At 69.1% G+C, this 45,085-nt stretch carries 45 protein-coding genes, 1 pseudogene and 1 riboswitch; of the genes and pseudogenes, 24 read left to right on the top strand and 22 right to left on the bottom strand.

What is annotated here, in order from left to right:
• Window positions 1-232, top strand: a 232-nt coding sequence (locus tag IPV09_RS10790) for a hypothetical protein (RefSeq protein WP_207475247.1), incomplete at its 5' end; no start/stop codon positions are given.
• Window positions 233-253: 21 nt separating this feature from the next.
• Here the strand turns inward: IPV09_RS10790 and IPV09_RS10785 are convergent.
• The 7 genes from IPV09_RS10785 to IPV09_RS10755 all read right to left on the bottom strand — a co-directional run bounded on the left by IPV09_RS10785 (window position 254) and on the right by IPV09_RS10755 (window position 6,908).
• Window positions 254-898 (bottom strand): sugar transferase, encoded by a 645-nt coding sequence (locus tag IPV09_RS10785; RefSeq protein ID WP_207475246.1) that lies wholly within the window; start codon window positions 896-898, stop codon window positions 254-256.
• Window positions 899-918: 20 nt separating this feature from the next.
• A complete protein-coding gene (locus IPV09_RS10780; protein ID WP_207475245.1) occupies window positions 919-2,082 on the bottom strand; it encodes a DegT/DnrJ/EryC1/StrS aminotransferase family protein in 1,164 nt (387 codons plus the stop codon).
• A gap of 9 nt (window positions 2,083-2,091) precedes the next feature.
• Window positions 2,092-2,679 (bottom strand): cobalt ABC transporter, encoded by a 588-nt coding sequence (locus tag IPV09_RS10775; protein WP_207475244.1) that lies wholly within the window; start codon window positions 2,677-2,679, stop codon window positions 2,092-2,094.
• A 5-nt stretch (window positions 2,680-2,684) separates the two neighbouring features.
• Complete coding sequence (locus IPV09_RS10770) at window positions 2,685-3,428, bottom strand: energy-coupling factor transporter transmembrane protein EcfT (protein WP_207475243.1); 744 nt, start codon at window positions 3,426-3,428, stop codon at window positions 2,685-2,687.
• Window positions 3,425-4,933, bottom strand: coding sequence for an ABC transporter ATP-binding protein (locus tag IPV09_RS10765; protein WP_370590291.1), 1,509 nt, complete (start codon window positions 4,931-4,933; stop codon window positions 3,425-3,427). Before IPV09_RS10765 ends, IPV09_RS10770 begins: the two co-directional genes overlap by 4 nt.
• Window positions 4,930-5,607, bottom strand: a complete 678-nt coding sequence (locus IPV09_RS10760; protein WP_370590290.1) for an ECF transporter S component — start codon at window positions 5,605-5,607, stop codon at window positions 4,930-4,932. Before IPV09_RS10760 ends, IPV09_RS10765 begins: the two co-directional genes overlap by 4 nt.
• 44 nt (window positions 5,608-5,651) lie before the next feature.
• Window positions 5,652-5,758, bottom strand: a riboswitch (TPP riboswitch).
• Between the two features lie 271 nt (window positions 5,759-6,029).
• Complete coding sequence (locus tag IPV09_RS10755; RefSeq protein WP_370590289.1) at window positions 6,030-6,908, bottom strand: A/G-specific adenine glycosylase; 879 nt, start codon at window positions 6,906-6,908, stop codon at window positions 6,030-6,032.
• Window positions 6,909-6,965: 57 nt separating this feature from the next.
• Here IPV09_RS10755 and IPV09_RS10750 point away from each other — a divergent pair, with 57 nt between their 5' ends.
• Both IPV09_RS10750 and IPV09_RS10745 read left to right on the top strand, forming a co-directional pair.
• Window positions 6,966-7,775, top strand: coding sequence for a hypothetical protein (locus tag IPV09_RS10750; protein WP_207475240.1), 810 nt, complete (start codon window positions 6,966-6,968; stop codon window positions 7,773-7,775).
• An 88-nt stretch (window positions 7,776-7,863) separates the two neighbouring features.
• Window positions 7,864-8,253 carry a phage holin family protein gene (locus tag IPV09_RS10745; RefSeq protein WP_207475239.1) on the top strand — a complete coding sequence of 130 codons (390 nt, stop codon included), beginning with the start codon at window positions 7,864-7,866 and terminating at the stop codon, window positions 8,251-8,253.
• Window positions 8,254-8,331: 78 nt separating this feature from the next.
• Here the strand turns inward: IPV09_RS10745 and disA are convergent, their stop codons facing one another.
• Complete coding sequence (disA, locus tag IPV09_RS10740) at window positions 8,332-9,375, bottom strand: DNA integrity scanning diadenylate cyclase DisA (protein WP_207475238.1); 1,044 nt, start codon at window positions 9,373-9,375, stop codon at window positions 8,332-8,334.
• 95 nt (window positions 9,376-9,470) lie between these two features.
• On the opposite strand from disA, the gene radA reads away from it, so the two are divergent.
• Window positions 9,471-10,883 carry a DNA repair protein RadA gene (gene radA / locus IPV09_RS10735; RefSeq protein WP_207475237.1) on the top strand — a complete coding sequence of 471 codons (1,413 nt, stop codon included), beginning with the start codon at window positions 9,471-9,473 and terminating at the stop codon, window positions 10,881-10,883.
• A gap of 78 nt (window positions 10,884-10,961) precedes the next feature.
• On the opposite strand, the gene IPV09_RS10730 is transcribed toward radA, so the two are convergent.
• Together IPV09_RS10730 and IPV09_RS10725 are read right to left on the bottom strand one after the other, a co-directional pair.
• Entirely contained in the window at window positions 10,962-11,600 is a 639-nt protein-coding gene (locus IPV09_RS10730; protein ID WP_207475236.1) for a VOC family protein, read from the bottom strand.
• Window positions 11,601-11,686: 86 nt separating this feature from the next.
• Window positions 11,687-12,511 (bottom strand): hypothetical protein, encoded by an 825-nt coding sequence (locus IPV09_RS10725; protein ID WP_207475235.1) that lies wholly within the window; start codon window positions 12,509-12,511, stop codon window positions 11,687-11,689.
• 84 nt (window positions 12,512-12,595) lie between these two features.
• On the opposite strand from IPV09_RS10725, the gene IPV09_RS10720 reads away from it, so the two are divergent.
• The 4 genes from IPV09_RS10720 (at window position 12,596) to IPV09_RS10705 (ending at window position 16,235) form a co-directional block, all read left to right on the top strand.
• Window positions 12,596-13,504 carry a sugar phosphate isomerase/epimerase family protein gene (locus tag IPV09_RS10720; RefSeq protein ID WP_370590288.1) on the top strand — a complete coding sequence of 303 codons (909 nt, stop codon included), beginning with the start codon at window positions 12,596-12,598 and terminating at the stop codon, window positions 13,502-13,504.
• Window positions 13,504-14,430 (top strand): proline dehydrogenase family protein, encoded by a 927-nt coding sequence (locus IPV09_RS10715; protein WP_207475234.1) that lies wholly within the window; start codon window positions 13,504-13,506, stop codon window positions 14,428-14,430. Before IPV09_RS10720 ends, IPV09_RS10715 begins: the two co-directional genes overlap by 1 nt.
• Window positions 14,427-15,227, top strand: a complete 801-nt coding sequence (locus IPV09_RS10710) for a CPBP family intramembrane glutamic endopeptidase (protein ID WP_370590287.1) — start codon at window positions 14,427-14,429, stop codon at window positions 15,225-15,227. Before IPV09_RS10715 ends, IPV09_RS10710 begins: the two co-directional genes overlap by 4 nt.
• 96 nt (window positions 15,228-15,323) lie before the next feature.
• Window positions 15,324-16,235 carry a serine hydrolase domain-containing protein gene (locus IPV09_RS10705; RefSeq protein WP_207475233.1) on the top strand — a complete coding sequence of 304 codons (912 nt, stop codon included), beginning with the start codon at window positions 15,324-15,326 and terminating at the stop codon, window positions 16,233-16,235.
• 102 nt (window positions 16,236-16,337) lie between these two features.
• On the opposite strand, the gene IPV09_RS10700 is transcribed toward IPV09_RS10705, so the two are convergent.
• The gene (locus tag IPV09_RS10700) at window positions 16,338-17,918 is read right to left on the bottom strand and encodes an FGGY-family carbohydrate kinase (protein ID WP_207475232.1); all 1,581 of its coding nucleotides are present in this window, start codon (window positions 17,916-17,918) and stop codon (window positions 16,338-16,340) included.
• A gap of 236 nt (window positions 17,919-18,154) precedes the next feature.
• Between IPV09_RS10700 and IPV09_RS10695 the strand changes: the two genes are divergently transcribed.
• From IPV09_RS10695 to IPV09_RS10665, 7 genes are all read left to right on the top strand, one after another.
• Window positions 18,155-19,192, top strand: coding sequence for an aspartate-semialdehyde dehydrogenase (locus tag IPV09_RS10695; protein ID WP_370590286.1), 1,038 nt, complete (start codon window positions 18,155-18,157; stop codon window positions 19,190-19,192).
• Window positions 19,189-19,986, top strand: a complete 798-nt coding sequence (gene proC, locus IPV09_RS10690; RefSeq protein ID WP_207475231.1) for a pyrroline-5-carboxylate reductase — start codon at window positions 19,189-19,191, stop codon at window positions 19,984-19,986. Before IPV09_RS10695 ends, proC begins: the two co-directional genes overlap by 4 nt.
• A gap of 13 nt (window positions 19,987-19,999) precedes the next feature.
• Window positions 20,000-20,578, top strand: coding sequence for a DUF488 domain-containing protein (locus tag IPV09_RS10685; protein WP_207475230.1), 579 nt, complete (start codon window positions 20,000-20,002; stop codon window positions 20,576-20,578).
• A gap of 104 nt (window positions 20,579-20,682) precedes the next feature.
• On the top strand, window positions 20,683-20,784 hold the full coding sequence (locus tag IPV09_RS10680; protein ID WP_002550589.1) for a 30S ribosomal protein bS22: 102 nt from the start codon (window positions 20,683-20,685) through the stop codon (window positions 20,782-20,784).
• Between the two features lie 136 nt (window positions 20,785-20,920).
• Window positions 20,921-21,226, top strand: coding sequence for a glutaredoxin family protein (locus IPV09_RS10675; protein WP_207475229.1), 306 nt, complete (start codon window positions 20,921-20,923; stop codon window positions 21,224-21,226).
• 4 nt (window positions 21,227-21,230) lie between these two features.
• Entirely contained in the window at window positions 21,231-21,953 is a 723-nt protein-coding gene (locus tag IPV09_RS10670) for a redox-sensing transcriptional repressor Rex (RefSeq protein ID WP_370590292.1), read from the top strand.
• Between the two features lie 53 nt (window positions 21,954-22,006).
• Window positions 22,007-23,611 carry a uroporphyrinogen-III synthase gene (locus IPV09_RS10665; protein ID WP_207475228.1) on the top strand — a complete coding sequence of 535 codons (1,605 nt, stop codon included), beginning with the start codon at window positions 22,007-22,009 and terminating at the stop codon, window positions 23,609-23,611.
• Between the two features lie 401 nt (window positions 23,612-24,012).
• On the opposite strand, the gene IPV09_RS10660 is transcribed toward IPV09_RS10665, so the two are convergent.
• Window positions 24,013-24,927, bottom strand: a complete 915-nt coding sequence (locus IPV09_RS10660) for a hypothetical protein (RefSeq protein WP_207475227.1) — start codon at window positions 24,925-24,927, stop codon at window positions 24,013-24,015.
• A 401-nt stretch (window positions 24,928-25,328) separates the two neighbouring features.
• Between IPV09_RS10660 and IPV09_RS10655 the strand changes: the two genes are divergently transcribed.
• The 7 genes from IPV09_RS10655 to IPV09_RS10625 are packed head-to-tail and all read left to right on the top strand — an operon-like array spanning window position 25,329 to window position 31,445.
• Window positions 25,329-26,012, top strand: a complete 684-nt coding sequence (locus IPV09_RS10655) for a histidine phosphatase family protein (RefSeq protein ID WP_207475226.1) — start codon at window positions 25,329-25,331, stop codon at window positions 26,010-26,012.
• Window positions 26,009-26,599: a TlpA disulfide reductase family protein gene (locus tag IPV09_RS10650; protein WP_207475225.1), complete on the top strand. Its 591-nt coding sequence runs from the start codon at window positions 26,009-26,011 to the stop codon at window positions 26,597-26,599. Before IPV09_RS10655 ends, IPV09_RS10650 begins: the two co-directional genes overlap by 4 nt.
• A gap of 59 nt (window positions 26,600-26,658) precedes the next feature.
• A complete protein-coding gene (locus tag IPV09_RS10645) occupies window positions 26,659-27,372 on the top strand; it encodes a cytochrome c biogenesis CcdA family protein (protein WP_207475250.1) in 714 nt (237 codons plus the stop codon).
• Entirely contained in the window at window positions 27,354-28,931 is a 1,578-nt protein-coding gene (locus IPV09_RS10640) for a cytochrome c biogenesis protein ResB (RefSeq protein WP_207475251.1), read from the top strand. Before IPV09_RS10645 ends, IPV09_RS10640 begins: the two co-directional genes overlap by 19 nt.
• Window positions 28,928-29,977 (top strand): c-type cytochrome biogenesis protein CcsB, encoded by a 1,050-nt coding sequence (ccsB, locus tag IPV09_RS10635; RefSeq protein WP_242681510.1) that lies wholly within the window; start codon window positions 28,928-28,930, stop codon window positions 29,975-29,977. The genes IPV09_RS10640 and ccsB overlap by 4 nt, the downstream gene beginning before the upstream one ends.
• A 12-nt stretch (window positions 29,978-29,989) precedes the next feature.
• On the top strand, window positions 29,990-30,436 hold the full coding sequence (locus IPV09_RS10630) for an RNA polymerase sigma factor (RefSeq protein WP_207475224.1): 447 nt from the start codon (window positions 29,990-29,992) through the stop codon (window positions 30,434-30,436).
• Window positions 30,429-31,445 (top strand): GerMN domain-containing protein, encoded by a 1,017-nt coding sequence (locus IPV09_RS10625; protein WP_207475223.1) that lies wholly within the window; start codon window positions 30,429-30,431, stop codon window positions 31,443-31,445. The genes IPV09_RS10630 and IPV09_RS10625 overlap by 8 nt, the downstream gene beginning before the upstream one ends.
• On the opposite strand, the gene IPV09_RS10620 is transcribed toward IPV09_RS10625, so the two are convergent.
• Window positions 31,429-32,247: an SDR family oxidoreductase gene (locus tag IPV09_RS10620; RefSeq protein WP_207475222.1), complete on the bottom strand. Its 819-nt coding sequence runs from the start codon at window positions 32,245-32,247 to the stop codon at window positions 31,429-31,431. The two genes, IPV09_RS10625 and IPV09_RS10620, sit on opposite strands and share 17 nt — an antisense overlap.
• Window positions 32,248-32,276: 29 nt before the next feature.
• Here IPV09_RS10620 and IPV09_RS10615 point away from each other — a divergent pair, with 29 nt between their 5' ends.
• Both IPV09_RS10615 and IPV09_RS10610 read left to right on the top strand, forming a co-directional pair.
• The gene (locus IPV09_RS10615; protein ID WP_207475221.1) at window positions 32,277-33,725 is read left to right on the top strand and encodes a mycothione reductase; all 1,449 of its coding nucleotides are present in this window, start codon (window positions 32,277-32,279) and stop codon (window positions 33,723-33,725) included.
• Window positions 33,722-34,921: a glycoside hydrolase family 3 protein gene (locus tag IPV09_RS10610; RefSeq protein WP_207475220.1), complete on the top strand. Its 1,200-nt coding sequence runs from the start codon at window positions 33,722-33,724 to the stop codon at window positions 34,919-34,921. The genes IPV09_RS10615 and IPV09_RS10610 overlap by 4 nt, the downstream gene beginning before the upstream one ends.
• A gap of 124 nt (window positions 34,922-35,045) precedes the next feature.
• On the opposite strand, the gene IPV09_RS10605 is transcribed toward IPV09_RS10610, so the two are convergent.
• The 9 genes and pseudogenes from IPV09_RS10605 to IPV09_RS10565 form a co-directional block, all read right to left on the bottom strand.
• Window positions 35,046-35,957 (bottom strand): DUF2510 domain-containing protein, encoded by a 912-nt coding sequence (locus tag IPV09_RS10605; protein WP_207475219.1) that lies wholly within the window; start codon window positions 35,955-35,957, stop codon window positions 35,046-35,048.
• On the bottom strand, window positions 35,947-36,849 hold the full coding sequence (locus tag IPV09_RS10600) for a sucrase ferredoxin (RefSeq protein WP_207475218.1): 903 nt from the start codon (window positions 36,847-36,849) through the stop codon (window positions 35,947-35,949). Before IPV09_RS10600 ends, IPV09_RS10605 begins: the two co-directional genes overlap by 11 nt.
• A 61-nt stretch (window positions 36,850-36,910) precedes the next feature.
• Window positions 36,911-37,687 (bottom strand): phosphate ABC transporter ATP-binding protein PstB, encoded by a 777-nt coding sequence (gene pstB / locus IPV09_RS10595; RefSeq protein WP_207475217.1) that lies wholly within the window; start codon window positions 37,685-37,687, stop codon window positions 36,911-36,913.
• An 18-nt stretch (window positions 37,688-37,705) separates the two neighbouring features.
• Window positions 37,706-38,428: pseudogene (gene pstA, locus IPV09_RS10590) on the bottom strand (phosphate ABC transporter permease PstA); the annotation flags it as partial.
• Window positions 38,429-38,931: 503 nt separating this feature from the next.
• Window positions 38,932-39,981 (bottom strand): phosphate ABC transporter permease subunit PstC, encoded by a 1,050-nt coding sequence (pstC, locus tag IPV09_RS10585; protein WP_207475216.1) that lies wholly within the window; start codon window positions 39,979-39,981, stop codon window positions 38,932-38,934.
• Window positions 39,982-40,086: 105 nt separating this feature from the next.
• Window positions 40,087-41,244 (bottom strand): phosphate ABC transporter substrate-binding protein PstS, encoded by a 1,158-nt coding sequence (pstS, locus tag IPV09_RS10580; protein WP_242681512.1) that lies wholly within the window; start codon window positions 41,242-41,244, stop codon window positions 40,087-40,089.
• Window positions 41,245-41,530: 286 nt separating this feature from the next.
• On the bottom strand, window positions 41,531-42,436 hold the full coding sequence (locus IPV09_RS10575) for an NUDIX hydrolase (RefSeq protein WP_207475214.1): 906 nt from the start codon (window positions 42,434-42,436) through the stop codon (window positions 41,531-41,533).
• Window positions 42,437-42,455: 19 nt separating this feature from the next.
• Complete coding sequence (locus IPV09_RS10570; RefSeq protein WP_207475213.1) at window positions 42,456-44,621, bottom strand: RNA degradosome polyphosphate kinase; 2,166 nt, start codon at window positions 44,619-44,621, stop codon at window positions 42,456-42,458.
• A 67-nt stretch (window positions 44,622-44,688) separates the two neighbouring features.
• Window positions 44,689-45,085, bottom strand: a 397-nt coding sequence (locus tag IPV09_RS10565) for a GNAT family N-acetyltransferase (protein ID WP_207475212.1), incomplete at its 5' end; no start/stop codon positions are given.

Raw genomic sequence — 45,085 nt, 5'->3', positions numbered from 1 at the left:
GGGTGGCGGCACTGGGGAACTCATGACCTCACCCGCCGCCCGCTCACCACAGCGCCGCCAGGACGGTCACCAGGCCGGCACCGAGCAGACCGAACTCCACGATCCACATCAGGTCGCGCTCGCCGCGCCGTCCCACCAGACGGGCACACAGACCCATGACGAGCAGAAGGACACCGATCAACAGAAGAGGGGACACCAGGAGCTTTCGTTCGACGACCCGGGTGCGACGTGACGTGGCCCAGCACGGTTCCGGTCATGAGCGCACCACGGCGACCAGCGTCTGCCAGATCAGGGCCAGGTCGCCGAGCACCGAGTTCGTGCGCACATAGTCGCGGTACAGGGCCACCTTGCGCGGCAGGATCACCTCAACGTAGTGCTGCTCGGGGTCATCGGCGCCGGCCAGTTCGTCCTGTTCGTTGCGGTAGGTGATCGAGGCGGGGTCGGTGATGCCGGGACGCACCGACAAGATCTCGGCGGCGGCCTGTTCACCCCACATGGCGACGTACTTCGGCACCTCGGGTCGGGGCCCGACCAGGGACATGTCGCCGACGAACACGTCGATCAGCTGCGGCAGCTCGTCCAGTTTCGACTTGCGCAGGATCGCACCCACCCGGGTGATCCGGGCGTCATTGGCCGAGGTCACCAGGGAGCCCGAGTTCGCGACCGACATGGAGCGGAACTTGTGGATTCGGAAGAGCCGTCCGCCGAGCCCGACCCGCTGCTGCCGGAAGAAGACCGGGCCCGCCGGGTCGTCGACCTTGATCGCCAGCGCCGCAGCCAGGAACAACGGGGACCCGACCACCAGCCCGGCACCGGAGGCGACGAGGTCGAAGGCACGCTTGGTGGTGAACCGGCGCAGCCCGCCGCGCAGCCGCGCGGTCGTGGGGGTGCTGGTCATCGATGCTCCTTCGGTTCTGGTCAGGACAGGATGCGGCGAACCGCAGCGATCACCCGGTCGACCTGCTGGTCGGTCATCGAGCTGAAGATCGGCAGGCTCGCCACCCGGGCGAACTCCGCGCTGGCCACCGGGAACATGTCGGGGGTCAACTGGTAGGTGTCGCGCCAGTAGGGCTGCAGGTGCAGCGGGATGAAGTGCACCGAGGTGCCGACCCGCTCCTCGGCCATCCGCGCGATGAAGGTGTCCCGGTCGACCGGTGACGCGTCGGTCAGGCGGGCGACGTACAGGTGCCAGGCATGGCTGCTGTTCCCGGCGGCATGGGCGGGCAACTGCAGCGGCAGGTCTGCGAAGGCCTGGTCGTAGCGGGCGGCGATCGAGGCCCGGCGGGCGGTCATCTCGGGCAGGCGACGCAACTGCACCCGTCCCATGGCCGCGGCGGTGTCGGGCAGGTTGTCCTTGAAGCCCGGCGCCACGATGTCGTAGTGCCACGACGGCTTGCGCGAGGTGTAGCGGTCGAAGACGTCACGGTTGATGCCGTGCAGCCGCATCGTGCGCATGTGCTTGGCGAGCTCCGCGTGGGGGGTGACGATCATGCCGCCCTCGCCGGTGGCCATGGTCTTGGTGGCATAGAAGCTGTAGACGGTGGTGTCGTGGCCGTGGGTGCCGATCAGCTTGCCCTCGTTGCGGGTGGGCAGCGAGTGGGCGGCGTCCTCGACGACCTTCAGCCCGTGGGCGGCGGCGAAGTCGGTCAGCGCCTGGTTGGGCACCGACAGCCCCGAGAAGTGCACCGGTGCGATCACCTTGGTGCGTTCGCTGACACGGTCGGCGGCGTCGTCCAGGCTGAGGCACAACGTCTCGGGGTCGGAGTCGACGAAGACCGGGTCGGCGCCCAGGTAGCGGACGGCCTCGGCCGTGGAGGTGAACGTCCAGGCCGGCACCAGCACCTCGTCACCGGGCCCGACGCCGAGCGCCTCGTAGCTCAGGTGCAGCCCGGCGGTGGCCGAGTTGACGGCCACGGCATGGACCCCGCCGGCGCCCTCGGTGATGAAGTCGGCGAATTCCTTCTCGAACGCGGCCGCATTGGGGCCGGTGGTCAACCAGCCGTTGCGCATTGTTTCGACGACGGCATCGATTTCGGCCTCGGTGATGTCCGGAAGGGCGAAAGGAATGAAATCGTCGGTCATGCTTCGAATCTACCAGCGCAGCAGCGGACGACCACTGGTGAAGTCGACGACCACATCGGCCAGCCGCTGCGGACGATGCTGCTGCCAGTGGGCACGTTCCTGGGCGGCCCACAGGTCCCACCAGGGCCGGTAGCCCTCGCCGTCACGGTCCAGTGCCTGCAGCTTGCGGGTCTCGGCGTCCAGTTCGACCCACACCCCGGCGCTGGCCAGTTCACGGTTGTGCGGGGTGAGCGCCCCGCAGCCCTCGATGACGATGCCAGCGCCTGCGTCCAGCTCGACCCACCCGGAGGTCTGGTGGGTGACCCAGTCCCACGTCGGGTACCCGGGATTCTGGGCGCGCAGCATGTCGGGAATCATCGCCGCACCGGCGGCCAGGCCCTGCCACCCGGGGTAGCAGTCGTCCAGGCTCACCAGCTGCGTCCGCGCCAACGGGTCTGCCGGGTGGGCGTGCTGGGAGGCGCGGCTGCGCAGGTGGCTGACCAGCTCACGGGCCAGGGTGGACTTGCCGGCCCCGGAGCCCCCGTCGACGAGCAGCACGAAGCGGCGGTCTCCGCTCACCTGCAACACCTTGTCAGCGAGGTCCTCGATGATGCCCACGCCTCTCAGCTTCCCACGATCCAGAGGGTGTCGAACGTCCACGCCGCTCCCAGCGCCAGGACGCCGATGGCCAGCGCGATCATCACGGCAATCAGGTCGGCGGCACCCAGCCGGGACGTCCGGGCCCAGGTGCGGGGTCCGCCACCGAAGCCGCGAGCCTCCATCGCGGTCGCCAGCCGCGACCCGCGACGCACCGCAAACACGACCAGGGTGAAGGCCATGGTCAGCCAGCGCCGCAGCCGGTTGGTGTCGCCGAGTCCGCGGGCCCGGCGGGCCTGGCCCAGGGTGCGCCAGTCGTCCAGGAACAACCCGATCATCCGGACCCCGGCCAGGCTGCCCAGCACGAAGCGGGCCGGCAGCTTCAGCACCTGGGCCAGGCCGTCGGCCATGTCGGTGGGGTCGACGGTGGTCAGCAGCAGGATGCTGGGGATGCCGAGCGCGAAGACCCGGATGAACACCGCCAGCGCCAGCAGCAGCGACTGCTCGCTGACCACCACCAGCCCCCAGTCGAGGAAGACGCGGCCGTCCTGCTCACCGTAGAGCGCCATCGACAGGGCGGCGATGGGGGCCACCACCAGCAGGGGGATGAGTCGCGTCAGCATCCGCACGGTGCCGAAACCCACCCCGATCGCCAGTCCCAGGCAGCTGACGGCGACGATGGTGGCCGAGAGCCAGTCCAGGGTGATGATCACCGGAATGCTGAGCAGCACCGCGACCAGCACCCGGGTGACGGGATTGAGGCGGTTCATCGGACGACCTGCAGTCCGTGGTCGGTCAACCGCAGGTGGTGCTGGCCCAGCGCGGTGAGGTAGGCCGCGTCGTGGGTGACAGACAGCACGCTGGCGCCGGCGCTGACCTGCTGCTGCACGAGCCCGACGAGCTCGATCCAGGTGTTGCGGTCCTGCCCGAAGGTGGGCTCGTCCAGGATGATCACCCGCGGTCCGGTGGCGAGCACGGTGGCCACCGAGAGTCGCCGCTTCTCACCGCCCGACAGGGTGAACGGGTTCGCGTTGGCCAGCGGGGCCAGGCGCAGCGAGTCCATCAGGGCGTCGGTGCGTTCGGCGATGCGCGCCTCGTCCCAGCCCAGCGCGCGGGGGCCGGCGGTGAGTTCCTCACGCACGGTCGAGGCGACGAACTGGTGCTCGGGTTCCTGGAAGACGGTGCCGATGCGGGTGGTCAGGTCGGCCGAGTGCCACGTGGTCGGGTCGGGGGGGTCGACCTTGCGCCCACGCCAGCCGCGTCGAGCAGCCGGGCGCAACGCCTCGGCGGCCCGAACATGACCGGACAACGGGGGCAGCAGACCGGCCAGGGTCAATGCCAGGGTGGACTTGCCGACGCCGTTGGCCCCGGTCAGCACCATCGAGACACCCTGGGGCAGTTCCACGTCCAGGGCTTGTTGGACGACGTGGTCGAGGCTGCGTCCGATGGACAGGTCGTGGGCGGACAGGATCGCCGGAGTGCCTCCGGTCGCGGGTGCCCCGCCCGCCGTCGGCAGGGCGACCGCTGGGACCGGGGCGCCCGGCACCCAGACGCCGGCGGCGAGCAGGGCGTCGCGGTGCGCCTGGATGGTGGCGCGGGCCGGTCCGTCGGCGAGCACGCCGCCCTCGGGTCCCAGGACGATGACCCGGTCGACCAGGTCGAGCCAGGTGTCGACCCGGTGCTCGACCACGACCAGGGTGCGATGGCGGTCGGCCACCGCCCGTCCGACGGCGTCGACGACCTGGGTGATGCCGTCGGGGTCAAGATTGGCTGTCGGTTCGTCCAACAGCAGGATGTCGGCCTGCATGGCGATCGCCCCGGCCAGCGCCAGACGCTGCTTCTGGCCCCCCGACAGGGCCGAGGTGGGGTGGCGCAACGAGACGTCCAGGCCGACCTCGGCCAGGGCGTGGTGCACCCGCGGCCAGATCTGTTCGCGGGGCACCTGCAGGTTCTCGCAGCCGAAGGCGACGTCATCACCGACCCGGGCCAGCACCACCGACGACTCCGGGTCCTGCTGGACCAGCCCGACCCGGCCGATGCAGCGGGTCGGGTGGCGTCCATCGATCAGCAGGCGGCCGGCCTGTTCGCCCTCGTCGCCGGAGATGACCCCGGCCAGGGCGTGCAGCAGGGTCGACTTGCCCGAACCCGAGGCGCCCAGCAGCAGCACCCGCTCGCCCTCGGCGATGGTGAAGCTGAGCTCGCGCACCGCCCAGTTCCGGCGTGACGCGTGGCGCCACCCCCAGTCCTGGGCGGTGATCAGGGCAGCAGCGGTCACGCCTGGCTTCCGGTGCTGACCTCGCGGCCAGACGCGAACCGGTCCAGGGCGCCGGTGCCGGCCAGCGCCTTGGTGAGCAGCCATCCGAGCACCCCGGCCAGCACCGCGCCGGACAGGGCCAGGCAGCCGAGGTAGATGGCGTTGAACTCGAACGACTTGGCACGGTTGCCCAGTACCCATTCGAGCAGCCAGGCGCCGGCGCCGGCGCCCACACCGGCGAGCATGGCCACCGACAAGGTGAAACGTCGGTACAGGAAGACGAGCAGGACCAGTTCGGCGCCCAAACCCTGGGCCAGGCCCGAGTAGAGGGTGGTGATGCCCCACTGGTTGCCGATGGCGGCAGAGACGGCGGCGGCAATCACTTCGACGAGCACGGCGGCGCCGGGCTTGCGGATGATCAGGCCGCCAGCGACACCGCCGAGCAACCAGATGCCGACCGCCAGCCCGCCCAGACCCGGGGTGAGGGCGTCCATGGCGCCGAACCAGACGCCGCCGATGCCGTTCCAGACCCAGAAGATCAGGCCGATGGCCACGCCGAGCACGGCGGTGACGACGATGTCGACGACGCGCCAGCCGCGGTGGGCCCGGGGGGCGGTCAGGTCGTCGGTGTCGGTGACGTCGGGGGTGGCGCCCGAGGTGGCGCCTGAGGTGGAGGAACTCCTGGTGGTGGTCACGATGTGTGCCCCTTTCGAATTGGGCACGGGTGCATGTCGACTTTCGACATGAAGAGCATCTCCCTGCGCTGGCATGACCCAGATCAGGTGCGACGGTCGGGGCGAACTAGCCCCCTCTCAGCCCGGTTCCCGGACTCCCGTGGGTGTTGTGATCCACTATAGGCCGGTCAGGCGGAGGTGGAACACGCGCGTCCACCCGACCGGTGGGCCATGCACGCATCTGACATGTGGGCCACGCACCCTGACGTCGGGCCAGGCCCTTGATGCTGGATCAGCCACCCCCGCCAGCTTCCCCAGCAATGTGCACCCAGTGACCCCAACTCGGGCATGACGGCGCTGATTGGCTCACTGGGTGCACGTTGCTGGGTCACCGGACCAGGGGGAGCCGTCTGGCCACGGGAAATTGGCGTCTGCGCGCCAGCTCAGAGGGTGACCATGGTGCCCGTCGCCCGGGCCAACCCGTCTGCCAGCAGCGAGTCGAGGCAGCGTGCTGCCTGCGCCGGGTCATCCCACAACCCCAGCAGATGCTCACGGCTGCGTCCGTCGCGATGAGCGCGCAGGGCGGCCAACATCACCCCACGGCACTGCCGGTCGGTGCCGTGCCAGGCCTGGACCCGCCGAGGTGTCACCGATTCGGGGCGACCAGCTGCCAGCCAGGCGCAGTCGGGGCTCACCGGGCACTGGTCACAGGCAGGGGAGCGCGCGGTGCAGACCAGCGCTCCCAGTTCCATCGAGGCCGCCGCCCATCGGGCAGCCGTGGGCGCGTCATCGGGCAACCATCGCTCGGCTCGTCGCCGGTCGGCGGCACCCGGGGGTTGTTCGCCGACAGGCGACTCGAGCCTGGCCAACACCCGCCGGACATTGGTGTCCACCACCGGCGCGCGCCGACCGAAGCCGAAGCTGGCGATGGCCGCGGCGGTGTACTCACCCACCCCGGGCAGGGCGAGCAGGTCCTCGACCTCGGAGGGGACCAGCCCGCCGTGGTCGGAGACGATGGCGCGCGCCGCCGCGTGCAGGCGCAGTGCCCGGCGGGGGTAGCCGAGCCGTCCCCAGGCCGCCACTGCCTCGGCGGACTCGACAGCTGCCAGCGAGGCGGGGTCGGGCCAGCGGTCCATCCACTCCCGCCACGGGCCCAGCACCCGGTTCACGGGGGTCTGCTGCAGCATGAACTCGCTGACCATCACGCCCCACGGGGTGCACTCGGCGCGTCTCCACGGCAGGTCGCGGGCGGTGGTGTCGTACCAGTCGAGGACGTCACCGACCACCTCGGTGCAGGGACGGACGACCATGGCGTCCATCATGGCAGGCGCCCGGCACGCCTCCCCGACGCCTGCGCCGCCGATGCGTAGCCTCAAGCCATGACGACGCTGCTGCATCCGATCGGCCCGGAGCCGGAGGAGACCTACTGGAAGCGCCGCGCCCTGGTGCTGGGTGCCTTGGTCCTGGTTCTGCTGCTGCTCATCTGGGCGATCAGCAGCCTGTTCAACGGATCCGAGGACACCGGTGCGGTCCCGGTCGACCAGACCACCCAGGGGGAGTCATCAATCACCACTTCGAGCTCCCTCGAGACCCCCAGCATCGAGCCCTCAGGCAGCGGCGCGGCGAGTCCGTCGGGCTCCGAGAGCGAAGCGACCGACCCCAGCACCGCACCATCCTCCCCGGACACCAGCACGGACGCGACCCCGGACCCCACCGCCAGCCCCTCGACCACCAGCCCGGCCACGTCCAGCCCGGCCACGAGCGCCGCGTCGAGTCCTGCCACCAGCACCGCGTCCCCGACCGGTCCGGTGGTCTGCACCGCCGCCGAGGTCGTCCCCGGTATCACCGGTGCCACCCGGGTGAACACCGGCCGCACCGTCGACCTGAAGATCACCCTGACCAGCACCAAGACCTGTGTCATCGACTTCGCCACGGCGAGTTTCGAGATCCGCATCTATTCCGGGTCCGACCGCATCTGGTCGTCGAACGACTGCTCGACCCACCAGCCCAAGGGCCGCTCCACCCTGGCCCCCGGCAAGATGTGGGGCTACACGATCTCGTGGAACACCAAGCGCTCCCTGGGGGACTGCAAGCTCGACCCCTCCTTCCTGCTGCCCGGCACCTACGTCGCCACGGCGGTGCTGTCGGGCGGTGAACCGGTCCAGCACGTGATGACCGTGCTGGCCTGAGCCCACGGCGCGCGCCCGACCAGGTCAGGGGTCGGTTCGGGGCCAACCCCGATGGTGTGGGCGTCATTGGCGTGCAAGGGTCGTCAGCATGAGTTTCATCCTGCGTGTCCTGGCCACCGCCGCTGCCGTCTGGGTGGCCGCATGGTTGCTGCCCGGGGTCACGGTCGACGGCGGCAGCACCAGCGAGACGATCGTGGTGCTGCTGGCCGTGTCGGTGATCTTCGGCCTCGTCAATGCCGTCGTCAAGCCGCTGTTCAGCGCGCTCAGCACCTGCTTCATCATCGTGACCTTCGGGCTGTTCCTGTTCGTCATCAATGCGTTGATGCTGCTGCTGACCTCGTGGATCGCCGGCCAGCTTGACCTCGCCTTCCACGTTGATGGCTTTTGGTGGGCGCTGCTCGGCTCGATCGTGATCAGCCTGGTCAGCGGCTTCATCAACGCCGTCCTCGGCACCAAGCGCACCGAACGAGCCCACTGAGCCGCCAGTCGAACCTCGGAGCCCGGACGCCCGGGCCCGTACGCGCGCCGCCGCCTGTCTCCGAACGAACCGTCGGTGTCAGGACACGCTCGGGTCCAGCAGCGCCGCCTCGGTCATCCGCATCAGCCCGTCACGAATGGTGCGCGCCTGCTGCGCGGTGATGCCCTCGACGGTGGCCAGCTCGGCGGCCGTCGCCGCCAGCACGTCCTGCAAGGAACCGAAGTGCCCCAGCAGCGCCTCTGCCTGCGCCGAGGACATCCGCGGCACGCTCTGCAGCTGGCGGTAGCCGTGCGCCTGCACCTTGGTGTCCAGGTGCTGCGAACCGAAACCGAACGCCTCGGCGGCCCGCCCCAGGTCGAGCAACTCCTGGTCCGACAAGGCCTCCAGCCCCAGGCTCGCGGGCTTGTCGAGGTAGTCCCGGCGCAGCTGCTCCGACATCTCGTCACGGCCATGGCTGACCTCGGCCAGCTGGGTGCCCAGCAGCCGTCCCTCGACCCCGAGCACCACCAGCGCGTCCAGCACCTCCAGTTCGAGTCGCCGACTGAACTCCAGGCGCTGGGCCAACCGGACGACGTCGGCGACGCTGACCTGGTCCTGGATCTCCAGCACGTTCAACGCCCGCGCCATGGTGATGATCTGGGCGCGGTGGCTGAACATGGCCGTCAGCGCCTGGTTGGTGCGGGCCAGGATCAGCTGCGGTGAGACCACCGGATGCCGCTCGCCGTCGATGAACAGGGCCAGCGTCGACATCGACGCCGAGACGGTGACCACCGGCACCCCGGTCTGGCGCGAGACACGGTCGGCGCTGCGATGCCGGGTGCCGGTCTCGCTGGTGGGCAGGTCGCCGCGGGGGACGAAGTGGACCCCGGCCCGCACGATCCGCTGCAGGTCCTCGGTGAGGATGATGCCGCCGTCCAGCTTGGACAGCTCACGCAGCGCGCTCGGGGTGAACGGCACGTCAATGTGGAAGCCGCCCGAGGACACCTGCTGGACCTCGTCGCTGTTGCCCATCACGATCAGGGCGCCGGTGCGGCCGTGGACGATGCGCTCCAGCCCGTCGCGCATCGGGGTGCCGGGCGCGATCAGGGCCTGGTATCGCTGCAGGTTCTCGGGGGTCGGCATGCCCGAAAGTCTAGGTCGGGTCGGCGGACGCCCGGCCGCGGCACCGGCGATGGCCGTGAAAGTCCCTGTCGGTGCCCCCCTCTAGGGTGGGCACCATGGCCAAGACGAAGACCGAGGCATTCCATTGCACCGAGTGCGGTTGGACGAGCATGAAGTGGGTGGGCCGGTGCGGCGAGTGCCAGACCTGGGGCAGCGTGGTCGAGGCCGGGGCCCCGAAACTGCAGCAGGTGGCGTCGTCGGTGCCCATGACCCAGGCGATACCGATCTCGCAGGTGCCGCAGGGCCAGGCGGACCGCCGGTTGACCGGCATCGGTGAACTCGACCGCGTCCTGGGTGGCGGGCTGGTGCCCGGAGTGGTGGCGCTGCTGGCCGGCGAACCCGGCGTGGGCAAGTCCACCCTGCTGCTGGAGGTGGCCGCCAAGTGGGCCCGGGGCACCGGCCCCGGCGGCGCCGCCGAGCGCACCCTGTACGTCACCGGTGAGGAGTCCGCCGCCCAGGTGCGGTTGCGTGCCGAACGCACCCATGCCCTGGCCGACAACCTGTACCTGGCCGCCGAGAATGACCTCGGCACGGTGCTGGGGCACATTGAGCAGGTCGAGCCGAGCCTGCTGGTGGTCGACTCGGTGCAGACCATTGGGACGGCCGAGGCCGATGGCTCACCGGGTGGGGTGACCCAGGTGCGCGAGGTGACCGCCGCCCTGGTCAGGGTGGCCAAGCGCCGCGGGATGGCGGTGGTGATCGTCGGCCACGTCACCAAGGACGGGTCGATCGCCGGGCCCCGGATGCTCGAGCACCTGGTCGACGTGGTGCTCGCCTTCGAGGGGGACCGCCACTCGGGGTTCCGGATGGTGCGCGCCACCAAGAACCGTTTCGGGCCCGCCGACGAGGTCGGCTGCTTCGAGATGAATGACGCGGGCATCGTCGAGGTGCCCGACCCGACCCACATCTTCACCACCGAGCACGCCGAGCCCGTGCCCGGCACCTGCGTCACGGTCACCATGGAGGGCCGACGCCCGATGCTGGCCGAACTGCAGGCGCTGGTGGCGCCCTCGCCGTACCAGACCTCGCCGCGGCGCACCACGCACGGGCTCGAGAACGCCCGGGTGGCGCTGGTGCTGGCCGTGCTGGAACGCAAGGCACGCATTGCCCTGTCCCAGAAGGACGTCTACGTCTCCACCGTCGGAGGAGCGCGGGTCAGCGACCCGTCCATTGACCTGGCCGTGGCGATCGCCGTCGCCTCGGCCGCCGTCGACCGGAACTTTCCGCAGCGGGTGATCGCCATGGGTGAGGTCGGCCTGGCCGGGGACCTTCGCCGCGTCCCCGGGCTGGAGCGTCGCGTCGCCGAGGCGGCCCGGCTGGGCTTCGAGTTGGCGATCGTGCCCGCCAACTCGCGCGACAAGTCCCAGAAGCTGCCGCGGATGCACGGGCTGAAGGTGGTCGAGGTCGGGAGCCTGGCCGAGGCGTTGGGCGTGCTGGACCTGCGCCGGACCGTCACCTCCGACGACTGACCGTCCCGCTGACGCCCGGGAACGACGAACGGCCCGCCCCGAAGGGCAGGCCGTCCATCAATTCGTGGGGTGCGGGTCTCAGATGCGGACGTCGCCGCGGCCGGGGACCTCGAAGATTGCGGCATCCAGGCCGGGCTGGCCGTTCTCGGAGCTGAACTGCATCTTCACGCCGTCCAGCTCCTCACCGATCTCGATGCCAACCCAGTCCTCCACCCGCTGGGGGCTTCCCGAGATCTGCATCGTCTTGAGTCGAATCTCGCCGGGCAGGGCCCGGGGAAGCACCTCGGGGTCGGACTTCCACTTCAGGAAGTAGGGCAATTGGGGGTCGGCCATCAGACCCTTGATGCCAATCTGCTCCCATTCGAGCAGGCGGCCATCGGGGAAATGGCGCGAACCGGGCACGGCCTGACGTTCCAGGCGTGCTTCATAGGGGCTGAGGTCGTCCACCGACAATGCCCAACCGAGCCAACCGCCGCCCATTTCGGAGCGTGCGCGCACGGCCTGACCGAAGACGGCTTTGTCTGCGGCGGGATGGTCGAGGACCTCGACAGCCTCGATGTAGCGGCCGTCAGCAAGCGGCAGCAGGTTGTTGCGGGTACCGAAACGTGGGTGGAATCCGCCGTTGATGAACGATGCCCCCAAGGCATCGCCCAGACGCTCGACGGTGGACGCCAGACCCTCGGGTCCCGCTGCGAAGATCAAGTGGTCCACATGCATGACCTCATCATTGCCGACACCGTTGTCATCCACGAAATCGGCCCCTCCCAAAGGGGGGTATTGACAACGGCACCGGTGTGCTTCGGCTAGCGGGTGGCCGCGGTCGCGGGGTGCAGCGGCATCCGCCGGGCCAGGAAGCGCTCACACTCGCCGGCCAGGACCGCGTAGGCGTCGGCTCCGACCAGTTCGACCAGTTCGTCGCGGCCGGAACGAAACAGCGGCTCGTCGCCGACGTGGGCGGTCGGTGAGGTGGTGCAGTACCAGTCCAGATCGGCCCCGCCCGGGCCCCAGGCGTCGCGGCCGAACTCGCCGATGCTGACCTCCAGGGTGGGGGTGCCGTCACCCCGTTCGCCGTGGCGGTACTGGCGTCGGAACGGCAACTGCCAGCACACCTCCGGCTTGGTCTGCAGCGGCGGACGATCCTGGCGCAGTGCCAGCAGGTGCAGGGCGCAGCCGGCGCCGGCCGGGAAGTCGGGCCGGTTCAGGAAGATGCAGGCGCCGTCCAGTCGGCGGGTCTGCCTGCTGGACGCCGGACCCTCGCCGCCTTCGGGTTCGTCGCCGCCGTCGGGTTCCTCACCGCCGTCCTCGGACTCGGTGGCCCAGCCGTCCGCCGTGCCCTCGGCGTGGTGCTGCCACAGGGTGGGGTCGAGTTGCGCCACGAACCCGGCCACCCGCTGCTCGTCGGCAGGTTCGGTGAAATGGGCGCCGAAGGTGCAACAGCCGGCGTCCGGCTGGGACGCGTCGATGCCGCGACACCCTGACCCGAACACGCACGTCCAGGAACTGGTCAACCAGGTCAGATCGGCCTTCACCACCTGGTCGGGGTCGGCGGGGTCGACGAACTCGATCCAGTGTCGGGTGAAGTCGCCGGGTAGCTCATCGGAGAGCACCACCGGGGGCCGGGTGGTCATCGGGTGAGTGTAACGCCCGCCCCGATGGCGTCCGGCTTGCCGCGAGGCCGACCTCATGCTGGCGTTCGGGGATACTTTGGAACCGTGAGCGCTCAGAACCCGATCGTCCTGTCGACGTCGTCGGTCTACCCCGAGGCAACGGCCAGCGGCTTCGAACTGGCCGCGCGACTTGGCTACGACGGTGTCGAGGTGATGATCGGCATTGACCCGGTCGCCGCCGACATCGACCGGGTCGAGGCGCTGCGGGACTTCCACGAGGTGCCGGTCCGCGCGATCCACGCCCCGACGCTGCTGGTCACCCAGTCGACGTGGGGCACCGACCCGTGGGACAAGCTGCGACGCTCGGGGGAGGCCGCCAAGCGGTTGGGGGCCAGCGTGGTGGTCGTCCACCCGCCGTTCCGTTGGCAGATGAAGTACGGTCGCGGCTTCGTCGACGGGATCCGCAGGCTGAACCACCACTTCGCGCCACTGCTGTTCTGCGTCGAGAACATGTACCCGTGGCGCACCAAGGTGGGGGAGTTCAAGGCCTACCTGCCGCACTGGGACCCCACCGATCTGGCCCACGAGCACCTGACCCTCGACCTGTCCCACGCCTCGACCGCGAACATGCAGTCACGTGACTACGTCCGCGAATGGGGCAGACGGCTGCGCCACGTCCACTTCACCGATGGCTCGGGCAGCTTCAAGGACGAGCACCTGTTCCCCGGTGAGGGCAGCCAGCAGGCCTACGAGCTGCTCGACGACCTGGTCGCCACCGGCTACGGGGGGCAGGTCGTGCTGGAGGTGAACTCGCGGCGCGCCGGCAACCGGGCCAGCCGTGAGGCACTGCTCGGCCAGGCCCTGATCGACATGCGCCGGCGGCTGGGACAACCGGTCGACGAGACCACCGAACGCCACACCCGTGCCGCCCTCGAACTGGTGGCCACCGCCCCGCCGGATGCCCTGGGCCCCGACCCGTCCGGTGCGCTCGGACCCGACTGGAGGGACGGCTGATGCGTCGCACGTACCTGGAACGACTCGCGAACAACCGGCGGGTGGAACGGATGCTGGCCAGCGCCCCGGGGCTGGACGAACTGCTCGACCGGTTCCTGGCCGGTGACCACCCGGCCAAGGCCGTGGTCGTGGCCATGGACATGGTCGGCAAGGGGCTGGACGTCAGCTTCGCCCAGACCGCACCCGCCGCCACCGACGAGCGGGCCGCGCGGGCCACCGCCGACGACCACCTCGAGGTGATCCGGCTGGCCGCAGCCTCGGGGCTGGTCGGCTTCGACGTCTCGCTCGGCCTGTCCGCGCTGGGGCTCACCCTGGGGGCGGATGGCCCCGCCCTGGCCCGTGCCCACGCCGGTGAGATCGCCGCCGCCGCCGACGCGGTCGGTGCCACCGTCACCCTGGACACCGGCCGCCTCCAGTACGTCGACCAGGTGCTTTCGACGGGCCTGTCCCTGCGCCAGGACCACCCCAGCGTGGGCATCACCCTGCAGTCGAAGCTGCGACGTTCGGCCACCGATCTCGGCGACGTCATGGGTCCGGGCAGCCGGGTCCGCCTGTGCAAGGGTGCCTTCCCCGCCCACGAGCCCGACAGCTACCCGTCCCGGGCCGGCGTCGACCGCAGCTTCGTCCGGCTGCTGCGCGCCCTGATGGAGAGCGCCGCCTATCCCATGGCCGCGACCCACGACCACCGGCTGGTGTCGATCACCCACAAACTGGTGCGCCGCAACGGCCGCACCCGCGACGACTACGAGTTCCAGATGCTGATGGGGGTTCGTCCCTTCGAGCACCGCCGTCTGGTCGACACCGGACGACGCCTGCGCGTCTACCTGCCCTATGGACGCGACTGGTACCCGTACGTGGTGCACCGCATCAATGACAATCCCGGTGCGCTGTCGCTGATCAGCCGACAGCTCGTGAGTCGTCGGTGAGGGCTGGACTCCTGACCCCGGTCGCCGACCCCTTGCCCGATGCCGGTGACCGCCGACGACTGCAGTGGCAGACCTGGCTGTTGCTGGCGCTGACCCTGGGCCAGTCCGGCGTCTACGCGGTGCTGCGCATCATCGAGCGGATGACCCGACCCGAGCCGCTGTCACAACAGACCTCGACGTTGAACACCTCGCAGGTGCCCGACCGGCCCTGGCTCGACCTGCTCTACCAACTGGCCAATGCCGCCTTCCTGGTGGTGCCGGCACTGATGGCGGTGTTCCTGCTCGCCACCGTGATGCCCCCGACCGGGGGACGTCGGGCGATGGGCATGGACGCCGACCGTCCCCGTTTCGACATGGGCTGGGGCGTCGGCATCGCCGCCTGCATCGGGGTTCCCGGGCTCGGCTTCTACCTGTTCGCCAAGGCCGTCGGCATCAACACCACCGTCGCCGCCGCCAACCTGGCCGAGGCCTGGTGGACCATCCCGATGCTGGTGGTGGCTGCCTTCGCCAATGCCGTGGTCGAAGAGGTGGTGATGGTCGGCTACCTGTTCGTCCGCTGGGCGCAGGCCGGCTGGTCGGTGGTGCTGGTGGTGGTCGTCTCGTCGTTGGTGCGGGGCAGCTACCACCTGTACCAGGGCTGGGGTGGCTTCATCGGCAACGTGGTGATGGGCGTGGCCTTCGGGTTGTTCTTCGTCAAGACCAGGCGGGTGTGGCCGCTGGTGATCGCCCACGGGCTGATCGACGTGGTCGCCTTCGTCGGTTACGCCCTGGTGGCGCCCCACGTGGGCTGGCTGTAGGTCGCGGTAGGGTGTTGACAAACGGAACGTCACACATGCCATGCGCGATTCGCCAGCGGAGGATGAATGATCGACCAACAAAAGTTCAATGCTCTTGTGGATTTGTTCGAGACGGCACGAGACACGCAGGGCAATCCCCTGAACATGCATTACCTGCTGGTCCAGCAGGGCGAGGCAGAATTCCTGCACCGCTTCGGTGATCGACGCGACCCGTCCGACATCCGCAGCCTCAGCAAGACCGTGATGGCATTGCTCACCGGAATCGTGGCGGAAACCCATGACGACTTTGACGACGAGATGCCGGTGTGGCCGATTCTGGAACGAGTCGGTTCCCTCAGCAACCGCGCCAACCTTGACCGACTGCAGCAGGTCAAGGTCAAGCACCTGCTGAACCACACCGTTGGCTTCGACCAACTGTTGTTGATGCGTGACGACATCGTCGGGGTCGACCCGTTCACCTACGTCGACCACGTCATCAACACCCCGATCGTGCACGACCCGGGCGAGCACTACCTCTACTCGAATGCCGGGTTCTACCTGCTGACAGTGGTGCTTCAGGAGTTCCTGGGGGAAGACCTCTACGACTACGCCGATCGCGTCCTGTTCAGCCCGCTGGGCATCGAGAAGCCGAGGTGGGAACGGTACGGCAACTACGTGGCCGGGGCGACGCGGTTGTGGCTGTACCCGCAGGACCTGCGCGCGATCGGTCGCCTCTTCCTGGACGACGGTGCCGGCATTGTTTCGGCTGAGTGGCTCGAGCGGCTGCGCAGGCCCACGGTGCTCACCCCCGGTGTGGACACACCGACCAATCCGTACTTCCGCCGCTACGCCTACGCCAATGGCTTGTGGCTCGGCGCCAGGGACGGGATCTACTTCGGGCACGGCACCGATGGGCAGACGCTGGCCATGATCCCCGAGCAGGACGCGGTCGTGGTCACCACCGCACACCAGGTGGACGTCACCCGGTTGGAGGAAATCGTGGACCGCGTCATCGCGGAACTGCACTGACCTGCAGACGATCACCATGACGAAGGGGGCCCCACCGGGGCCCCCTTTTTCAATCATCAGCAACGGCTCGCGCCGTCGGCTGTCCTCATGCCCCTGAGGGTCCTAGTGCCCCTGCTGCTCGCCGCCGTACTTCATGGCGACCACAGCCAATTCGTTGTAGATGTTGGCATCCACGAGTGCCAAGAAGGTCTTCTTGAAGATCTCGTAGAACTCGGTGTAGACCAAGTGGTTCTCCATGTCGGGTTCGATGAAGCCGTGGGTGTGGACCATCTTGTCGATGGCTTCGTCAATGCTGGGCAGTTCACCTGCACCCACACCGCCCAGGATTGCCGCGCCCAGCACGGCACACTCGGAGACCTTGAGTCGTTCAACGGGCACGCCGTAGATGTCGGCCTGCATCTGGCACCAGAACTGCGACTTTGCGCCACCACCCGACAAGCGGATCGTGTCAAACGGCCGCCCCAGCGCCCCCTGCATCGCCTCGACCGCCATCCGCAACTCGTAGATCACGCCCTCCAGCACCGCCCGGGCGACATGCTTGCGATCGTGGATCTGCGTCAGTCCGATCATCCCGCCGCGGGCATTGTCGTGGAAGTACGGTGTCGCCTGGGAGTTGAAGAACGGGAAGAAGAGCAGGCCTCGGTTTCCGATCGGCGCCTGTGATGCCTGCAGCGTGATGAGCTCGTACGGGCTGAGGTCAAGTTGGGCGCCAGCAGCAACCTCGGGTTGGCCGTAGGTGTCGCGCCACCAGCGCAGCACCGAGCCGGCCGCGTGAGCGGTGCCCTCCATGTCCCATCGACCCGGGATCGCATGGCTGCCGAACGAGACACCGCTGGTCAGGTTGTCCTCCATGCTCGGCGCTCGGTCCAACTGGGCCACCATCACCGCGGCAGTGCCCAGCGACAACTCGGCCATGCCCTCCTTGTTCACCCCGGAACCGACCGCCGCGCACTGCTGGTCGCCGCCACCGGGCGCCAGGATGGTGCCCTCGGCGAAGCCCGTCGCTGCGGCCCCCTCCTTTGACACCTTTCCGACTGCGCGCAGCTCGTGGAGGATGGGCGGCAGCTTGTCGCGGTCCAGTCCCATCGCGTCGATCAGCGTGTCGGAGTAGTCCAGGGTGGTGATGTCGAAGATGCCGTTGTAGTTGAGTGCTGAGGCGTTGGCGAAGACCTCGTCGGAGCCCAGACGGTTCAGGATCCACTCCTGGCCGTTGACGAACTTCCAGGCCTTCTCGTAGATCTCCGGGCGGTTGTCCATCAGCCACTTGAGTTTCGGGTACACCCACAGGCTGGACGGGGTCAGGCCGCTGATCCGGTAGTACTCGTCGTGACCGATCGTGTCATTGATCCACTGCGTCTCCTTGGTCGCACGTCCGTCGGACCACACGATGGCGTCGATGAGCGGCTGCCAGTCCTGCGAGACGGGGATGAAGGAGCCGCGCTGGCTGGACACCCCAATCGACACGATCTGCCTGACGTCACCGGGGAAGCGGCTGGTTGCCTGCTTGGATGCTGTGCACAGCCCGTCCCACAGGGCCCACATGTCCTGGTCCACCCACCCGGGATGGGGGTGTTTCGTGGCGTACTCGGCATAACCGCTGCTCAAAGTGTTTCCGAATTCATCGAAAATCATGACGGTCGTACCAGTGGTGCCGGCGTCAATGCCAGCGAAATACTTGGCCATTACTACCTCTCATTGCGGTGTCGTGCTGCCCGGTGCGGGCGGACTGCATTGTCCGTGACGCCGAGAATGTCCAGCGCGTCTTTCGCGACGTACACGCACCAGCAATCCTAGCTCGCATTTCGACAGCATCGTCCGGGTCAGGCGAAGTCGCCGGGACGTCGAGAGCGAGGCGCGGGTGGCGCGCCCCACGTGAACGGGCTGTGAGGTCACCGCGCCGCGGCGGTAGTCTGGCAGGCATGCATATTGGAGTCTTTGGGGCCACCGGCCAGGTCGGCGGCGTGATGCGCACGCTGCTCGTTGAACGCGATTTCCCGATCACCTCGATCAGGTTCTTCGCCTCCGCACGATCGGCGGGCACCACCCTGGACTTCAAGGGTGAGCCGATCACCGTCGAGGACGTCGCCACCGCCGACTTCGCCGGCATCGACATCGCCCTGTTCTCGGCCGGCAAGACTGCCTCGATGGAGTACGCCCCCAAGGTCGCTGCTGCCGGTGCCGTGGTCGTCGACAACTCCTCGGGATGGCGGATGGACCCGCAGGTGCCGCTGGTGGTCAGCGAGGTCAACCCCGACGACGTCGCCGACCGCCCCAAGGGCATCATTGCCAACCCCAACTGCACCACCATGGCCGCGATGCCGGTGCTGCGACCCCTGGACGACGCCGCCGGGTTGACGCGCCTGGTGGTGGCGACCTACCAGGCCGTGTCGGGTTCGGGTGTCGCGGGGGTCGCCTCGTTGGCCGGCCAGATCGAGGCCACGCCGAACCCCGAACGCCTCGCTCGCGACGGCAGCGTCTTCGCCGAGGGCGACACCGCCCCCTACGTGGCGCCCATCGCCCACAACGTCGTCCCCCTGGCCGGTGCCCTGGTCGATGACGGCACCGGTGAGACCGACGAGGAGCAGAAGCTGCGCAATGAGTCGCGCAAGATCCTGCACCTGCCTGACCTGCTGGTCGCCGGCACCTGCGTGCGCGTGCCGGTGTTCACCGGCCACTCGCTGGTCGTCCACGCCGAGTTCGACCGGGCCATCAGTCCCGAGGAGGCGACCGCGATCCTGGCCGAGGCTCCCGGTGTGCAGCTCGTCGACGTGCCCACCCCGCGGCAAGCGGCCGGCGCCGACCCGTCCCTGGTGGGCCGGATCCGGGCCGACCAGTCCGCCCCCGAGGGTCACGGGCTTGTGTTGTTCCTGTCCAACGACAACCTGCGCAAGGGCGCGGCGCTGAACACCATCCAGATCGCGGAGTTGGTTGCCCAGGAGTTGCAGGCAAGCCGATGAGCACCGGATTCGGGCGGCTCACCATGATCGGCGCCGGCAACATGGGCGGTGCCATCCTCAGCGGATTGGTGGCCGGTGGCGCCGACCCGACCATGATCACCGCGGTCGAGGCCTACCCGGCCCGGCGCGAGCAGTTGGCTGAGGAGTTGGGCATCCACGTCACCGACGACGCCGCCGCAGCGGTGGCCGACGCCGACGTGGTGGTGGTCGCCGTGAAGCCCAAGCAGGTGGCCGAGGCACTGACCGGGCTGCCGGTGCGCGAGGGCACCCTGGTCGTCTCGATCGCTGCCGGCATCCCCACCAGCACCCTGCAGGAACTGGTGCCCGCCGCCCACGTGGTGCGGGTGATGCCGAACACGGCGGCGCTGGTCGGGCAGGGATTGGCGGGCATCTCCGGCGGAAGCTCGGCACGCCCCCAGGACATCGACGTGGCCGTCGAGCTGCTGTCGACGGTCGGTCGGACCGTGGTGGTCCCGGAGTCCCAGCAGGACCTGATCACTGCCTCGTCCGGGTCAGGCATCGCCTACTTGTTCATGGTCGCCGAGTCCATGATCGACAGTGCCGTGGCGCTGGGGCTGACCCGCGCCCAGGCCGACGACATCGTCCGCCAGACCTTCGCCGGGGCCTCGGCGATGCTGGCCACCGGCACCCACCCGGTCATCCTGCGCGAGCAGGTCACCAGCCCCGGTGGCACGACCGCCGCCGGTCTGGCGACGCTGGAGGCGCACGGCCTGCGCACGGCCATCCTGCAGGCGATGACCGCCGTGGTCGAGAAGTCGTCCCGGTTGGCCTGAGTCACCATCGACCGTGAACCAGTCCCAGGTGGCACCGATGCCCTTCTTCACCATCGGTCATTCGGACAGGACCCTGGCGGAGTTCCTCGACCTGCTGCGCGTCGCGGGGGTGGAATGCCTCGTGGACGTGCGCAAGCTGCGGGGTTCGCGGGCCCACCCGCACTTCAACGAGGACGTCCTGGCCGAGCAGCTGCCGATCGCCGGGGTGGCCTACCAGCCCATGCCGGACTTGGCCGGTCGGCGTCCGGTCTGTCGGGAGGTGCCCGACCAGGTCAACGGGGCCTGGCGCAACCGCAGCTTCCACAACTACGCGGACTGGGCGCTGTCGCCCCAGTTCGCTGAAGCGCTCCGAGCAGTGCGCGAGGTCGGAGGCGCCCGGGCAACGGCCCTGATGTGTTCGGAGGCGGTCTGGTGGCGCTGCCACCGCCGCATCATTGCCGACCACCTGCTGGCCGCCGGTGAGGACGTCCGCCACATCATGGGTGGCGGAAGGGTGGTGGCGGCAGCCCTGTCGGCCGATGCCGTGGTGGCCCCCGGCGGCTCGGTGACCTACCCGGCGCCGCCGGATTCCGGGGCGACGACGCGATTGTGAGCCTGCCCGCCGGTCACGGTATGATCGGTCCTTGCCTCCGGCCTGCGAGCCGGACCAACTCTTCCGGCGCCGCCGGACTTTGACCGTCACCGAAAGGCCACACCGTGGGTTCTGTCATCAAGAAGCGTCGCAAGCGCATGGCTAAGAAGAAGCACCGCAAACTGCTGAAGAAGACGCGCATCCAGCGTCGCCGCGCTGGCAAGTAAGTCCGACGCTCAGGCGAGGAATCTGATTACCGGTTCCTTGTCGCGGTGGTTCCACCGCCGCGACGACCATCGCCCGACAGCCGCACCCTCGGCCACCCCGGCCGCCCCCGCCGCTGCGGAGGGTGCGGTTTCTGTCATGCCCGCGTCCGTGGTGGACGCGCTCGGCAGCGTTGCCGCCGTCGAGGTGCCGCGGGTGGTGATAGCCACCCGCGTCGACTGCCACCTGTGCCAGCAGGCCGAGGCCATCGCCGCCGCCGTGTGTCCGGCGGGCACCTGGGCCAGCATTGACGTCGACGCCCACCCCGCGGTGGCCAGCCAGTTCACGGACCACGTCCCCGTCGTCTGGGTGGACGGCCGGCTGCTGGCCTACTGGACGCTCACCGAGCAGCAGTTGGTCGCGGCACTGCACACCAGTGACTGGCCCAGCCCGCCCGACTTGTGAGAGCATTCACATACCACGCTGGCAGGCGTGGACACGGACATCAGGCACTGCTAGGAGTTCCCAGGTGAGCGACACGTCCACCATCTCGGAGGCCAGCATCGGCCGGCTGCCGCTGTACCTGCGCGCCCTCGCCGAGATGCTCGACCAGGGCATCACGACCGCCAGCTCCGAGACGCTGGCCGCCGCCACCGGCGTCCAGTCATCGCTGGTGCGGCGCGACCTGGCGCAGTTCGGCAGCTACGGCACCCGCGGCGTGGGGTACAGCGTTACCTCACTGCAGGACGAACTCAGCCGCATCGTCGGCGCCACCCGCACCTGGCGGGTGGCCGTGGTGGGCGCTGGGAACCTGGGCCAGGCGCTGGTGCGACACTCGGGCCTGTCGGCCGAGACCTTCACCGTGGTCGCGGTCGTCGACGTCTCGGACGAAGTGGTCGGCACCGAGATCAATGGGATCACGGTCACCCACCAGCGCGACCTGACCGCAACCGTGGCCGAGGCCGGGGTGGAACTGGCCATCATCGCGACCCCCGCCGCTGCGGCCCAGGACGTCGCTGACGCCCTCATCGCCGCGGGGGTGATGAGCCTGCTCAACATGGCTCCCACCACGCTGCACGTGCCCGAAGGGGTCAATGTGCGCAGCGTTGACTTCACCCAGGAGTTGCAGATCCTCTCCTACCATGAGGCACGCCGCGATCTCATGGGTGCTCACGCGCGAGATGGGAACTAGCCCTGAACGCCCCGTATGGTCATGATGTTATTTCACCAGAGCAAGGAGGGTCGATGAGCCCGGAAGCAGGCACGTCGCTCCAGACCACAGCAGACGCATCCGAGGGGGAGACCCCGACCCACACCCGGGTTGCCTTCGTGGGTGGTGGGCCAGGGCCCGCGTGGTTGCTCACCCTGGCCGCCGTCGAGGCGATGAACGCCGCCGACGAGGTCATCGTCACCTCGCCCGATCTGGACACGAACCACCCCCGGTTGCACCTGCGGCAGGAGGTGCGACGGGGCCTCGAGGAGATCGACCCTGCGGACCTGCACGGCCGACAGGTCGTCATCCTGGTCTGGGGGGACCCCCTGTTGAACCGCCGGGCCGCCGAGCTGGCCACCCGGTGCAGCGAGGTCGGCCTGGATGTCGACATCGTGCCCGGCGTCGCCGCGCGCACGTCCCTGCCCGGGTTCGCCGGGGTCTCGCTGGGTGATTCGGCCCAGCTGCTGACCCTGGATCCCGGAGCCGTGGTCGAGGACGTGCCGGTGCTCGCCTCCGCCGGCACCGTGGTCATCCTGGGCCGCGGCGACCAGGTGCAGCTGGTCGGCGACCTGGCCGAACTGGCCCACCGCGACCCGGAGGAGTCGGTGCTGGTCACCGCCCGCGCCGCCACACCCGAGCAGACCTCCGTCTCGACCACGATGAGCGAGCTGGACGGCGTGCTGAAGCAGCTGTCGGCCTCACAGGACTCGGCGCTGGTCTTCGTGCTGGGCGCCAGCACCGCTCCCGACAAGCGCGGACCCCTGAACTGGTATGAGTCCAAGCCGCTGTTCGGCTGGCGGGTGCTGGTGCCCCGCACCAAGGACCAAGCCGGCAGCCTGACGGCGCGACTGGCCTCGCATGGTGCGGTGCCGGAGGTCGTCCCGACCATGTCGATCGAGCCGCCGCGCACCCCGCAGCAGTTGGACAAGGCGATCACCGGACTCGTCGAGGGTCGCTACCGGTGGGTCGCGTTCACCTCGGCCAATGCCGTGCGCGCGGTCCGCGACAAGTTCATCGAGTACGGCCTGGACGCCCGCGCTTTCGGCGGCATCCAGATCGCCGTGGTGGGTGCCACCACCGCCGAGGTGTGTCGTGCCTGGGGCCTGGAGCCAGACCTCATCCCGTTGTCGGAGCAGTCGGCAGCCGGTCTGGCCGCCGAGTTCCCCGCCTATGACGACATGCTCGACCCGATGGACCGGGTGCTGCTGCCCAAGGCCGACATCGCCACCGAGACCCTGGCTGCTGGACTGATCGACCTCGGCTGGGAGGTCGAGGACGTGGTGGCCTACCGCACCGTCCGTGCCGCCCCGCCGCCGCTGGAAACCCGCGAGGCCATCAAGACCGGCAAGTTCGACGCCGTGGTGTTCACCTCGTCGAGCACGGTGCGCAACCTGGTCGGCATCGCGGGCAAACCGCACAAGGTCAGCATCATCGCGGCCATTGGCCCGCAGACGGCCGAGACCTGCCGCGAACACGGACTTCGGGTCGACGTGCAGGCCGACAACCCCTCGGCCATCGAGTTGGCCGACAAGCTGGCCGAGTTCGCGGTGGCACGCAAGGAAGACCTGATCGCCCGGAACAAGCCGACGGTGCGGCCGTCGCTGCAACGTCGACGGGGTCGTCCGGTCGGCAGCTGAGCATCGCGAACGCGGCGGTGCGGTGGGTGTCCTCGGTCCGGCACATCGTGAACTATGTGACGGCGCGGATGGGCATCACCGGCACATTGTGTTCTATGTGACCGTAAGTTGTGTGTCGGCCCTGTGGATGCCCGCAGGGCACATCGTGAACTATGTGACGGCGCCGATGGGCATAACCGGCACATTGTGGTCTATGTGACCGTGAGTTGTGTGACGGCCCGTGGACGCCCGCTTGGCACATCGTGAACTAAGTGACGGCGCGGACGGGCATCACCGGCACATTGTGAGCTATGTGTCAGCCCCGTGGACGCACACATGGCACATCGTGAACGAAGTGGCGGGGGTCGATCACTCGACCAGCAGACTCTCAGCCACGTGACGCCCGGTGGACGCGGAGGGGACTACCGGCCCCTCGGATCATCAGGCGTCCAGCCGGCTTCGAGCAAGGCTTCGCGGACGATCGTCAACACTTGCGGATACTTCCCGGCCAGATGTTTCGACGTCACCTGTTCGTAGCGAAACCCTTCGCCACGAATCTGCCGCGCCCTGTCAATGTCGTACTCCAGTTGCTCCGCCCGCTCCCGGTGGTAGCGGCCGTCGTAGTCCAGAGCCAGTTTCCACTCGTCCCAGTAGAAGTCGACCACGGCCACCCAGCCCCGCGGCGTACTCAACGTCGCGTTGAGCTGTGGTTCGGGCAGCCCGTCCCGGACCAACATCAGTCGAGTCTGCGTTTCGCGCGGCGAGGCGCTTCCCGGTCTAATCCACCGTAGGGACGCGTTCAGCTTGGCCCTTCCCGAGACCTGGGGTCTGACCGCGCGGCGAAGGTCGTCGACCGTGAGGGTGCTCCTGGGCCTGAGAAGCCAGTCACCCGCTGCGACCAGGTCATCAAACGCCAGCGTGGTCGCCAGATCACACCAGGTGCTGGGACCGTCGGTCACCAGCAGTCCGCCGACACGGCACGTTGTTCTGGCCTCCAGCCCGCGCCTGGACTTGACGCCGTCACGGCGCACCTGGCCACCGCCGTTCGGGGTCATCACGTGCAGCAGGTCGTTCGGGCTCCAGGCCTGGGGAAGGGGCATGCCGAGCAGATAGGCGGCTGTTTGGTGGCTGAAGGCAACGTTGCGGTCCCCGATGAGCACGCCGAACTGCTGTGCGGCGTCCATGACGCTTCTTACGCTGGTGCGGACGCGCAAACCATGATGGGGACGCTCAAGGCTGAGCGCCCGCAGGCGGCGTCGCGAAACCCCGAGCGCGACAGCATCAGCAACCCGGAAGTCCGCTGGCAGGCCGGACGGCAACGGTTCGAGCTTCGACATATGCCGAAGGTAAGTCGAGGACGGCTCTGACTCGTCATTATCCACAGGCCAATGTGAGGGTCATCTCGCCGGCCTCGTTTCGTCCACAGGTCTTGAATGTTGAGGCAAATCGTGTCATGGGAGCACTTAGTGAACGATGTGCCGCCTGGTTCGGCCTGATCCGGCACTTGGTGAACGATGTGCCGCCTGGTTCGGCCTGCTCCGGCACTTGGTGAACGATGTGCCGCCTGGTTCGCCCTGGCCCGGCACTTCGTGAACGATGTCCCGCCAGAATCACGGCACGCCCCCCGCACAAACCCCGCCACCGCCTCCGCGCGGCCAACTGGCCCGGTCTTGGGCACTCACGTATCGTGAGGTGAGCACCTGACCCGGCCTCCGTCGGGCAGTAGCCAGGAGGAACTGTGAACCAGCCAGCAACGGCCGAGGCCGTCGTGCACCTGGTGCGCCATGGTGAGGTCAACAACCCCGACGGCGTGCTGTACGGGCGCCTGTCGGGCTACGGACTGACCGAGCGGGGCGCCCTGATGGCCGAGCGGGTCGCGAACCACCTGGCGAACCTGCCGATCACCCACCTGGCCACCTCGCCGCTGCAGCGCGCCCGCGAGACGATGAAGCCGATCGCCGCCCATTTCCCCCACCTCGAGGTCGTCGACCAGCCCCTGGTCATCGAGGCCGCCAATGACTTCCAGGGGCAGGTCTTCGGGCGGGGCAACAAGGCCCTGCGCGACCCTCGCAATTGGTGGAAGCTGCGCAATCCGTTCACCCCGAGCTGGGGCGAACCGTTCACCGAGGTCGCCACCCGCATGCACTGGGCCATCCAGCTCGCCGCCGAGGCCGCGACCCAGGACCGTCCCGACGGCCAGGCCATCATCGTCACCCACCAGCTGCCGATCTGGGTCGCCCGCCGCTCGGCGGAGGGACGCCCGCTGCCCCACGACCCCCGCAAGCGGGAATGCATGCTGGCCTCGGTCACCAGTTTCAGCCTGCGCCAGGGCCGGATCGTCCGGGTGTCCTACGCCGAACCAGCTCGGGACCTGATTCCGGTCAGGGATCGTGCCATGAACTTCTCCGCGGGTGGCAGATGACCCAGCGTTTCACCCGCCGCCGCGCCTTCAGCCTGGGCCTCGGCGTTGCTGCGGTGGCGGCAACGGCTGTCACCACCGGCTGCCAGAACAACCCCTCGGCCAGTTCCGAGGTCGGCTTCGTCGTCGGCGACGGCTCGTTCACCATGATCCCCGTCGACCAGCGCAAGGCCATCCCCGAACTGGTCGGCACCGACCTGACGGGGCAGCCGCTGAGCACCAGCACCTGGGCCGGCAAGGTCGTCGTCCTGAACGTGTGGGGCTCCTGGTGCGGCCCCTGCCGCAAGGAGGCGCCCGACCTGGTCAAGGCTGCCGCCGCCACCGGCGAGTTGGCCCAGTTCATCGGCATCAACACCCGCGACAACTCCGCGGCGACAGCGCTGGCCTTTGAACGCACCTTCGGCGTCGAGTACCCCAGCTTCTTCGACCCGACCGGTGAGTTGCTGCTGAAACTCAACGATCTGCCCCCCTCGGCGATCCCCAGCACCCTGGTCCTCGACACCCAGGGACGAGCCGCTGCGCGCGTCCTGGGTGCCACCACTGCGGCCACCCTGCAGGGCATCATCGACGACGTGGCGGCAGGAAAGTGATCCCTGAGCTCGTCACGCTCGACCTCGGCACCTGGGCGCGTGAGTCGGTGGGTGGTTCCATGGTGTTGGCCATTCCGGTGGCGATGCTGGCCGGGCTCGTCTCGTTCTTCTCGCCCTGCGTGCTGCCGTTGCTCCCCGGGTACCTGTCCTATGCCACCGGCCTGAGCGCCGCCCAGGTCGTCTCGGGCAACGGGCCCAAACGGCAACTGCTGCTCGGCACCCTGGGCTTCATCCTCGGCTTCTCGGTTCCCTTCGTCGCCACCGGTGCCCTGTTCGGCGCCCTGGGCGACCTGCTGTGGATGCACCGCGACCTGATCACCATCGTGATGGGCGCCGTCATCATTGCCCTGGGCCTGGTCTTCTGCGGCGTGGTCCGCATCGGGGCCGGCACCCGCCGCCTCAACGTGACGCCGCGGGTGGGCATCGCCTTCGCGCCGCTGCTCGGGCTGGTCTTCGGCATCGGCTGGACCCCGTGCATCGGCCCGGCGCTGGGCGTGGTGCTGAACCTGAGCCTCAACGAGGGCTCCAGCGGACGCGGCAGCCTGCTGGCGTTCGTCTACGCGTTGGGGCTGGGCATCCCCTTCGTGGTCGCCGCCCTCGCCATGAGCAGGTTCTCGCGGGCCATCAACTGGGTCAAGGCGCACCAGCGTGGCGTCCAGGTCGCCGGGGGAATGATGATGATCATGGTCGGGCTGGCCATGGTCACCGGACTGTGGAACACGGTCACCGGATGGCTCTACACACTCGCCGGCAACTGGGGGACACCAATCTGATGAGTGAGCAGACACCGAAGAAGTCCCGGCCGTCCGACCCAGCGCTGGGACCGCTGGAATTCCTCCGCTGGGGATGGACGCAGCTCACCAGCATGCGCACCGCGCTGGTGCTGCTGTTCCTGGTGGCGTTGGCCGCCATTCCCGGCTCGCTGATCCCCCAGGAGGCGGTCTCACCGATCCGGGTGATCGACTTCGCCGAGGCAAACCCCGAACTCGACCGCATCTACCGGGCGCTGCACCTCTACGACGTCTACGGCTCGCCCTGGTTCGCCGCCATCTACCTGCTGTTGTTCGTCAGCCTGATCGGCTGCATCCTGCCCCGCATCAAGGTCTACTGGCGGGCCCTGCGCACGCCGCCGCCGCGGATCCCGGCCCGGTTGAGCCGACTGCCGGAATGGGGACGCGGGACGCTGGCAGCGGGCCCGGACGCGTCCCTGGCCACCGCCACCGCGGTGCTCAAGCGCAAGGGCTTCCGCGTCGTCGCCCACGAGTCGGGCCTGTCGGCCGAGCGCGGCTACCTGCGTGAGTTCGGCAACCTGGTCTTCCACCTCAGCCTGATCTTCGTGCTGGGTGCGGTGGCCTACAACAACATGTTCACCTTCAAGGGGACCGCCACCGTGGTCGAGGGTGCCGGCTTCAGCAACGTCATCACCCAGTACGACGAGTTCAACGCCGGCCCCGGCGTCGACATGAACGACCTGCCGCCGTTCTCGCTCAAGGTCAACCGCTTCCACGCCGCCTTCGAGCGCGGCAACGTCCAGCGCGGCGCCGCCCGCCTGTTCAACGCCGACGTGACCGCCACCACCGCCGAACAGACCAGGAACGTCAACGTCGAGGTCAACCGGCCGCTGACCATCGACGGGGTCAACGTGCACCTGCTCGGCCACGGGTACGCCGCCCACGTGACCGTCAAGGACGCCAGCGGCAACATCGCCCTCTCGGGCCCAGTGGTCTTCCAGCCCCAGGACGGCAACTTCTCCAGCTTCGGGGTGATCAAGGCCCACGACGCCCGCCCCAAGCGCCTCGCCTTCGAGGGCTGGTTCCTGCCGACCGCCACCGTCGACCAGCTCGGCCCCCGCTCGACGTTCCCGGACGCCGACAACCCCGAGCTGTTCCTCAATGCCTGGACCGGTGCCCCCAAGGAGGAGACCGGACGCCCCGAGAACGTGTACAGCCTGGACAAGACGGGCATGACGCAGATCACCCGCGACGGCCAGATCGTCTCGTTCCGGCTCAAGCCCGGCCAGCTCTACGAACTGCCCGACGGCCAGGGTTCGATCCAGTTCGACGGCTGGTCGCGCTGGACCAAGCTGCAGATCAGCCACTCACCCGGCCTTCCCGTTGCCGCCGGCGCGCTGGCGGTCGGCGTGCTGGGGCTGTGCCTGAGCCTGTTCGTGCGGCCCCGCCGGCTGTGGGTCAAGCTGCTCGACGACGACACCGTCGAGGTCGGCGGTCTGGACCGTGCCGATTCGCGTACCGGTCTTGCCGACGACATCACCGCCGTCTTGAGTAGTGTCAGCCCCAGAACCACCACCCCACCACCAGGAGCGCACCCATGACCACCGCCGAGTACTCCAGCCTGGGTGTGGTCGTCTCGTTCGTCCTCTACATCCTGGGCCTGATCGCCCACAGCGCCGAGTGGGCCTCGATCCGGGGCGTCGCCCTCAAGGCGGACGCCGACGCAGCCGGCGGTGACGACCTCGACCCGGTGCGCATGCGCAGCGACATGTGGGGCCGTCTCGGCATGATGCTGGCCGTGCTGGGCGCGATCGCCCACGGTGCCGGGGTGGTCCTGCGCGGCGTCGCGGCCGAACGGATGCCCTGGGGCAACATGTACGAGTTCGTGATCACCGCCCTGTTCTTCGCGGTGGTCGTGTACCTGGTCGGGGCCTGGCGGTGGAACCTGCGCTGGCTCGGCCTGCCGGTGATGCTGCTGCTGGCCGTCGGCAACGGGCTGGCCGTGACCGTCTTCTACGTCGAGGTGGCCCCCCTGGTGCCGGCGCTGCACTCGGTGTGGTTCATCATCCACATCGTCGCCGCCTGCATCTCCGCCGCTGCCTTCAATCTGGGCGCGGCCGCCTCCATCCTGTACCTGATCAAGCGCAGCGCCGTGCTGTCCGCGGAGAAGCGGCTCGCCGCCGCCCCCACCGGCACCGCCACCACCGCCGACGGCACCCCGCCGCCGACCTCCAGCGCCGACGAGCTGGCCCAGGAATGGTCGGGGACCGTCGCCCTGGCCCAGCGCACCCGCAACCCTGACCCGGTGTTGACCGGCTTCCTGGCCCGCATCCCCTCGTTGGCCGTGATCGACCGGTTGTCCTACCGCGCCCACGCCTTCGCCTTCCCCGTGTGGACGTTCACCATCGCCGCCGGGGCGGTCTGGGCCGAGTACGCCTGGGGACGTTTCTGGGGCTGGGACCCGAAGGAGACCTGGTCATTGGTCACCTGGGTGATCTACGCCGCCTACCTGCATGCCCGGGCCACCGCCGGCTGGAAGGGCCGCAACGCTGCCATCATCGCGGTCGTGGGCGTCGCCTCGTTCTGGTTCAACTTCGTGGGGATCAACCTGCTGGTCAGCGGCCTGCACTCCTACGCGGGCATCTGAGCGGACAGCGGCATGGCACGTCGGGACGACCTCTGGTTGCGCGAGTTGTACGAGGCCCAGTGGGCGCCGATGGTGCGGCTCGCCACGCTGCTGCTGGGCGCCGCGGAGACCGCTGCTGACGTGGTCTCCGACGCCGTGCTGGCCGTTCACCAGCGCCGCGAACAGTTCGAGAGCCTTGACCAGGCCCAGCAGTACCTGCGCGTCTCGGTGCTGAACCGGACCCGCTCGGCCAAGCGTCCGGTCGCGTCGGCCCCCGCCGAGCAGGGCGTCTTCGCGATGATCGAGGCGCTGCCGCAGCGCCAACGCGAGGTGCTGGTGCTGCGCTACTACCTCGAGCTGGACGAGTCCGACATCGCCCGCACCCTGGGCATCTCCCGCACCGCCGTGAGTTCCCACACCCACCGCGCGCTGCAGTCCGTGCGTGACACCCTCACCGAGGTGGGGGCCCGCGATGACTGACGACAAGGACCTGATGCCGCTGGAGGACGAGGCCGCCAGCACCATCCGCCGGGTGTTGAACCAACGCGCGAACGCCGTCGAACCGCCCGAGCGCCTGGCCGAGTTGCTCACCGCCGCCAACCGCACCGAGGCCCGCGGGCCACGCCGCCGACGCTTCCGCTGGGTGCTGTCCGCGGCCGTGGCGGCGCTGCTGGTCGGTCTGGCCCTGCCGGTGCTGGTGCCGCAGCTGTCGCTGCTGGGCCGGCCCGAGGTGCCGATGTCCAGCACGACCGCCAACCAGACCGTCTCGTCCAACGCGCCGCCGTCACTGCCGACGATGCAGCGAGACCTGCCGATCTACTACGTCGGGGCCGACCGCCGCCTCTACCGCGAGTTCCGCGACCTGCCGACCCAGGACGACCGACTCGCCACCGCCGTCGGGGCCGTCCTCAACGTCGCCCCACAGGACTCCTCGTACAGCTCCCTGTGGGCCGGCGGACAGGTCAACTCGGCCACCGTGACCGGCTCGCGCATCGTCATCGACATCTCGGCCCCGGCCTTCGCCACCTTCACCACCCGCGCGGTCGCCGAGGCGGCCATCAACCAGGTCGTCTACACCGCCATCGGCACCATCGGCGACCAGACCGGGGAACGCACGGTCCAGATCCTGATCGACGGGTCCCCGAACCTGCCGGTGATTGGCGCCCCGGCCGCCGACTTCCGAAAGAACGGGACGGCCCCGCTGGGTCTGCTGTGGATCCTCACCCCGGAACCGGTGGTCCCGGTGGCACCCGGTGAGGTGAGGATCCGCGGCTACCAGCAGGTGGTCCTCGCCGACACCACCATCGCCTGGCAGGTGCTCGACGCCGAGGAGAAGGTGGTGCGTCAGGGCACCGTGGCCGCCACCGGCAACGAGGCCGGCTGGCGGTCGTTCCTCGCCACCGTGGTCCTTCCGCCGGGGGAGTACGAACTGCGGGTCCGGTCGGCCCAAGCCCCCGAACAGCGCCGCCACTTCACCGTTCGCGGGTGACGAAACCTGCCAGCACCGTCGAGACCCGTTCCGGCACGAACCGGTTCGCCAGCGCCGTGACCCGGTTCCCGGCACCGTCGATGACCGAGGGTCGGTGCGCCTTCAGGGCGGCAAAGGTCGTCTCCACCACGTCGGCCGGCTGACGGCGGTTGACCAGCACGTTCTCGGCCCCGGCACGCGCGAAGAACCCGGTGGACGTGGGGCCGGGGCTGACGCACACGACCCGCACCCCTGACCCGCGGGTCTCGTGCCACAGGGAGGTACTGAAGCTGCGCACGTACGCCTTGGAGGCTGCGTAGGCGGCCATGCCGGGGATGGGCTGGAAGCTGGCGGTGCTGGCGACATTGATGATGCTGCCCTGCCCCGCCTCGACCATGGCCGGCAGGAACAGCCGGGTCAGGTGGGTCAGTGCCATCACATTGACCTCGAGCATGCCCAGCAGGGCGTCCGGCTCGCTGTCCAGGACAGGCTCGATGATGCCGTAGCCGGCGTTGTTGACCAAGGTCGAGATGGTGATGCCGTCGTCGACCAGTTGACGGTGCAGCCCCACCCGGGCGTCGTGGTCGGCGAGCTCGACGGGCAGCAGCACCAGTTGCACCCCGGTGGCGCCCAGCTCCTGGGCCAGATCACCCAGCTTCACCGTGTCCCGGCCGGTCAGGACCAGATGGGTGCCGTGCCGGGCGAGGTAGCGGGCGAACTCAGCGCCGATGCCGCCGGTCGCGCCGGTGACCAGGGCCCAGTCGTCCCGGTGCGGGTCGAGGGTGCTGCGAGTCTGGTCTGGGGCGTGGTCACGGGAAGCCATGGCTCCACTGTAGGTGGGAGACTGGGGCCATGCAGCCTCAGCACTACGACCTCGTCATCATTGGATCAGGCTCCGGCAACTCCCTGATCGACCCGCGCCTGGACGGCCTCACGATTGGGCTGGTCGATGATGCGCCGTGGTTCGGTGGCACCTGCCTCAACGTCGGCTGCATCCCCACCAAGATGTTTGTGCTGCCCGCCGACCATGTCGTCGACGCCGAGGACGCGGCCCGTCTGGGGGTGAGCCAGCAGACCACGGACGTTGACTGGCCGGCGATCCGTGACCGCATCTTCGGACGCATTGACGCCATCAGCACCGGCGGCCTGGACTGGCGGCAGCGCCAGCCCCACGTGGGTGTCCACCGCGAGACGGCAACCTTCGTCGACGACCACACCCTGCAGCTGAGCCCGTCGGGCACCCGGATCACCGCCGACCGCTTCGTGCTGGCCGCCGGGTCGCGGCCCCGCACGGTGGTCGAGCCGTCGGCCGAGGTCGCCGACCGGGTGCACACCTCCGACAGCATCATGCGCGTCGACGTCCTGCCGCGCCGCCTGCTCATCCTGGGCGGCGGTTTCGTGGCCGCCGAATTCGGCCACGTCTTCTCCTCCTATGGCAGCCAGGTGACCATCGTCAACCGCAGCCCCCGGCTGTTGCGCCACGAGGACGAGGACGTCTCGGCCGCCTTCACGGCGCTCGCCGGTCGACGGATGCAGCTGGCCCTCGGTGAACGCGTCCAGTCGATCACGGCCGCCCCCGACGGTGGCGTGCGGGTGACCACCCTGGACGCCGAGGGCACCGAGACCCACCATGACGCCGACCTGGTGCTGAACGCTACCGGACGGGTGCCCAATGGTGACCGGCTGAACCTGCCGGCCGCCGGCGTCGCGGTGGATGAGCACGGTTTCGTGGTGACCGACCAGCACCAGCGCACCAGCGTCGAGCACATCTTCGCCCTGGGCGATGTGTCCCAGCCGACGATGCTGAAGCACGTGGCCAACCACGAGATGCGGGTGGTCATGCACAATCTGCTGCACCCCGACCAGATGCGGTCCTCCGACCACCGGTTCATTCCGCACGCCGTCTTCGCGAACCCGCAGATTGGTGCGGTCGGGGCGACCGAGGCCGAACTCAAGGCCCAGGGACGGCCCTACCTGGTCAAGGTGCAGGAGTACGGGGCGGTCGCCTACGGCTGGGCGATGGAGGACCGGGACCACTTCGCGAAACTGCTGGCCGACCCCCACACCGGCTTGTTGCTCGGCGCCCACGTGATGGGGCCGCAGGCCGCGACCCTGGTGCAGCAACTGATCCAGATGATGCAGTTCGGCCAGGACATCGAATCGGTGGCCACCCAGCAGTACTGGATCCACCCGGCCCTGCCCGAGGTGATCGAGAATGCGCTGCTCGGACTGGTCGAGCAGCGCCGGGTGTGGCTGGCCGAGCACGCCGCCGCCGCCGGCGACGACCGATTGGCCTCATGACCAGCCGCCGGGCGGTGCTGGGCGGTCTGGCCGTCGGCGGGCTCGGCGCCCTGGCCGGCTGCGCCCCCGCAAGCACCACCCCGTCCGGGGCACCGACCCCACCGGCGTCGGCGACGAATCCCAGCGCGTCGACGACCAGCGCGTCGGCCACCGGTGCGCCCACCACCAGCGCGCCGGCGTCACCGTCCGGTTCCCCCGGCGGGGCCGCCAAGCTCTCGCTGGAAGCCCAGGTCGGACAGTTGATCATGGTCGGCCATGATCGTCCCACCCTGGACGATGCCACCCGGGAACTGCTCACCACCCACCAGGTCGGCTCGCTGCTGCTGCTCGGCAACTCCCTGGGCTCCAGCGACGGCATTCGGGCGATGACCATGGAACTTCAGGCCCTCGACCTGCCCGCCGGGATCATCGTGGCGGTCGACCAGGAGGGCGGGGCGGTGCAGCGCCTCAACGGTGCCGGGTTCAGCCGGATCCCCAACGCCGTCACCCAGTCGACCATGGCCGACCTCCAGGCGGCCTGGGTGCGCTGGGGCGCCGAACTCGCCAATGCCGGGGTGCGTTACAACCTGGCCCCGGTGGCCGACGTCGTGCCCGCCGACAACCTGGCCCGCAATGCGCCCATCGGGCAGTTGCAGCGCTACTACGGCACCACCGCAGCCCAGGCCATCCCGGCGCTGCGGGCCGTGGTGTCGGGGCTGGCCACGGCGGGTGTGGCCACCAGCCTCAAGCACTTCCCGGGGCTGGGACGGGTCAGCGTGAACACCGACTTCGGTGTCGCCGTCGACACCGTCACCACCGGCTCCGACGCCGAACTGTCACCCTTCGTGAAGGCCATCGCTGCGGGGGCGTCATCGGTGATGGTCTCCAGCGCCATCTACCAGCAGATCGACCCCGACCAGCAGGGGGTGTTCTCGTCCAGGATCATCACGGGAATCCTGCGAGAACGCCTCGGATTCCAGGGCGTGGTGATCGCCGACGACCTGGGTGCCGCCGTCGCCGTCAAGGACGTCAGTCCCGGCATGAGGGTCCTGCGTTTCCTGCGGGCCGGGGGAGACCTGGCCATCACGGCCGACCCGGCCCTGACCCGCGAGATGGTCGGTGCCGTCCTGGAGGCGGCCCGCACCGACCCTGCCTTCGCCGCCGAGGTGCAGCGGAAGGCCGGGCGGGTGCTGCAGTTGAAGGCCTCGGTGGGCTGAGCCCAGCGTCCGTGGCCAGCAGGGGCCCCGGGCCAGCAGCGCGTCCGGGCCGGCAGCCGGTCCGGGCCAGCAGCTCCCGGGGTCGCAGCAGCCGGGGTGGCTCAGTAGAAGCGGCGCTGGTCGTTCACGCCCCGACCTTGAGCTGCCCCACCAGCCCGCGTGCCGCCGGCAGGTGCTGGGAGGCGTTGTCGGGAATCGAGGCGTAGTACAGCGAGTTGGTGTTGGCTCCGGTCGCCACGATGACGATGAGGGCGGTCTCGCCCTTGGCCTCCAGCCCGCGGATGTCAAAGGACAGGTGCATCTCCAGCAGGTAGGCCTCCCGCCCGTCGACCACCAGCGACCGGGCCTCCACGTCGTCGCGCTGCACCGGTGAGTCACCGTAGAAGGCGCCCACGATGCAGCGGGAGACCAGGTCCATGCCGGCCTGCGGTGAGACGAAACCATCACCGTCGATCAGTTCGCCGACCAGCACCGAGGCCACCCAGTTCTGGCCCGGGCGGTAGTCCTGCTCGATGGTGATCGTCTGGGTCTGCACGTCACGTCCGAACGGCACCCGTCCGTCGACGGTCGGCGCACTCCACGGTGATCCGAGCCGGGGGTAGGACAGGGCACCACCGTGGACGCGGCCGTCGTTGGGGTGTGGGTCGACCGAGTAGTTGCCCTCGCCCACGGGCGGACAGAACTCGGTGGGGTTGGAGGCCGGTCCACGTCCGCCGCCGAGGATGCCGACCTGCGTCAGCGCCCAGATCAGCGCCAGCACCGTGACCACGGCGATCGCGACGACGATGACCGGCCCCTTGGCGCGCTGCCACGGCGACGGTTCGGTGACCGGCTCGCCGGCCGCCCCGGTCGTGCCCCGGCTGACCGTGATCGGGGACGTGGCACCGGGCCTGCCGCCACCGGAGGGGCCAGCAGCACTCGGACCGCCGGTGGGCGGGCCAGCGATGGTCTCGTCCGACCAGAGCGTGCCGTCCCAGTAGCGGTAGCGGTCGGTGCCACCGGCGGGGTCGGGGTACCAGCCGGCCTCAGCCATCATGCACCTGGGTCAGCGTCCAGCGCAGGACCGGGACGACGTCCTTGCCGCAGGAGGAGGACAGTTCGTCGGGTCCGTCGCTGCGGGCCACCCGCAGGGCGCGCCCGGCCACGTCGACCAGCCAGGTCGCGTCGTCCAGTTGCTCGGCGGTCATGGCGACCGGGTGGGGCACCCCGGCCGCGCGGGCCCACGCGTCGGCGACCTGCAGATGGTTCGGCAGGTGGCCCAGGCCCCGGTCGTGCAGCGCCCCGGCGGCCAGCGGCCTTCCCTGGGCAGCTGCTGACAGAGCGTCAGCAGCGATCACGGGGTTCACCCGGGCCAGCGACTGGCCGGTGGGCAGGACCAGGGCGGTGGCGGCGAAGCGGTGGCCGCCCAGGTGGCTGACCTCCCACAGGTTGTCAAGACCTTCGCACTGCTGCAGCAGGTGGCGGCCCTCCAGGGCGCAGCACTGGTCGCGGCGGGCGTTGGTGCACACCGCCAGGATGGGGTCGGCCTCGTCCAACCACTCCGGCAGCGGGTCGTGACCGAGGTCGTCGGCCAGTGACAGCAGCTCGATGACGTCGTAGGAGCTGGCCAGCCGGGTGGTGCCCAGCCAGGGCGCGCCCGCCGCCAGACCCCCGGCGATGAACACCCGGAAGGGTCCCTCGCCGGTGTCGGCGTGACGCCCGGGGCGTCGGACCAACACCGCCCGGCCGCCGGCCTCACTACACGTCGTCTCGAAGTGGCGACCCAGCTCCGGGTCGAGGCGGCTCTCGGTGAGCGCGTTGGCGCCCCACGGTCCGGGCTGCTCGAGCGCCACCCAGAAGTTGGCGCGACTGGCGGTGCCCCAGGCGGGCAGGTCGTCGCGCAGCCACTGCGCCGAACAGCGTTCGCCGGCCGGAATCTGGGTCGTCATGGCTCCAGCCTGCCACGTCGGGCCACGTCGGGCTGCGGTGGGCAGTCGGGTGGCGGGCGCGTCAGCCGAAGCGGCCGGTGATGTAGTCCTCGGTGGCCTTCTTGCTGGGGTTGGAGAACATCTGCTCGGTGGCGCCCATCTCGACCAGTTGGCCAGGCTGGCCCTGCGCCTCGAGGTTGAAGAATGCGGTCTGGTCGGACACGCGAGCAGCCTGCTGCATGTTGTGGGTCACGATCACCACCGTGTACTGCTCCTTGAGTTCCTGGATCAGGTCCTCGATGGCCAGGGTCGAGATCGGGTCGAGCGCCGAGCAGGGCTCGTCCATCAGGATCACCTGCGGCGAGACCGCGATTGCCCGGGCGATGCACAGCCGCTGCTGCTGGCCACCGGACAGGCCGACGCCAGGCTTGTCGAGACGGTCCTTGACCTCGTTCCACAGGTTGGCACCCCGCAGCGACTTCTCGGCGGACTCCTGCAGGACCTTCTTGTTGCTGATCCCATTCAGCCGCAGGCCCGAGATGACGTTGTCGAAGATCGACATTGCCGGGAACGGGTTGGGGCGCTGGAAGACCATGCCGACCTGTCGGCGCACGGCGACCGGGTCGACGTCACGGCCGTACAGGTTGACCCCGTCCAGGCTGACGCTGCCCTCGCAGTAGGCGCCGGGGATGACCTCGTGCATGCGGTTCAGGGTCCGCAGCACCGTCGACTTCCCGCACCCCGAGGGGCCGATGAAGGCGGTCACCGAACGGGGCTCCACGGTCAGCTGGACGTCCTTCACGGCGTGGAACTTGCCGTAGTAGATGTTGAGGTCCTTGACCTCGATGCGCTTTGCCATGTCTGTGCTTCCTCGTTCTCAGCGGGACTTCTTGGATGAGCCGGCGAACTTCGCCGCCAGGTTCAGGCCCATGACGATCAGGATCAGGGTGAGGGCGGCGCCCCAGCCGCGCTCGGCGCCGGGGTATGACTCGGCCACCTCGGAGGCGGTCATGATCATGGTCGGCAACGAGCCCATGTTCTGGCCCGTCGGGTCGAGACTGAGGCGCGGGCCGTAGTTCAGCAGGATGATCAGCGGAGCCGTCTCACCCATGACCCGGGCCACGCCCAGCACGATGCCGGTCAGGATGCCCTTGATCGAGGTCGGGATGACCACGCTGAGGATGGTCTTCCACTTGGTGACACCCAGGGCGTAGGACGCCTCGCGCAGGCTGTCGGGCACCAGTTTCAGCATCTCCTCGGTGGAACGCAGCACCGTCGGCAGCATCAGGATCACCAGCGCCAGGGACGAGGCCAGGGTGGATCGTCCGAAGCCCAGCATGGTGATCAGCAGCGTGTAGATGAACAGGGCCGCGACGATCGAGGGCACACCGGTGAGGATGTCGACCATGAAGCTGACCACCCTGGCGAACTTCTTGCCGCGGGCGTACTCGACCAGGTAGACCGCGCCCAGCACGCCCACCGGGACGGCGATCACCGAGGTGATCAGGCCCAGCATCAGGGTGCCGACGATGGCGTGCAGGGCGCCGCCGTTCGGCTTGAGCATGTCGGTGCTGCGCTGGTCCTCGGTCCACCAGATGGCGGAGGGAAGCCGGACGGTGCCCGCACCGTCGGAGTTGGGAATCGCGATCGAGTGACCGGGCGAGGCGGGACGCTGGCCGTTGATGATGATGTCGGGCACGGCGTTCGGATCGACCGTCACCGGGGAGACCGGACGGTAGAGCACGTGGTCGTTGACGGCCGGGTACTCGCCGCCGCTGAGCCAATGCCACTTCGCCTCCGACGAGCCGGTGCCGCACTGGTCGGCGGCCACCCGCTTCACGTTCATGTACTCGCTGCTGGGCGCCTCTTCGGTGACCGCGCAGATCTTGGTGAAGTCGGGCTCCGCGGTGAACAGCAGCGGCGCGCCGCGGCCGATCACGGTCGCCAGGATCCAGATCAGCGGCACGATGGCGATCACGGCGGCGACCCAGACCAGGACGCGGACGAGGGTGTCGGTGAGTTGGCGGCGGCCGGTGGGGCGGCGCAGGTCGAGGGCCCGGTCGGCCTGGTAGCCGTTGACCTCGGTGCTGGTCGTGGTGTCGGTCATGACTTTGCCTTTCCACCGGCGGCCACGCTGCGGGCCACGGCGTTGACCGCGAAGGTCAGGACGAACAGCACCAGCCCGGCGGCGATGTAGGCACCGGTCTTGGTGGGGCTGTCGAACTCGGGGGCGCCGTTGGCGATCTTGGACGCGAACGTCTCGCCACCGCTGAAGATCGACCAGTCAAAGGTCGGCACGGCGGACAGGATCAGCATGACGGCGATGGTCTCGCCCAGAGCCCGGCCCAGGCCGAGCATCGAGGCTGCCACCACACCGGAGCGTCCGTAGGGGATCACGGCGGTGCGGATCATCTCCCACTTGGTGGCACCCAGCGCCCAGGCCGCCTCGATGTGGTCGCGGGGGGTCTGCTCGAAGACGTCACGCGACAGTGCCGTGATGATCGGCAGGATCATGATGGCCAGCACCAGCGAGGCGACGAAGACGGTGCCCGAGGAGGCGATCCCGGGGGCGAACAGCGGGATCGTGCCCAGCCAGGTGCCTGACAGCCACTGGCCGAAGGGGGCGACCAGCGGGCCGAAGACCCGCATGCCCCACAGGCCGTAGACGACCGACGGGACCGCCGCCAGCAGGTCGACCAGGAAGCCGATGACACCACCGACCCGCCGTGGGGTGTAGTGGGTGATCAGCAGCGCGACCCCGATCGCCACCGGCACGGCCAGGATCATGGCGATCAGCGAGCTGACCACCGTCGTCCACAGCAGGGCGGCGATGCCGAAGGCCAGCCGGTTGTCGGTGACGGTCCACTCGGTCGAGGTCAGGAAGTTGGCCTCGTTGCGCGACAGCGGACCGATTGCGGTGAAGAACAGGAACAGGAAGATCGCGGCGACCAGGACCACCAACAGGATCCCGGTGAACAGGGTGACCCCCGAGAAGGCCCGGTCGGGGCCCTTGCGTGGGGGCGGGAGCTTCACCGGCCGGATCGAGGTGCCGCTCGTCGCCCCGGGGTCAGGTGTGCTGGGCGGGGAGCCGACGGCGTCCCCGTCGGGGGCTGCCTCGCGTACCCCGCCCCCCGGCGGCTCTGATGTGCTCATGAATACTCCCTCACGTGCGGATGGCCCCTCTGCCTGGCAGAGGGGCCATCCAATGTTCACATGCCTGCGATGCCGATTGGAATTCAGCCGACCCGTGGGTCAGGCTCAGGCGAGTGCCTCGACGGCCGTGTGGACCTTGGTCAGCATGCCCTCGGGCAGCGGTGCGTAGCCCTGGTCCACCAGGGTGGCCTGGGCGGCGGGGCTGGAGGCGTAGACCAGGAAGTCCTTCAGCAGGGCGGCCTGGGCGTCGTCCAGACCCTTCGAGCAGACGATCTCGTAGGTGACCATGACCATCGGGTAGACCTTCTCGCCCAGGTCGGTGTACTTCAGCGAGACGACCAGGTCGTTGCCCTTGCCGGTGATCTCGGCCTTGTCCATGGCGGCGCCGGCGCTCTCGGGGGTCAGTTCCACCGCACCCTGGCCGTTGTCCAGAGCAGAGACACCCAGCTGGGCGTCCTTGGCGTACTTCCACTCCATGTAGCCGAAGCCACCGGTGGTCTCCTTGACGGCGTCAGCGACACCCTGGGTGCCCTTCTTGCCCTCGCCGGCCTTGCCGAAGTACGACTTCGAGGTCTCACCGGTGAACTGGGCCGGGGCGGCGGCCTTGAGGAACTTGGCGACGTTCTCGGTGGTGCCCGACTCATCGTTGCGGTAGAAGACGTTGATGGCCTGGCCGGCCGGCAGCGTGGCCCCGGGGTTCAGGGCCTTGATGTCGGCGTGGTCCCAGGTGGTGATGGCACCGTTGAAGATGTCCATGATCACCTTGGGGGTCAGCACCAGGTTGTCGACGCCCTTCAGGTTGTAGGCGAAGGCGACCGGCCCCACGATCAGCGGCAGGTTCCAGCCGGGGTTGCCCTCGCAACGCGCGGCGACCTTCTCGGTCTCGACGACGCCGTCGGAGTTGGCCTTGGACTTCAGGGCCGAGTCGGAGCCGGCGAACTGCAGCTGGCCGTTGTAGAAGTCCTTGATGCCGGCGCCGGAACCCGACTTGGTGTAGACGACCTGGCCCTTGCCACCGCAGGTGGTGTTGTACGACTGGGTCAGGGCCTGCATGGCGATGTCCTGGGCCGACGAGCCGCCCCCGTTGACGGTGCCGGCCGGGCAGGTCAGCTCCAACGCCTTGGTGTCGGTGGTCGAGGCTGCGCTCGAGGCGGCGGTGGTGCCGGCGGCGGTGGTGCCGCCCGACTCGACGGTGCCACCACATGCGGTGAAAGTCAGTGCGCCCACGGCCACCAGGGCCGCGATCTTGGCGAAGCGGTGCATCTTCACAAGAGTTCCTTGATCTGTTGGGGAGCTGGAGAAGTTCGCCGTGCGCACGGGCGCATTCGAATAGCCAACTTCGTCACTCCTGACGCTAATCAGGTCAGATGACACGTCGAATGTGGTTGGGTGAACAGCAGGTGAACGGCGGCGGACGTTCCGGCAGATGCGCCGCTGACCACGCCATTCAGGCCGTATACCGGTCGCTCGGTGGACATCCGTGGTCCCCGCGGTGGCGGCAGGTGAACGTCTGGACGATCCCGGGGCGCGCCGGGCTCAACAGGCGGGCTCAGAAGGCGGGCTTCACCATCTCGACGGCCAGCTGGTTGCCCTCGCTGTCGTGGTGGACCACGTAGGTCTCGGCGACCAGCATGTTCTTGTCGGGCAGCCCCAGCAGGTGGCGCATCATCGGCAGCACCGGTCGGTGTCCGCACAGGGCCATGGGGGCGTTGGGCTGGGCGCGGGCATCGTTGAGCAGGTCGACGGTGGCCCGTTCGGAGTCGAGCGGGTCGTCCTCGTAGTGCTCCTCGCTCAGCTCCGGGCACTCGACCAGGCCGATGCCGAAGCGGTCGGCATAGGGCTGCAGCGTCTGGACGCAGCGGGTGCTGGTCGAGGTGACCGGTATCGCCACGCCGTAGGCGTCGAGCAGCAACGCCAGCCGTTTGGCCTGCCGGCGTCCCCGACCCGACAGCGGACGACGAAAGTCCTTGCCGGACCAGTTCTTGCGGAGCATCGCCTTGGCGTGGCGGACCAGCAGCACCGTGTGCCCTGGGCTCAGGGCCAGGGCGCGGGCCAGCACCTCACGGTCATTGGGCCAGCTGAGTTCGGCGGCGGCCCGCGCGGCCGGCCACCACTCCACCCGGTCGACCTCCTGCCCGTGGTCGTCGTGCGGCGTTCCGCCGTGGAGTTCGCCGCCGCGCACGGTGCCCAGCCACCAGTGCACGGCCTTGGTGTCCTTGTCGATGACGTGGCTGAGGGTCCCCAGGGGCGCTCCCAGACGCACCTTGAGCCCGGTCTCCTCCTCCAGTTCCCGGACGGCGGCCACCTGCAGGTCCTCGTCAGGTTGCGGTTTGCCCTTGGGCAGGGTCCAGTCGTCGTAGCGGGGCCGGTGGACCACCAGCACCCTGGCGTCCTCGCCCTGCCCCTGCAGGACGACGGCTCCGGCTGCGCTCAGATGGCGGCGCTTCTTGCTCATGGTCGGCTGCTGTCGGGGCTCAGTGGGTCTCGTCGCTGCGTCGCTGGGTGCGTCGTTCGATCAGCACGGTCTGCACGTCCCGCAGGATCTGGCCGTCCTCGCCCCGGGAGTGCTCGCTCCAGACGGTGTCGTCCAGGTGCCACGAGACGGTGCCCGGGTCGAAGCCCAACTCGAACAGGTCGGTGATCTCCTGGATGTGGCGCTTGTTGGTGATGCTGACGATGGTCTCGACCCGACGGTCCAGGTTGCGGTGCATCAGGTCGGCCGAGCCGATGCCGACGATGGGCTGGCCGCCGTTGGCGTACCAGAAGATGCGCGAGTGCTCCAGGAAACGGCCCAGCACCGAGCGGACCCGGATGTTCTCGCTGAGGCCGCTGACCCCGGGGCGGATCGTGCAGATGCCGCGCACCCACAGGTCGACCTTCACCCCGGCCTGCGAGGCCTTGTAGAGGCGGTCAATGATCTTCTCGTCGACCAGCGAGTTGACCTTGAAGCGGATGTAGCCCTGGCGTCCGGCCTGCTGGTGGGCGATCTCGCGGTCGATGCCGGTCAACAGCCCGGCGCGGATGCCGTGCGGGGCGACCAGCAGCCGACGGTAGGAGGTCTCCTGGGTGAGCCCGGACAGGTGGTTGAACACCTTGCCGACGTCCTCGGTGACCACCGGGTTCGAGGTCAGCAGCCCCATGTCCTCGTAGACGCGGGCCGTCTTCGGGTTGTAGTTGCCGGTGCCGACGTGGGCGTAGCGACGCAGCGTCCTGCCCTCGTCGCGGATGACCAGCGACAGCTTGCAGTGGGTCTTCAGCCCGACCATGCCGTAGACGACGTGGACGCCGTACTTCTCGAGCTTGCGGGCCCAGGCAATGTTGGCCTGCTCGTCGAAGCGGGCCTTGATCTCCACCACCGCCAGCACCTGCTTGCCGGCCAGGGCGGCCTCGATCAGGGCATCGACGATGGGCGAGTCGCCGCTGGTGCGGTACAGGGTCTGCTTGATGGCCAGCACCTGCGGGTCGGCCGCGGCCTGCTCGATGAAGCGCTGCACCGAGGTCGAGAACGAGTCGTAGGGGTGCTGCAACAGCACGTCGCGGGTCTTCAGGGCAGCGAACAGGTCGGCGGGCTGGGCCGTCTCGACCTCGGCCAGGTCGCGGGGGGTGGCGGCGATGAACTTCGGGTACTGCAGGTGCTCCTTGTCGGCAGCGGTCAGCGAGAACAGCCCGGTCAGGTCCAGGGGCGCGGGCAGCGAGAAGACCTCCTTCTCGCTGACGTCCAGTTCGCTCATCAGCAGTTCCAGCATCTTGGGCGCGATGTCGTCCTGCACCTCCAGGCGCACCGGCGGACGACCGACCTTGCGACGCAGCAGTTCCTTCTCCAGCGCGTACAGCAGGTTCTCGGCGTCGTCCTCCTCGACCTCGAGGTCCTCATTGCGGGTGACCCGGAAGGTGGTCTGCTGCAGCACCTCCATGCCGGCGAACAGCTGGCCGAGGTGGCGACGGATGACCTCCTCCAGCGGCAGGAAGCGGCCCTCGCCGACGCGGATGAAGCGGTCCAGCAGCGCCGGCACCTTGACCCGGGCGAACTGCTTGGCCCCGGTGATGGGATTGCGGACCAGCACGGCCATGTTGATCGACAGGCCAGAGATGTAGGGGAAGGGGTGTGAGGGGTCGACGGCCAGCGGGGTCAGCACCGGGAAGATGCGCTCGCTGAACAGTTGGCGCATCTCGTCCTTCTCCGACGCCGTCAGCTCCTCCCAGGTCAGGATGGTGATGCCCTCTGCCGCCAGCGCCGGGCGGACGTCGTCCTGGAAGATGCGGGACTGCTCCTGGACCAGGGCCCGGGTGCGGGCCAGGATCGCGTCGTGCAGTTCGCGGGGCATCATGCCGGTCACCGAGGGGACGCCGACGCCGGCGGCGATGCGGCGCTTGAGGCCGGCCACCCGCACCATGAAGTACTCGTCCAGGTTGGAGGAGAAGATCGCCAAGAAGGAGGCGCGCTCCAGCAGCGGCACCCGCTCGGCGTCCCGGGCCAGGTCCAGGACCCGGTTGTTGAACGCCAGCCAGGACAACTCCCGGTCGGCGTACAGCGGGGTGCTGGACTCGGACCGGTCGATCGGGGCCGCCTGGTCAGTGATCAGGGCGCCGGTCTCGTCCGTGGGCGTGGAGGTGCCGCGGGACGTGGCAGACGGTGACATGGGGCCTCTTTCGGGTTGGCGGGGAATGTGGAACATTGTGCCACCTGCTCGTCGGCGACGAACGGGCTCAGGCCCAGCGGGTGTCGCGCTGCACCTCGACGAAACCGGCGTTCTCGTACATCGTGACCACGCGCTCGTTGGCGGCCTCGACGTAGAGGTCGATGACGCGGGCTCCGCGAGCGGCGGACAGGTGGTGCAGGCCGATCGCGAGCAGGTAGCGGCCCAGGCCGCGGCCATGCTCGAACGGGTGCACACCAATCACGTACACCTCGCCGACGTCACCCTCGATCTTGGTCCAGTGGTAACCCAGCAGCCGCCCGTCGGCGTCCCTGGCCAGGAACAGACCCTCGGCGTCGAACCAGTCCTCGGCCATCTTGTCCAGCACGTCCTGGCGCGACATCCTGCCCTGCTCAGGATGGTCGGCGAACGCCAGCGCGTTGACCTCGACCAGGTCGTCGATGTCG

It is taken from the genome of Tessaracoccus sp. SD287 (assembly GCF_017355265.1).
GTDB lineage: Bacteria > Actinomycetota > Actinomycetes > Propionibacteriales > Propionibacteriaceae > Aestuariimicrobium.
This window is presented reverse-complemented; position numbering and strand designations above follow the sequence as displayed.

Coding starts and splice junctions, on each gene's coding strand:
- IPV09_RS10675 (WP_207475229.1), top strand. CDS start 20,921: ATGCCCGCGTCCGTGGTGGACGCGCTCGGCAGCGTTGCCGCCGTCGAG.
- IPV09_RS10630 (WP_207475224.1), top strand. CDS start 29,990: ATGGCACGTCGGGACGACCTCTGGTTGCGCGAGTTGTACGAGGCCCAG.
- IPV09_RS10605 (WP_207475219.1), bottom strand. CDS start 35,957: ATGATGGCTGAGGCCGGCTGGTACCCCGACCCCGCCGGTGGCACCGAC.
- IPV09_RS10620 (WP_207475222.1), bottom strand. CDS start 32,247: ATGGCTTCCCGTGACCACGCCCCAGACCAGACTCGCAGCACCCTCGAC.
- IPV09_RS10625 (WP_207475223.1), top strand. CDS start 30,429: ATGACTGACGACAAGGACCTGATGCCGCTGGAGGACGAGGCCGCCAGC.
- ccsB (WP_242681510.1), top strand. CDS start 28,928: ATGACCACCGCCGAGTACTCCAGCCTGGGTGTGGTCGTCTCGTTCGTC.
- IPV09_RS10770 (WP_207475243.1), bottom strand. CDS start 3,428: ATGAACCGCCTCAATCCCGTCACCCGGGTGCTGGTCGCGGTGCTGCTC.
- IPV09_RS10745 (WP_207475239.1), top strand. CDS start 7,864: ATGAGTTTCATCCTGCGTGTCCTGGCCACCGCCGCTGCCGTCTGGGTG.
- IPV09_RS10665 (WP_207475228.1), top strand. CDS start 22,007: ATGAGCCCGGAAGCAGGCACGTCGCTCCAGACCACAGCAGACGCATCC.
- proC (WP_207475231.1), top strand. CDS start 19,189: ATGAGCACCGGATTCGGGCGGCTCACCATGATCGGCGCCGGCAACATG.
- IPV09_RS10615 (WP_207475221.1), top strand. CDS start 32,277: ATGCAGCCTCAGCACTACGACCTCGTCATCATTGGATCAGGCTCCGGC.
- IPV09_RS10645 (WP_207475250.1), top strand. CDS start 26,659: ATGGTGTTGGCCATTCCGGTGGCGATGCTGGCCGGGCTCGTCTCGTTC.
- pstS (WP_242681512.1), bottom strand. CDS start 41,244: ATGCACCGCTTCGCCAAGATCGCGGCCCTGGTGGCCGTGGGCGCACTG.
- IPV09_RS10780 (WP_207475245.1), bottom strand. CDS start 2,082: ATGACCGACGATTTCATTCCTTTCGCCCTTCCGGACATCACCGAGGCC.
- IPV09_RS10785 (WP_207475246.1), bottom strand. CDS start 898: ATGACCAGCACCCCCACGACCGCGCGGCTGCGCGGCGGGCTGCGCCGG.
- IPV09_RS10715 (WP_207475234.1), top strand. CDS start 13,504: ATGCGTCGCACGTACCTGGAACGACTCGCGAACAACCGGCGGGTGGAA.
- IPV09_RS10610 (WP_207475220.1), top strand. CDS start 33,722: ATGACCAGCCGCCGGGCGGTGCTGGGCGGTCTGGCCGTCGGCGGGCTC.
- IPV09_RS10570 (WP_207475213.1), bottom strand. CDS start 44,621: ATGTCACCGTCTGCCACGTCCCGCGGCACCTCCACGCCCACGGACGAG.
- IPV09_RS10660 (WP_207475227.1), bottom strand. CDS start 24,927: ATGTCGAAGCTCGAACCGTTGCCGTCCGGCCTGCCAGCGGACTTCCGG.
- disA (WP_207475238.1), bottom strand. CDS start 9,375: ATGCCGACCCCCGAGAACCTGCAGCGATACCAGGCCCTGATCGCGCCC.
- IPV09_RS10730 (WP_207475236.1), bottom strand. CDS start 11,600: ATGCATGTGGACCACTTGATCTTCGCAGCGGGACCCGAGGGTCTGGCG.
- IPV09_RS10695 (WP_370590286.1), top strand. CDS start 18,155: ATGCATATTGGAGTCTTTGGGGCCACCGGCCAGGTCGGCGGCGTGATG.
- IPV09_RS10700 (WP_207475232.1), bottom strand. CDS start 17,918: ATGGCCAAGTATTTCGCTGGCATTGACGCCGGCACCACTGGTACGACC.
- IPV09_RS10725 (WP_207475235.1), bottom strand. CDS start 12,511: ATGACCACCCGGCCCCCGGTGGTGCTCTCCGATGAGCTACCCGGCGAC.
- IPV09_RS10575 (WP_207475214.1), bottom strand. CDS start 42,436: ATGAGCAAGAAGCGCCGCCATCTGAGCGCAGCCGGAGCCGTCGTCCTG.
- pstC (WP_207475216.1), bottom strand. CDS start 39,981: ATGAGCACATCAGAGCCGCCGGGGGGCGGGGTACGCGAGGCAGCCCCC.
- IPV09_RS10650 (WP_207475225.1), top strand. CDS start 26,009: ATGACCCAGCGTTTCACCCGCCGCCGCGCCTTCAGCCTGGGCCTCGGC.
- IPV09_RS10755 (WP_370590289.1), bottom strand. CDS start 6,908: ATGATGGACGCCATGGTCGTCCGTCCCTGCACCGAGGTGGTCGGTGAC.
- radA (WP_207475237.1), top strand. CDS start 9,471: ATGGCCAAGACGAAGACCGAGGCATTCCATTGCACCGAGTGCGGTTGG.
- pstB (WP_207475217.1), bottom strand. CDS start 37,687: ATGGCAAAGCGCATCGAGGTCAAGGACCTCAACATCTACTACGGCAAG.
- IPV09_RS10750 (WP_207475240.1), top strand. CDS start 6,966: ATGACGACGCTGCTGCATCCGATCGGCCCGGAGCCGGAGGAGACCTAC.
- IPV09_RS10600 (WP_207475218.1), bottom strand. CDS start 36,849: ATGACGACCCAGATTCCGGCCGGCGAACGCTGTTCGGCGCAGTGGCTG.